General features: G+C 65.8%; 36 protein-coding genes (1 of these 36 running past the window's edge). 20 read left to right on the top strand and 16 right to left on the bottom strand.

The features are described 5' to 3' along the window. Nucleotides 1-123: 123 nt before the first annotated feature. The 10 genes from AB4Y92_RS13795 to AB4Y92_RS13750 form a co-directional block, all read right to left on the bottom strand. On the bottom strand, nt 124-2,220 hold the full coding sequence (locus AB4Y92_RS13795; RefSeq protein ID WP_441820179.1) for a DUF7933 domain-containing protein: 2,097 nt from the start codon (nt 2,218-2,220) through the stop codon (nt 124-126). Between the two features lie 329 nt (nt 2,221-2,549). Further along, the gene (locus AB4Y92_RS13790) at nt 2,550-3,137 is read right to left on the bottom strand and encodes a nucleoside 2-deoxyribosyltransferase domain-containing protein (RefSeq protein ID WP_441820178.1); all 588 of its coding nucleotides are present in this window, start codon (nt 3,135-3,137) and stop codon (nt 2,550-2,552) included. An 80-nt stretch (nt 3,138-3,217) separates the two neighbouring features. Next, on the bottom strand, nt 3,218-4,597 hold the full coding sequence (locus AB4Y92_RS13785) for a leucyl aminopeptidase family protein (RefSeq protein WP_441820177.1): 1,380 nt from the start codon (nt 4,595-4,597) through the stop codon (nt 3,218-3,220). Further along, complete coding sequence (locus AB4Y92_RS13780) at nt 4,594-5,310, bottom strand: HAD-IA family hydrolase (RefSeq protein ID WP_441820176.1); 717 nt, start codon at nt 5,308-5,310, stop codon at nt 4,594-4,596. The genes AB4Y92_RS13785 and AB4Y92_RS13780 overlap by 4 nt, the downstream gene beginning before the upstream one ends. Nucleotides 5,311-5,495: 185 nt before the next feature. After that, nucleotides 5,496-6,683 carry an AI-2E family transporter gene (locus AB4Y92_RS13775; protein WP_441820175.1) on the bottom strand — a complete coding sequence of 396 codons (1,188 nt, stop codon included), beginning with the start codon at nt 6,681-6,683 and terminating at the stop codon, nt 5,496-5,498. A 199-nt stretch (nt 6,684-6,882) separates the two neighbouring features. Continuing rightward, entirely contained in the window at nt 6,883-7,029 is a 147-nt protein-coding gene (locus tag AB4Y92_RS13770) for a DUF6053 domain-containing protein (RefSeq protein ID WP_441820174.1), read from the bottom strand. 224 nt (nt 7,030-7,253) lie between these two features. After that, nucleotides 7,254-7,619 carry a hypothetical protein gene (locus AB4Y92_RS13765; RefSeq protein ID WP_441820173.1) on the bottom strand — a complete coding sequence of 122 codons (366 nt, stop codon included), beginning with the start codon at nt 7,617-7,619 and terminating at the stop codon, nt 7,254-7,256. 26 nt (nt 7,620-7,645) lie between these two features. Further along, entirely contained in the window at nt 7,646-8,149 is a 504-nt protein-coding gene (locus AB4Y92_RS13760; protein WP_441820172.1) for a phage holin family protein, read from the bottom strand. A 2-nt stretch (nt 8,150-8,151) separates the two neighbouring features. Beyond that, the gene (locus tag AB4Y92_RS13755) at nt 8,152-8,514 is read right to left on the bottom strand and encodes a hypothetical protein (protein WP_215057153.1); all 363 of its coding nucleotides are present in this window, start codon (nt 8,512-8,514) and stop codon (nt 8,152-8,154) included. A gap of 308 nt (nt 8,515-8,822) precedes the next feature. Further along, nucleotides 8,823-10,262 carry a Do family serine endopeptidase gene (locus AB4Y92_RS13750; RefSeq protein ID WP_441820171.1) on the bottom strand — a complete coding sequence of 480 codons (1,440 nt, stop codon included), beginning with the start codon at nt 10,260-10,262 and terminating at the stop codon, nt 8,823-8,825. A gap of 863 nt (nt 10,263-11,125) precedes the next feature. Here AB4Y92_RS13750 and AB4Y92_RS13745 point away from each other — a divergent pair. The 6 genes from AB4Y92_RS13745 to AB4Y92_RS13720 all read left to right on the top strand — a co-directional run bounded on the left by AB4Y92_RS13745 (nt 11,126) and on the right by AB4Y92_RS13720 (nt 18,773). Next, entirely contained in the window at nt 11,126-13,279 is a 2,154-nt protein-coding gene (locus AB4Y92_RS13745; RefSeq protein ID WP_441820170.1) for an adenosylcobalamin-dependent ribonucleoside-diphosphate reductase, read from the top strand. A 315-nt stretch (nt 13,280-13,594) separates the two neighbouring features. Beyond that, nucleotides 13,595-14,107 carry a hypothetical protein gene (locus AB4Y92_RS13740; RefSeq protein WP_441820169.1) on the top strand — a complete coding sequence of 171 codons (513 nt, stop codon included), beginning with the start codon at nt 13,595-13,597 and terminating at the stop codon, nt 14,105-14,107. 123 nt (nt 14,108-14,230) lie between these two features. After that, nucleotides 14,231-15,016 carry a TSCPD domain-containing protein gene (locus AB4Y92_RS13735; protein ID WP_441820168.1) on the top strand — a complete coding sequence of 262 codons (786 nt, stop codon included), beginning with the start codon at nt 14,231-14,233 and terminating at the stop codon, nt 15,014-15,016. A 101-nt stretch (nt 15,017-15,117) separates the two neighbouring features. Then, on the top strand, nt 15,118-15,396 hold the full coding sequence (locus tag AB4Y92_RS13730) for a hypothetical protein (RefSeq protein ID WP_441820167.1): 279 nt from the start codon (nt 15,118-15,120) through the stop codon (nt 15,394-15,396). Between the two features lie 978 nt (nt 15,397-16,374). Beyond that, nucleotides 16,375-17,622, top strand: a complete 1,248-nt coding sequence (locus tag AB4Y92_RS13725; protein ID WP_441820166.1) for a delta-60 repeat domain-containing protein — start codon at nt 16,375-16,377, stop codon at nt 17,620-17,622. Between the two features lie 401 nt (nt 17,623-18,023). Continuing rightward, nucleotides 18,024-18,773: a COG4705 family protein gene (locus tag AB4Y92_RS13720; RefSeq protein ID WP_441820165.1), complete on the top strand. Its 750-nt coding sequence runs from the start codon at nt 18,024-18,026 to the stop codon at nt 18,771-18,773. Here AB4Y92_RS13720 and AB4Y92_RS13715 read toward each other — a convergent pair. The 3 genes from AB4Y92_RS13715 to AB4Y92_RS13705 form a co-directional block, all read right to left on the bottom strand. Next, the gene (locus AB4Y92_RS13715; protein WP_441820164.1) at nt 18,726-19,163 is read right to left on the bottom strand and encodes a hypothetical protein; all 438 of its coding nucleotides are present in this window, start codon (nt 19,161-19,163) and stop codon (nt 18,726-18,728) included. The genes AB4Y92_RS13720 and AB4Y92_RS13715 overlap by 48 nt on opposite strands. 88 nt (nt 19,164-19,251) lie before the next feature. Continuing rightward, nucleotides 19,252-20,928, bottom strand: coding sequence for a phosphoethanolamine transferase (locus AB4Y92_RS13710; RefSeq protein WP_441820163.1), 1,677 nt, complete (start codon nt 20,926-20,928; stop codon nt 19,252-19,254). Beyond that, nucleotides 20,925-21,770 (bottom strand): phosphatase PAP2 family protein, encoded by an 846-nt coding sequence (locus tag AB4Y92_RS13705; RefSeq protein ID WP_441820162.1) that lies wholly within the window; start codon nt 21,768-21,770, stop codon nt 20,925-20,927. The genes AB4Y92_RS13710 and AB4Y92_RS13705 overlap by 4 nt, the downstream gene beginning before the upstream one ends. Before the next feature lie 374 nt (nt 21,771-22,144). Between AB4Y92_RS13705 and AB4Y92_RS13700 the strand changes: the two genes are divergently transcribed. From AB4Y92_RS13700 to AB4Y92_RS13690, 3 genes are all read left to right on the top strand, one after another. Continuing rightward, nucleotides 22,145-22,831, top strand: a complete 687-nt coding sequence (locus tag AB4Y92_RS13700; RefSeq protein ID WP_441820161.1) for a response regulator transcription factor — start codon at nt 22,145-22,147, stop codon at nt 22,829-22,831. A gap of 50 nt (nt 22,832-22,881) precedes the next feature. Next, on the top strand, nt 22,882-24,168 hold the full coding sequence (locus tag AB4Y92_RS13695; RefSeq protein WP_441820257.1) for a sensor histidine kinase: 1,287 nt from the start codon (nt 22,882-22,884) through the stop codon (nt 24,166-24,168). A gap of 294 nt (nt 24,169-24,462) precedes the next feature. After that, nucleotides 24,463-26,163 (top strand): ArnT family glycosyltransferase, encoded by a 1,701-nt coding sequence (locus AB4Y92_RS13690; protein ID WP_441820160.1) that lies wholly within the window; start codon nt 24,463-24,465, stop codon nt 26,161-26,163. Nucleotides 26,164-26,276: 113 nt separating this feature from the next. Here AB4Y92_RS13690 and AB4Y92_RS13685 read toward each other — a convergent pair whose 3' ends face one another. Continuing rightward, nucleotides 26,277-28,505 (bottom strand): TonB-dependent siderophore receptor, encoded by a 2,229-nt coding sequence (locus AB4Y92_RS13685; RefSeq protein WP_441820159.1) that lies wholly within the window; start codon nt 28,503-28,505, stop codon nt 26,277-26,279. 123 nt (nt 28,506-28,628) lie between these two features. Further along, a complete protein-coding gene (locus AB4Y92_RS13680) occupies nt 28,629-28,829 on the bottom strand; it encodes a hypothetical protein (RefSeq protein ID WP_441820158.1) in 201 nt (66 codons plus the stop codon). A gap of 119 nt (nt 28,830-28,948) precedes the next feature. Here AB4Y92_RS13680 and AB4Y92_RS13675 point away from each other — a divergent pair, with 119 nt between their 5' ends. Further along, complete coding sequence (locus AB4Y92_RS13675; protein WP_441820157.1) at nt 28,949-29,392, top strand: DCC1-like thiol-disulfide oxidoreductase family protein; 444 nt, start codon at nt 28,949-28,951, stop codon at nt 29,390-29,392. 30 nt (nt 29,393-29,422) lie between these two features. On the opposite strand, the gene AB4Y92_RS13670 is transcribed toward AB4Y92_RS13675, so the two are convergent. Then, complete coding sequence (locus tag AB4Y92_RS13670) at nt 29,423-30,448, bottom strand: AI-2E family transporter (protein WP_441820156.1); 1,026 nt, start codon at nt 30,446-30,448, stop codon at nt 29,423-29,425. Nucleotides 30,449-30,805: 357 nt separating this feature from the next. Here AB4Y92_RS13670 and AB4Y92_RS13665 point away from each other — a divergent pair, with 357 nt between their 5' ends. The 10 genes from AB4Y92_RS13665 to AB4Y92_RS13620 all read left to right on the top strand — a co-directional run. Then, nucleotides 30,806-31,348: a hypothetical protein gene (locus AB4Y92_RS13665; RefSeq protein ID WP_441820155.1), complete on the top strand. Its 543-nt coding sequence runs from the start codon at nt 30,806-30,808 to the stop codon at nt 31,346-31,348. Between the two features lie 1,209 nt (nt 31,349-32,557). Next, a complete protein-coding gene (locus AB4Y92_RS13660; RefSeq protein ID WP_441820154.1) occupies nt 32,558-47,773 on the top strand; it encodes a non-ribosomal peptide synthase/polyketide synthase in 15,216 nt (5,071 codons plus the stop codon). A 64-nt stretch (nt 47,774-47,837) separates the two neighbouring features. Next, nucleotides 47,838-49,169 (top strand): MFS transporter, encoded by a 1,332-nt coding sequence (locus AB4Y92_RS13655; protein ID WP_441820153.1) that lies wholly within the window; start codon nt 47,838-47,840, stop codon nt 49,167-49,169. A 131-nt stretch (nt 49,170-49,300) separates the two neighbouring features. Beyond that, entirely contained in the window at nt 49,301-50,104 is an 804-nt protein-coding gene (locus AB4Y92_RS13650; protein WP_441820152.1) for a DUF6875 domain-containing protein, read from the top strand. After that, nucleotides 50,101-51,507 (top strand): FAD-dependent oxidoreductase, encoded by a 1,407-nt coding sequence (locus AB4Y92_RS13645; protein WP_441820151.1) that lies wholly within the window; start codon nt 50,101-50,103, stop codon nt 51,505-51,507. The genes AB4Y92_RS13650 and AB4Y92_RS13645 overlap by 4 nt, the downstream gene beginning before the upstream one ends. 84 nt (nt 51,508-51,591) lie before the next feature. After that, nucleotides 51,592-53,013: an MBOAT family O-acyltransferase gene (locus tag AB4Y92_RS13640; RefSeq protein ID WP_441820150.1), complete on the top strand. Its 1,422-nt coding sequence runs from the start codon at nt 51,592-51,594 to the stop codon at nt 53,011-53,013. Next, nucleotides 52,988-54,178 (top strand): hypothetical protein, encoded by a 1,191-nt coding sequence (locus AB4Y92_RS13635; RefSeq protein ID WP_441820149.1) that lies wholly within the window; start codon nt 52,988-52,990, stop codon nt 54,176-54,178. The genes AB4Y92_RS13640 and AB4Y92_RS13635 overlap by 26 nt, the downstream gene beginning before the upstream one ends. Nucleotides 54,179-54,262: 84 nt before the next feature. Continuing rightward, nucleotides 54,263-56,290 (top strand): acyltransferase family protein, encoded by a 2,028-nt coding sequence (locus tag AB4Y92_RS13630; protein ID WP_441820148.1) that lies wholly within the window; start codon nt 54,263-54,265, stop codon nt 56,288-56,290. A 35-nt stretch (nt 56,291-56,325) separates the two neighbouring features. Next, entirely contained in the window at nt 56,326-57,471 is a 1,146-nt protein-coding gene (locus AB4Y92_RS13625) for an efflux RND transporter periplasmic adaptor subunit (RefSeq protein WP_441820256.1), read from the top strand. Between the two features lie 15 nt (nt 57,472-57,486). Further along, a protein-coding gene (locus AB4Y92_RS13620) for an efflux RND transporter permease subunit (RefSeq protein WP_441820147.1) crosses the window boundary here: on the top strand, nt 57,487-57,671 show its start. Its footprint extends 2,953 nt past the window's final position; the window shows 185 of its 3,138 coding nt (coding positions 1-185); the start codon lies at nt 57,487-57,489; its stop codon lies off the right edge, out of view.

Genomic DNA, 57,671 nt, shown 5'->3' with positions numbered 1-57,671 from the left:
GTGGCCGCCGCGGCGGCTGAGGCCGGGGCGATCGGTCGGGCAGGACCCGGCCGGAGCCGGATCGCGCAAGGCAGGGGTGCAACCCGCGCCCGGCGCCGCGAAGGCGCCGGACGCGTCATGGGCTCAGTAGTCGGCCGGGTTGGCGCTGAACTGCACCGGCACCTGCACATTGATGCAGGTGCCGACCGGCAGGACCACGCCGGTGATCTGCACGCTGGCGTCGCCGGCCGCGCCGCCGCTGGCGGGGCAGGTGGCGGCGCCGGTGGGCGTGCACGACCACGGGCCGGTGAGGCGCACGCCGTTGGGCAGCGGATCGTTGACCGTGGCGCCGCTGGCCACGGCAGGACCCGTCGGATTACAGGCGCTCAGGGTGTAAGTGGTGGTGCTGCCCGGTGTGTAGGTGGTAGCGCCGCCGACCTCGTTCTTGGTCAGGCTCAGGGCGATGTTGACCGCGACCGGCACCGTCACCTGCGCGCACTGCGGATTGCCCGCGGCGGGGCAGGTCGGCAGCGGATCGGGATCGCCGCCGCCGGCGACCGCGACGTGGTTGGTCGGCGAGCCGCTGGTAGCCGCGGCGATCGCCACGTTCAAGCGCACGCTGGCGCTGCCGCCGATCGCGATCGGCGTGGTCGGGGTGAAGGTGCAGGTCACCGTGCCGGTCGCCGGCAAGGTGCCGCAGTTGACCGCGCCCTGCGCGCTCGATGCCGCCGTCAGGGTGAAGCCGGCCGGCAAGGTATCGACCACGGTGATCGCGCCCACGGTCGGGCCGCTGCCGTTGTTCTGCAGGCCGATGGAGAAATAACCGTCGGCGGCCGCGCCGGTCTGGCCGGCGGCGAGGGTGCCGTTGACGGTCTTGCTCGCGGTCAGTTGCGCCTGCACCACGGTCAGCACTTCATCGGCGACCAGATTCACCAGGTTGTTGGTGTTGGTGATGCTGGAATTGGTGTTGTGGTAAACGCCGACGGTGTTCGAAGTGACATCTACCGCGATCTGGCAGACGACCTGACTGCCGACCGCGCTGGCGCCGTTGACGCTGGCGCCGGTCACCGTGATCGAGTTGCCGCCGGCGGCCGCGGCGACGGTCATGCCCGCCGGCAGGCCGGTGCCCATGCTGGCGCCCGAGGGACAGCTGGTGCGGATGTTCGGCGTCGGCGCGACCACCACGTTGGCCGGCAGATTGTCGCGGAAGTTGATGCTGGCGGTGGCGTTGACGCTCTTGTTGGCCAGATCGAAGGTCAGCGTGGAAATACCGCCGGTGTTGATCGTGGTCGGGGCGAAGCTCTTGGTCAGATCGACCGCGCTCAAGGCGAAGGTGATGCGATATTCGGCGGTGAAGCTGGCCGCGCCGGCGGGCACGTTCCACTGCGCGGCCATGCCGTTGTCGGTGCTGACGTTGGTGTCGATGGTGTTGTTGAGATTGCCGGTGCCGGTGACGCAGGGCGTGGTCGTGGTGGTGGTGCCGTTGCAGATCAACGACTGCGCCTGGCTGTAGGTCGCGCTGAAATAACGGTCCCAGTTCGGCGTGCCCGAAGACGGCTCCCACCACAGCGCTTCGAACTGATTGTTCTTGATCACGCCGACCAGATCCGGCCGGCCGCTGGTGTTGCCCGGCGTGGTGCGGGTGAAACCCGGGCCGTTGTCGCCGCCCAGCAGATAGGTGTCGACGTTCTGATACAGCTTGATCGTCGCGCCGGTGGCCGGCATGCCGCTCGCCGTGACCCGGCGGGTGAACCAGGCCTGCGGGGTGATGTAGCTGTCGACGATGGTGACGGTGATTGCGTTGTCCGGAGCGCCGGGCCGCAGCACTGTGGTCGTCGTATACGGCGAGGCCGCCGTGCCGGCGCCGGCGAGCGCGGTTTGCGAGACCTGGGTGAAGGTCGAGAACGGCGTGCCCGCGGCGTTGTCGGCGTTGGTGTAGATGCGGGTGGTGCCGTTGCTGCCGCGGTCCACGCGCAGATAGACGCTGTTGAACATCGAGCCCGAGTTCGGCACCGCGGTGTCCGAATACACCTGATTGGCGTTGGCCAGCCGCACCTGGAACTGGCTGTTGCTGCCCCAGGTCACCAGCAGACCGTCGGAGCCGTTGGCGAGCACGCCGCCGGTGCTGTTGGCCACGCGCTGGGTGGTCGCGCCGTTGCCATGGGCCGCGCCGGCCAAAGTCATCAGACACACGCACAGCGTCCAAGCGGTCCTGCGACCGAAGCGGGTCAAACGATTCATGGAGTCCCCTATTACGAGCCTTACTGCGAAGGTTCGGGCGCGCTGACGCTGCCTGGCTGCCCCGGCCCCCTGGCCGATGCCCGGGTTGCCGTTTGATGATGCGCGGCATTAAAAATGTGCCACTAATCACATTTTGTATGAAAGCGAGGGCGAATGCCAAGCCCGGGGAGGCCTGGAGCGTAAAAAGCCTGAATTGGGGGCGGCAGCGGGCCCGGGCGGCGGCAGCGAACGGCCGGGACAGGCCGGTGCTCAGACGCGGGCGGATTCGAACCGGGCCGGCCGCAAGGTCATTAAAAGGGAAGGCGAGCCTTCCGGTCGCCGCCGCCGGGTCAGTCCGCGGCGCTGCCCGGCCGCTCGCGGCGCAATTGCGCCAGACGCGCGCGCACCCCCTCGATCAGGGTCGGCAGCGACTCATAGCGCGGCACACCGTAACGGTCGGCGGTGATATCGACATTGCCCTTGCGCCAGAACCCGTCCGGGCAGGCCAGCAACAACTTCCCGGAGCCGGCATGCAGGCCGAGTTCGAGCAGGCTCACCGGGCTCTGCGAGCCGGGCTGCAGATACATCGCGATCACGTCCGCGCGCTGCAGCGCCGCCAGTTCCCATTCGACCTGGCGGCGGAACTCCGGCTCCTGCGCCACCGGCTTCCACGCCGGATTCCAGTCCTCGCGGCGCGGATTGAGCAGCACCACGCCTTCGTCGGCGAGTTCGCGCGCGACCTGCGCCTGCCAGTCGCTGGAGCCGCCCATGTCGATGCTGCCGGCCAGGAACACCGTCAGCCGGCCGTCACGCGGCAGCGGCTGCGGCGAGCGCACGGTGACCGAAACGCCGGCCGGGGCGGGAGTTTCGTTTGCCTCGGTCGGGAGCATCGTCATCGTCGTCATCGCCAAAGTGATCGACACCAGCACAGCTTTCATCGCAGCGAACCCGGATGCGGATGGACGGACGGGTCGGGCGCGGACGACGGGCGCCGTCCGCGGTCTGGGCGGCGAAGCGATCAAGCCGCCGCGCGCGCCTTCAGCATCGCGTACACCGCGCGCAATCCCTGCGCCTCGCCGCCGGCCGGACGGCCCGGGCGGTCGGTGTCGTTCCAGCTGTAGACGTCGAGGTGCGCCCAGGCCAGGTCGGCCGGGACGAAGCGCTCCAGGTACAGCGCCGCGGTCACCGAGCCGGCCATCTTCGACGGCCCGCCGTTGGCGATGTCGGCGATGTGGCTGGTCAGATAGCGCAGATACGGACGCCACAGCGGCATGCGCCAGACCTGATCGCGCTGATGCGCGCCGGCGTCGAGCCACTGGTTGGCGATCTGGTCCTGATTGGAATACAGCGCCGGCAGGTCCGGGCCCAGCGCGATTCGCGCCGCGCCGGTGAGGGTGGCGAAATCCAGCAGCAGCTCGGGCGATTGCTCGCCGGCGTAGGTCAGCGCATCGCACAGGATCACGCGGCCTTCGGCGTCGGTGTTGTCGATCTCAACGCTGATGCCCTGGCGTGTGGCGATCACCTCGCCCGGCCGGAACGCATCCGGGCCGACCGCGTTCTCGACCGCCGGCACCAGCATCGTGATCCGCAGCGGCAGCTTGCGCGCCATGATCAGTTCGGCCAGCGCGATCGCGTGCGCCGCGCCGCCCATGTCCTTCTTCATCCAGCGCATGCCGTCGGCCGGCTTGAGGTCCAGGCCGCCGGTGTCGAAGCACACGCCCTTGCCAACGATGGCGATATGCGGATGCGATTCATCGCCCCAGCGCAGCGCGATCAAGCGCGGGGCGCGGTGCGAGGCGCGGCCGACCGCGTGGATCGCGGGGAAGTTCTGCGCGATCAGCGCATCGCCGGTGACCACCTCGATGTCGGCGCCGAAGCGCTGCGCGATCTCGCGCGAGACCGCTTCCAGCTCGTCCGGGCCCATGTGCTCGGTCGGGGTGTTGACCAGATCGCGCACGCGCAGGCTGGCCGCGAGCAGGGCGAAGACTTCGTCGTCGGCCGCGGCGTCGGTGTGCAACAACGCCGGCGCGCGCGAAGGCGTCTTGTAGCGGCTGAAGCGGTAGCTGCCCAGGCCCCAGCCCAGGCGCAACGCATCGCGGATCGCCGCGTCGTGCTCGCCCTGCAGCCGCCAGCTGCGCGCCGGCAGCGCGAACGGCGCGTGGCCGTAGGAGTAAGGATCGAGCGCGTCGCCGATGCCGAGCGCGGCGCCGGCCAGTTCGCCGTGTTCACCGGGCAGGACCAGCACGGTGCCGGCGGAGCCGTCGAAACCCTGCGCCTGGGCCCAGGCCGCGGCCGTGGGCGTGAGCGCGTCGCGCCAGGCGTTGAAGCCGACGCGGCCGACCAGGGCCAGCGGCAGAGCGTCGGCGTCGGAAGAGGTGAAGCCCAAAGGCAGAGTCATGCGGCTGCGGTGTCCGTGCGATGCGCCGTGTCCAGCCAGTCGGCCAGTTCGGCAAGGGTGGTGAATTCCAGATCGGGCCGCACGTGCGTGTGCGGCCAGCGGCGTTCTTCGCGATTGATCCAGCACGTGCGCAGGCCGGCCTGGGCGCCGCCGACGATGTCGAGTTCGATGTCGTCGCCCACGTGCAGCACCTGCGCCGGTTCCAGCTCCAGTCGCGAGCAGGCGGCGTGGAAGATGCTCGCATCGGGCTTGGCGCGGCCGTGTTCGCGCGCGCCCAGCTGGAAGCGGAACAGCGGCATCAGCCCGATCTTGACCAGATCGGCGTTGCCGTTGGTGAGCGCGGCCAGCGGCAGGCGCGCGGCCAGTCGCTGCAGCGCCGCTTCGCTGTCGGCGTAATGCTCGACCTCGCAGCGCGCGGCGAAAAATACGTCGAAGGCAGGCTTGGCCAGGGCGATGTCGTCGCCGGCCTCGCGCAGCATGCGTTCCAGGGTCAGGCGGCGCTGGGTGGTGAAGTCGTGGGCCAGATCGGGCCGCTGCGCGGCGATCTCATCGCGCAGCGCGCGCATGGCCTCCACCGGAAACCGCTGCGCGGTATTGGGCGCGTGCTGGCGCAGCCAGTCGTCGAGTACGCCTTCGGCGCGCACCATGACCGGCGCGATCGGCCAGACAGTGTCGTCGAGGTCCAGGGTGATGGCACGGACGGGAAAGCTCATCCGCGCATTTTAGCGCGCGCCGCGCCGCTGAATGGGTGATGCAGGCGACAGGCCGGCTGCGGCACACGCCGGGACGCGGCTGGCGAAGCCGATCGTGGGAGAGTCTTCAGGCCCGACGCTGTCCGGTCCGGCCGCCGCAATCGCCACGGGCACGCCGCGAAGAGCCGCGGCCAGATACCCGGCCCTCACTCCATCAACTTCGACCACCCCTCCATGCCTTCGATGCGCGCCAGCACCAGCTTCACGCACACCAGCAACGGCACCGCCAGCAGCAGGCCGACGATGCCCCACAGCCAGCCGAAGAACATCAGCGCCAGCATCAGCACCAGCGGCGACAGGCGCATGCGCCGGCCCAGCACGATCGGCGTCACCGCCTGCGATTCGATGGTGTGCAGCAACAGATACAAACCCGCCGGCAGCAGCGACGCGCCCGGATCGTCGAAGGCGACGAAGCCCATCAGCAGCATCACCGCCATGCCGATCAGCGGGCCCACGAACGGCGCGAAATTCAGGATCGCCGCCATCGTGCCCCACAGCAGCGACTCCTGCAGCGGCACGCCCAGCGCATACAGCGCGCAGGCCAGCGCCAGACCCAGGCCGCTGTTGATCAGGCTGATGGTCAGCACATAGCGCGAGATCTCGCGCTCGATCGAATGCAGGATGTCGATGGTGAGTTTCTTCTTCTGCTGATTGGGCAGCAGCGCGATCGCATTGCGTTGCAGCGATTCGCCGAACACCATGAAGAAGAAGGTCAGCAGCACCACCGCCAGCACCTGGGCGACATAGCGCGGCGTCGCGGTCAGCGAGCGATAGGGATCGTTGAGTTCGGTCTTGACCACCTGCACCGGCTTGGCGGTGCTTTCGCCGCCGGCGGCGCGGGCGAAATTCTGCGCGGCGCGGTTGGCGTCCTGCAGCGGCTTGGTCATCTGCCGCAGCTTCGGCCCGACCTGCTTGAGTTCGCGCGGCACCTGCCGCACCCATTCGCTGGCCGGTTCGGCCAGTTGCAGGGTCAGCGTGCCGGCGATGGCCAGCCCGCCGATCAGCACGATCAGCGCCGCCAGCACCCGCGGCAGGCGCAGCTTGCCGAGCAGGCGCAGGATCGGATTGCCGACCAGGGCGAAGAACGCCGCCAGCAGGATCGGCAGGATCAGTTCCTGCGCGGCCCACAGGGTGTAGCCGACGGCGAGCGCGGCCAGGACCAGCAGCGAGACCGGGCTGGGCGGACGTGGCGGGGCGGTGGGGGCGGCGGTTTGCGCGGAGTCGTCGCCGGGATCGGCGGCGGCCGTTTCCGGCGAGCCCGGCCGCGGCGTGATCTGCTCGGGCGGCGAGGCGGGTGTAGCGACGTCGGGCGGTGGCGGTGTGGACGGATTCAAGGCGGCAGGATCGTGCATTCGGCAGACGCGCACTGTGCGCCGTCGTGCGTGAGGGCGCCAGCATGCGTGTTGGGGAAGCGGCCTGCGCGATCCGGGGGGCTTGTGGGAGAGCACTTTTGTGGGAGGGAGCTTTAGCCCCGATGCTGTTCGGTCAGCCGGGGGTGAGAGTGCGCTGCGAGCGGAGACAAAAGCATCGGGGCTAAAGCTCCCTCCCACAAAAGCTTTCGCTCGCGGCTTGGAGGTCTGTTGTGGGAGGGCCTTCAGGCCCGATGCTGTTCGACCAGCAGTGGTGAGAGTTATGCGCGAGCGGAAACAAAAGCATCGGGGCTGAAGCTCCCTCCCACAAAAGCTTTCGCTCGCGGCTTGGAGGTCTGTTGTGGGAGGGCCTTCAGGCCCGATGCTGTTCGATCAGCAGTGGTGAGAGTCATGTGCGAGCGGAGACAAAAGCATCGGGGCTGAAGCTCCCTCCCACAAAAGCTCCCTCCACAAAAGTTCGCTCTTACAAAAACTCGCTCTTACAAAAAGCTGCCTTCCACCGCAGCTTCTTTCCCGGAAGGTTTCATTACTGAATCAAGCCGCGTCGCGCCGTGCAGCCGACGCCTGCGCACCTGTCGCCGCCTGCGCGCTATCGGCCGCGTGCCCGGCTTCGCGCGCGGCATGGCCGGCCTGACTGGCGGCCTTGTCCGCGTGCTCGGCCGCTTCCTGCGCGCCGCTGCCGGCGAACAGCCCGGACAGCATCGTCACCATCTGCATCAAGGTGCTGCTTTTGACCGCGATCTTGACCGGCTCGGCGCGGCCCATCACGAAACCGCTGACCAAGCCCGCGATGATGATCCGACCCGGCGTCCAAGCCTCCCGCCAGGTTTTCTTCAAGACATCCTTGCGTTCGACAGCTTGCTGAAAGCGCCCTTCCAGCAACTGCTCGCGCTTGTCCACCCGCCGTTGCAGACGATCGAACCGGCTCATCGCGCCTCCGTCTTGTGCGATTCGATCTCGCGATCGTCGTCGTCGTCGTGACCCAGGCCCAGCCGGCGCAGTTGCCGCCGCGTCGCCGACAAACGGGTGTATTCGAAATAACGCAGCGCCTGCCACACGCCGATGGCGGTCACCACCAGGCTCAGCCCGGCCGCGGCCGACATCGACGCCAGCCACGACCAGCCCAGGACGCCCTGCAGCAGCGCGATCAACGCCGCCATCAGCAACAGCCAGGACGAGGCGCCGAAGATGATCGCCACGCTCACCCACAGCAGCGCCCGGCCCAGGGCGCTGCGCGCCAGGGCGAAGTCCGCGATCAGCAGGCCGCGCAGCGCGCGGCCGGTGTCGAGCGCGGCGGACAAGCCTTCGCGCCCGGCGTCGCTGATCTCGCGGAAGGCATCGTCGATCGACGGCGGCGGCCCCTGGCGGGGCTCGCGGCCGGCGTGCGCGGCGTCGTCCGCCTCGCGATCGGTGGGCGGCGTGTCGCTCACGCTTACTTGTCGCCGCTGCGGGCGAGCTTGGCGATGATGAAGCCGGCGGCGAAGGCCACGCCGAAGGAGGCCAGCGGACGCTCGCGCACCAGTTCGGCGGCGCTTTCGATCAGATCGCGGCCCTTGTCCATCAGCGCATCGACTTGCTCGCGCGCCGCGCCGCCTGCGTTCTCGGCCGCGGCGATGCCGGCCAGCGCGCTGTCGGCCAGGCCGGACTTCACGTTGGCCTTGCCGATCTTCAATTCTTCGCCGGCCACGCCGGCGGCGTTGCGGATCGCTTCGCCGGCATCGCTGGCGGCCTGCTTGAGATGGGTGCCGGCTTCGCCGAGGTTGCTCTTGATGGCGTCAGTCGAGGTAGGGGTCATCGGGTGTTCCTCCGTGCTGCATGGAATGGAACCGCTGAACGAGTCCAGGGTTCTAGCGGGCCGTCGCGGGGCCGGGCGGTGCCCGGCCTTCGACGGTGGTAAGCGAAGCGCCGCGCGCGACGCTCGGGTGCAACGGATTGCTTGTCGGTGGAACTTCCGGACCGGCCGGCGCGCGGGCCGATGGATTCCGGATCGTCGAACCTCATCGCCGCGACCGCGTTGACGGATCCGACATCGATCGAGGCAGCGCGATCGATCAGGCATCGCGCCGCGTGAACCGATCTTAACGGCCGCGCGTGTCGATGCGGCTATTGCATCTGCAGGTTGCCGCCGCCGTTGCCGCGCTGGATGCGCAGGATCAACTGTGCCGGATTGCGCGTGAAGCTCGCGCGGAAACCCGGAAGATCGTCGAATTCGCCGCTGCTGGCCGCAAGAACGATGTCGTCCTTGCGCAAATTGTTCGCCTCGGCGCGACTGCCGCGGGCCACGCTTTCCACCACCACGCCGGAGAAACCCGACTGGCGCAGGCGTTCGGGCAATTCGCCGAAGGTCGCACCGCTCAGGCGCGGATCCAGCTCGGTGCCGGCGATGGACTTGGGCTGTTCACGCAAGGTGGCGTTGAGCTGCAGCGGCTGGCCGTCGCGGCGCACCTCCAGCGCGATCTTGCTGCCGATCGACTGCAGGCCTTCGAAATTGCGCAGCGCATCGCGCCCGTCCAGGCGCTGGCCGTTGGCGCCGAGGATCACATCGCCCGGCTTGAGCCCCGCCGCCGCCGCCGCGCTGCCGGCGAACACGCGCGAGACCAGCGCGCCGCGCGCTTCGCCGAGCTTGAGGCCGGCGGCGAGCTGCGGCGTCACGTCCTGCGTCTCCAGGCCCAGCGTGCCGCGGCGCACGACGCCGTTGTTGGCGATCAGCTGGTCCTTGATGTTGCGCGCCAGATTGACCGGAATGGCGAAGCCCAGGCCGATGTTGCCGGCCATGCTGCCCTGCGGATTGAAACTGGCGGTGTTGATGCCGACCAGCTCGCCGTTGAGATTGACCAGCGCGCCGCCGGAGTTGCCCGGGTTGATCGAGGCATCGGTCTGGATGAAGTTCTGATAGCCCAGCCCGCGCAGGCCGCTGCGGCCCACCGCCGAGACGATGCCCGAGGTCACGGTCTGGCCGATGCCGAACGGGTTGCCGACCGCGACCACGAAATCGCCGACCTTGAGCCCGTCCGAGTCGGCCAGGGCGATCGCGCTGAGGTTCTGCGCCGGAATCCGCATCAGCGCCACGTCGGTGTCCGGGTCCGAGCCGATGAAGTCGGCCTTGACCGTGCGCCCGTCGGCCAGGGTCACCGAGACCTCGTCCGCGCCTTCGATCACATGGTGATTGGTCAGCACGTAGCCGTTCTTGGCATCGATGATCACGCCCGAGCCCAGCGACTCGTTGATGCGTTCCTGCGGGATGTTGGGAAACATGCGGCGGAAGATCGGGTCGTTGGCGAAGGGATTGCGGATGCGCACGGTCTGCTTGGTGTGCACGCTGACCACGGCCGGGGTGACCTTCTGCAGCATCGGCGCCAGCGAGGGCAGGGCTTGTCCGCTCACCGAGGCCGGCAAGGCGGCGGTGGTGGGGACCGGCAGCAGGGCGGAGGCGGCCGGCGAGGCCTGGGCCGGGGCCTGCAATCCGTCGCGGATCGCGGTGGCGGCGAAGCCGCCGAAGGCAGCAGCCAGGGCAAGAGTCATCAGGGTCGGCAAGGGGCGCATCGCGTTGCGGTTCCGGGTGAGCGTGAAAGGGAGCGGAGCGGTCTGACTAACGATGTGGGGCGCGACTGGGCGGAGCCAACCGCGGCGGTGCGATCCACCGCCGGCGGGCGACGGACTTGGACCGCGGCCGCCGCGACTCGTTCAGTGCGCGCCGCGTTCAGTGTCGAAGACGGGCAATAAATAACCGATGAAGTGCTTCGGCGCAGCGTCGCCATCGCGCGCCGCCGCGACAACGGCCATCGGAGGTGCATCCAGGCACGGCTTATGGCGCGTCGGGACTGAATCGGGCGCGCCGCGGGATACGCAATTTGTGACGGGGCCATGTCGCGAAAAGCGTGATAGTCATCAACAAGCCGTTGACTTCCAGGAAAGCCGGGCGTAGCTTGAGTTCCCTGCGGGGCCACAACATCTAGTGGTTGGTTCCGTGGAGGGAGCCCAAGCGTAGGGGTTCAGCTTGGGATGGTCTCAGCGTCTCCTTAGAAGTGAGCGGGCTCATGACGAGAGCGGACGCGAACCTCAAAACATCCAAATCAGCCGCTCGCGGCGCGTAACAACGCGCTCGCGCGCTTTGTCGTCGGCGGGGGGCTGACGACGGCCGAAATCCCCGCGCCGGACCTGGTCCGGCGCAGGCTGCAACACCCGCGACGGTCCGTACACATGTGAATCGATACACAACATGTAGGTAAGGAAATCCGAAGCGGGACACATACGATCGTCCCGATTACCGTTCGACCCGATCCAACCGCTTCACCGCAGCACCGCGACACCACCGGCTACACCCCGATTACCTCGTACAAAAAAGAAACCACCGGCGGCGGGCGCAACCCAACGGCCCGCCGCCAATAGAAGGAGATGAAACAGGCATGAGCACCGTGCGCCTCGAGGCGGTCAAGAATCCGGCGGCAGAGCAAGAGATCGCCCTGCAGCCCGCGTCCCAGGACATCTGGGACAAGAAGTACCGCCTCAAGACCAAGAGCGGCGAAGCGGTAGACGCCGATATCGACGGCACCTATCTGCGAGTCGCCCGCGCTCTGGCCGACGCCGAGCCCAACGCCGAGAAGCAGCAGTACTGGTACGAGCGCTTCGCCTGGGCCCTGCGCCGCGGCGCGATCCCGGCCGGACGCATCACTTCCAACGCAGGCGCCCTGGAACACAAGCCGGCGACCTCGACGATCAACTGCACCGTCTCGGGCACCATCGAAGACTCGATGGACGGCATCCTGGAGAAGGTCCACGAAGCCGGCCTCACCCTCAAGGCCGGTTGCGGCATCGGTTACGAATTCAGCACCCTGCGGCCGCGCGGCGCCTTCGTCGCCGGCGCCGGGGCGTACACGTCGGGTCCGATGTCCTTCATGGATATCTACGACAAGATGTGCTTCACCGTGTCCTCCGCCGGCGGCCGCCGCGGCGCCCAGATGGGCACCTTCGACGTCAGCCACCCCGACGTGAAGGACTTCATCCGCGCCAAGCGCGAAGACGGCCGCCTGCGCCAGTTCAACCTGTCGCTGCTGATCACCGACGGCTTCATGGACGCGGTGAAAGTGGACGCCGATTGGCCGCTGGTGTTCCCGGTCAACATCAAGGAACGCGGCGACGTCGATCTGGACAACGCCGAGCAAGTGATCTGGCGCGATTGGCCGACCACGCGCAACTACATCGCGCGCGAAGACGGCCTGGTCGCCTGCAAGATCTACGGCCACATCCGCGCGCGGCACCTGTGGGACATGATCATGGTCTCGACGTATGACTACGCCGAGCCCGGATTCATCCTGATCGACCGCGTCAACGAGATGAACAACAACTGGTGGTGCGAGACCATCCGCGCCACCAACCCCTGCGGCGAACAACCGCTGCCGCCCTACGGCGCCTGCCTGCTGGGTTCGGTCAACCTGACCAAGTTCGTGCGCAACGCCTTCACCGACCGGGCCGAGTTCGACTGGGAGGAATACAAGGAAGTCGTGCGCGTGTTCACCCGCATGCTCGACAACGTGGTCGAAGTGAACGGCCTGCCGCTGCAGCAGCAGCGCGACGAGATCATGCGCAAGCGCCGCCACGGCATGGGCTTCCTCGGCCTGGGCAGCACCGTGACCATGCTCAAGATGAAGTACGGTTCGGCCGAATCGTGCGAGTTCACCGAGCGCATCGCCCGCGAAATGGCCGTGGCCGGCTGGGAAATGGGCCTGGCGCTGGCCAAGGAGAAGGGCGCCGCCCCGATCATGGAAGAGCGCTTCGAGGTCACCGCCGAGATGCTGCGCAAGCGTCCGGAGATGAAGACCGACGGCTGGAAGATCGGCCAGGAGATCCCGGGCAAGGTCCTGCACGCCAAGTACTCGCGCTACATGCAGCGGGTGGCCGAAGTGGCGCCGGAACTGGTCGAGGAGCTGGCCGACATCGGCAGCCGCTTCACCCACCACAGCTCGATCGCGCCGACCGGCACCATCTCGCTGTCGCTGGCCAACAACGCCTCCAACGGCATCGAGCCGTCCTTCGCCCATCACTACAGCCGCAACGTGATCCGCGAAGGCAAGAAGTCCAAGGAAAAGGTCGACGTCTATTCCTTCGAGCTGCTGGCCTACCGCGAGCTGATCAACGCCCGCGCCATGCCGTTCAGCGAAGAGGCCGACTCCAAGCTGCCCGACTACTTCATTTCCGCCGACGACATCAGCCCGAAAGAGCACGTCGATGTCCAGGCCGCCGCGCAGAAGTGGGTCGACAGCTCGATTTCCAAGACCGCGAACGTCCCCACGGACTATCCGTACGAGGACTTCAAGGACATCTACCGCTACGCCCACGAGCAAGGCCTGAAGGGTTGCACCACCTTCCGTTTCAACCCGGCCGCCTTCCAGGGCGTGCTGGTCAAGGAAGCGGACCTGGAGAACACCACCTACCGTTTCGAGCTTGAAGACGGCAGCGTGCTCGAGGTCAAGGGCAACGAACAGATCGAATACGACGGCGAGATGCACACCGCCGCGAACCTGTTCGACGCCCTGAAAGAAGGCTATTACGGCAAGTTCTGACGGCGCGCCCGCCGCGCGCGGCCCAGGAAGTCGGATCGATTCCGGGGACGCGCAAGGCGGGCGGTCGCGTTCAGCCGCGGCGCCCGCCGAGCGTCTTCGCGCAGGCCCGCGACCGGTCCGGTCCGGCGCCCCGGGCCGGCGCCATCGACCGCCCCGGACGCGCTGACAACCGCGACGAATCTCCCGGATGCGATCGGGTATGAGCCGCCACTGTTTTTCTCTCGCGCCACGGGTATAGCATCACTCCGGCAACACCCCGATTGCTGCACGTAGCCACGCGTACCGCTATTAGAAATCGCCCACCAGGAGGGCATCATGAGCAACGGTAATGGAGTGACGGCAACCCTGACCCAGGCCGCCGAGAACGTGAAAGAAACCGCGTCCAACATCGGCAGCGCCATCGCAACCCGCGCTGAAGAAGCCGTGGCCTCGGTCAAGAAGACCGCGACCAAGGCCCGCAAGGCCGCCAAGAAAGCCGTCGGCTCGGCGAAGAAGAAACTCGCCTCCGCCAGCGCCAAGGCCAAGAAGGAAGCCACCGCGCTGAAGGACAAGGCCACCGGCAAGAAACCGGCCAAGAAGGCGGCGAAGAAGGCCGCAAAGAAAGCCGCGCCGAAAAAAGCCGCGAAGAAAGTAGCCAAGGCCGCGAAGAAGGCGGTCAAGGCGGTGAAGAAGACCGCGAAGAAGGCGGCCAAGAAGGTAGCGACCAAGAAAGCCGCGACCAAGAAGGCGCCCGCGAAGAAAGCCGTGAAGAAGGCCGCCGCCAAGAAGGCGACCAAGAAAGCACCGGCCAAGAAGGCAGCGAAGAAGGCCGCCAAGAAGAAGGCCTGATCGCGACCGTCCTTCCCTCTCCCGTCCGCGGGAGAGGGCTAGGGCGAGGGCCGCGCATCGCGCCGGCCGGAAAATCCAGCGTCACCCCACACCAGAACACGCAACGCAGTAGGAGTCGGGCCCATGGCCGTCAAGATCGAAAAGAAAATCAAGGGCTACAGCGTCGTCACCCCGGAAGACAAGGCGAAGGAAGCGGCGAAGGCAGCCGCGGCCAGCGTCGCGGCCGTGAAGGCCGAGGAACCGGCAGACAACGTCATCCAGATGCACGAACGCATCGAGCGTCCCGAGATCCTGATCGGCTCGACCTACAAGATCAAATCGCCGCTGTTCGAGCACGCGCTGTACGTGACCATCAACGACATCGTGCTAAACGCCGGCACCGAACACGAATCGCGCCGTCCGTTCGAGATCTTCATCAACTCCAAGAACATGGACCACTTCCAGTGGATCGTGGCGCTCACGCGCATCATGTCGGCGGTGTTCCGCAAGGGCGGCGACGTGACCTTCCTGGTCGATGAAATGAAGGCGGTGTTCGACCCGCGCGGCGGCTACTTCAAGGCCGGCGGCGTCTACATGCCGTCCCTGGTGGCCGAGATGGGCGCCATCGTGGAAGACCACCTCAAGTCGATCGGCATGATCCACGACCCGGAGATGAGCGACGCCCAGCGCGAACTCATCGCCGAGAAGCGCGCCGCCTACGAGCAGCGCGGCGCAAAAAAAAACTCTGAAGTAACCCGTTCGGCCAGCATCACCGTGGTCGAGCCGCGCAACGAAGACGTCACCGTGACCGGCGACGGCGCCTCGTTCCCGCCTTCGGCCACGGTCTGCCACAAGTGCAGCACCAAGGCGCTGGTGCTGATGGACGGCTGCGCGACGTGCTTGAACTGCGGTTATTCGAAGTGCGGTTGAGGGTGCTTCGGCCGGCGGCTTGATCGTCTTGTTCGCGTCCACAATTCATTCAAGCCGAAGCCGCTTCGCGGCTTGGCCTAATTCAGGCATTAGGCCCTTCCATGAAGCTACTGGAACCATTTCGCCACCCGGCCGTGGTGGTAATGCATCTTCCAGGTGACTTCACGCGTGTTCGGCTCTTCACGCTCGCACATGGGGAGGGTTGGTGGGAAATTCCAACAGAGTCAATTCCACATCACCTGCGAAATCTGGGTAGCAAGTTGCTGGTCACCGTCTCGCGCTTCTCGGTGGAGGAGGATGACCTCATCGTCGATATCCGAAACCAGGTTCACAGTGTCTTGGTCGAGGCGTTACCAGTCTCCGAAGGGCAAGGTGAGTAGTCCAATGCCAGCGGTCTTTCCCGTTTCTGTCGCCGAGCACTCGGCTCATATTCGGACTGAGCAATACCACACGTCTGTGCGGACATCTTAAAGCCGCGAATTGGCATCCAGAAGTTGCCAGTACCTGAAAGGGGCCCTCCGGAGCCCTTTTCCTTTTTCGACAAACCGCTTCTGCTTAAAGCCGGCCGTGGTGGCTACGAAAGGTTGGAGTTCAGTGCTCCCAAACGCTGGGTATTCCATGTCTCCGGAACGTCTCAACGACGGAGATTTGCCTAGGGCACAATAGGCAAAAGGGGAGGCGCTGAATGTTCGCGCAGAATCTGGAACCGCTCACCATCGCACACAGAAGCATGTCCTGGACCGAGAGACAGGGCAGTGGATGACCCTGGTCAAGTACCTGGGGAAGTGCGACTACGGGACGGTCATCGAGCAGAAACGTGTTGGTCTGAAGCTTGCCGCAGGGGAGCTACGTTACGTGTGCCCGATCTGCCTGCTCGGCCAAGCGTGGCGAGGTTGTACTACGGCTTGGATGACTTCATGCCGCTTGTCAACAGCCTGTACCACCGCCGCAAGAACGTGTTCTTTTGAGCGCCAGATCTTATCCGGCACGACAAGTTACTGCCGACACTTTGGCGGACCGAACCTCGTAAGTTTGAGGAACCAGGAGTGCCCGATGAGCATCTCCCAATATCGAAGGCTTCGCCAACAGCGTCGTACGTCGTCAAGCAGGCCTTCGAAGAGGCTGACAAGCTGATCGCCACGAACGGCCCGTCAGTGCGATAGATCAACTCATACCGTGCTGCACGGTTATTTGCGCGATACCTCTACTCAGGCACGAATACCTTCCGCAAGCGAGGCCATCCACGCAGCCGCCTTCTAAACCTTGTGCGCTCAGCACTCCGCCGCAACACAGCAAGCGACAGTGAATTGAATGGAACACCAAATGGACTCAACCACATCCAACAAGGAGAACACGCAGTGATCAGCAACGCGATGAAGGTTTCGTTTGGCATGGCCATCGGCGCTATCGGCGCACTTGCAACGCCCGCACAGGCCGCATCGCTGGACCCCACGTTCGGTTCGGCAGGCATCACCTCCACCGCATTCGGCAACTACGGCGCCGCCGCCCGGGTTGTTATCCAGGCAGACGGACGGATTGTCACCGCCGGCCAGACCGCGCTCGGCGAGTTCGCGCTGGCGCGTTATACGGCCAGCGGCGTGCTGGATACCAGCTTCAATGGCACCGGCAAAGTCACCACCACACCATCGGGCAGCTGCTCGGGACAGGCGCGCGCACTCGCCCTGCAGGCGGACGGCAAGATCGTCGTTGCAGGCACCTCGTGCCCGAACTTCACCTCCACCCGCAACTTCACCATTTATCGCTACAACACGGATGGTTCGCTGGACACCGGCTTCGGCAGCTCGGGCAAGGCGACCGTCAATTTCTACGCGGGGGCTTCGGAAGCCTACGCCGTTGCCGTACAGGGCAGCTCGATCTGGGTTGCGGGCTATGCCGGTTCCGGCTTTGCGCTGGCGCGCCTTACCAGCGGCGGAACCTTGGATTACAGCTTCGGCAGCGGTACCGGTACCGTCACCTCGGCGGTCGGCACCAGCTCGGCCTTCGCCAACAGCCTGGCCATCCAGGCCGATGGTAAACCCGTGCTGGCCGGCTACGCGTCGAGCGGCGGCACCGTGTTCGCGTTGACGCGTTACACCATCAGTGGCGCGCTGGACACCACGTTCGGTACCGGCGGTAAAGTGCTGACGAACGTGGGCGGCAACTCCTCCATCGCCACTTCGCTGGCGATTCAAAGCGACGGCAACATCGTCGCCGCGGGCTACGCGAAGAGCACGAGCGCCGGCTTCTACCGATTTGCCGCCGTTCGTTACACAAGCGCCGGCGCGCTGGACAGCTACTTTGGATCCGGCACCGGCAAGGTCCTTACCGCCATCGGTAGCGGCGATGCGATCGGTAGCGATGTCGCCATCGACGCCAACGGAGGAATCATTGTCGGCGGCTACTCCAATGCGGGCAGCTATCGCCAGTTGACCTTGAATCGCTACGACCAGTACGGCAACCAGGACGCCAGCTTCGGGCCTGTCTCCACCACCGTCGGCAGCGCGAATGCCGCTGTTCAAGGGCTCGCCCTACAAAGCGACGGAAAAATCGTCGTGGCGGGCTATGGCAACTCGCCGTCGGCCTTCGTTGTTGCGCGTTACCAATAAGCTGCCGCTTTTAGGCGTCGGCTAGTAAGGAATAGCGCCTTCTGGGAAAACCCACAGGCGGCTTGAAACACGAAGGGCTCCCACGCGGGAGCCCTTCGTTTTTGTCCACGAGCGCTGGCGCCGGGCGTCCACGATGAAGTGCGCGTGGGATCCCGCGAGTATGTGGTGCCGATCGAAGACGGCTCGCAAGGCCGGCATGCCTTGGCGCTTGACCCCGGCGCCGGGCGGCGGCACCGCTGCAGGCATCCGATTCTCGAAGCCGGCGATCGCTTGGCGCATCATCGCCCCGGCAGGAAGTCGCGTGTGTTGATGTCCAGCGGCGTGATCGCAGCGCCGTCGCTCCGACCTAATCCCGATCATGCGCAAGGTAATGTCGTGGCGTCGCAATCCGAAACGCACGAATGAACACACAAGCGTTCAGCAAGGTGCCTCAGGTCACGCTCGTCTTCTGGCTTATAAAAATCCTGGCCACCACGTTGGGCGAGGTCGGCGGAGATGCCGTGTCGATGTCGATGAACCTCGGTTATCTGGTTGGAACCGCGATTTTCTTCGTGCTGTTCGCGGCCGCGGTGTGCGCGCAGATTCTGGCGCGCGGCTTCCGGCCTTACCTGTACTGGGCGACCATTGTCGCCAGCACCACGGTAGGCACCACGCTGGCCGACTTTGCCGACCGCTCGCTCGGCATCGGCTACACCGGCGGATCGGCGCTGTTGCTGAGCTTGCTGGCGATATCCCTGTATGCCTGGCACAAGACCTTGGGCTCTATCGCGGTGGAGACCGTGGCCGAGCCCAAGGCCGAGGCCTTCTATTGGCTCACGATCATGTTCTCGCAAACGCTCGGAACCGCCTTGGGAGATTGGGTGGCGGATACCGCGGCGCTGGGTTATGTCGGCGGGATGGTCGTCTTCGGCGCGTCGCTCGCGATCGTCGCCGCGCTCTACCTGGGTACCCGATTCTCGCGGACGGCGCTGTTCTGGGCCGCCTTCATCCTGACCCGGCCATTGGGTGCGGTCGTCGGCGATTTCCTGGACAAGCCCGTGACTCACGGAGGCCTGGAGTTGAGTCGTTACACCGCGTCGCTGACGCTCGCGGCCGCCATCGCGCTATTCGTCTACGTCTTTCCGCAGCGTGCGGCCGCCAGGGCGCATTGAGGCGCCGGCCATCCAGGTCGTCGAATCCGGTAAACGCTTCGCGGCTTCAGCTGAGGGTTTCAAGCTCAAGCTCCCCAGTCCGATGCCGTATCTCAGGTACATAGGGCCGAACAGAGGCTCGGCGCTGGCCGGGTCGGTGATGCGCGCCTGTTGCCAGATATAGACGAACCCCTTATCGCGCTCCCGGCTGCGATAGAACCCGGATTGCCTGCGCAAGATCCGCAATAGTCCGGCATGAAGAGCGGCTTGCAGGAGCGGCGGAAAGTCATCGCCGGATCGATGGTAGTAGCACACCGATTCGCCATCGGCTTCGATGAGGGCCCGGATCAGGTGCGTCACCTGCGCGGATGTGCCCACGTCGGTGCAATCGATAGATCGAATCTGCGTCATCAGCAGCGCTCCTCATGTTGCGCGGACAATCCGCCGGGCGGCGCGGGTTCGGGGACGCTCGGAAGATCACTGGCCCGAATGCTCCGACTTAGGCCGCCGGCGGTGCTGCGGCCCGTTCGCACGGCGCGAACAGGTCCATGTCCTTGCGATAGACGTTGGTCTGAACCTGCATGAGGCCGAGTATCGAATGGAACAGGTTGTCGTGGCTCGCCGGCTTCGCCGATTCCGCGCGCAGGCATTGCATATCCACGCCGCGGCTACCGATGAAGCCGGGCGACATCCACATCACCATCGGCACCTTGATCTGGGTCTTCGGGGCTATCGAGTACGGAACCCCATGCAGGTACAAGCCATTCTCGCCCAGAGACTCGCCATGGTCGGACACGTAGATCATCGCGGTATCGCGATCGGCGTCTTCGCTGAGGTAGGCGATGGTCCGGGCCAGGAACTCGTCGGTATAGAGGATCGCGTTGTCGTAGGCATTGACGATCTGCTCGCGGCCGCACTGGCCAAGTTCTCCGGTGTCGCAGGTGGGCGTAAACACGCGCAGGCGCGGTGGATAGCGCAGGTAATAGCTCGGGCCGTGATTTCCCAACTGGTGCAGTACCACCACCGCGTCTCCACCGCGCTTGGCGATGCGTTCGCGCAGGCCGCGCAGCATCACTTCGTCGAGACAGCCGTCGGCATTGCAGAACTGCGGATCGGTGCCGTGCTCGAAGGATTCGAACGGCAAGTCCTTGCAGGTGTTCTTGCATCCGGTCTGATTGTCGCGCCATAAAGTCTGGATGCCGGCGTATTCGAGCACGTTGAGCAACGACTCCGAGCCCTGGATCAGCGCCTTGTCGTAGTTGCGGCGGCCGTAGGGCGAGAACATGCACGGTACCGACACTTCGGTGCTGCTGCCGCAAGCGGTTACGTCGGGGAAGTTGACCGGCTGGACTTTCGCCAGTTGCGGCGTGGTCTGGCGCGCATAGCCGTTGAGTCCCCAGTTCTGCGCCCGCGCGGTTTCGCCCACCACCAGGATCAGCAGGCGCGGCTTGGCTCCGGCGGCGCGGCCGACAACGCGCGCGTCCTTGCCGATCGGCTCGCGGCCGCGCACTTTCGACGCCGAATCGTCGAGCAGCACTCTCGGGATGGCGACAAGGTAGTTGGCCGGCGTCACCAGGTGGCGAATTTCCTTGTGATTCCGAAGCAGCGCGGACACATCCTGGAACGAGGCCATCAACGCCAGTCCGGTAATCAGCACAAGCCCCAGCAGCACGCCGAGCCGGATCGCCAGCGCGCGGCCCAGCGGTTTGCGTTTGATCCGTACCCGCCACAGCAATGCGGCGGGCAGCGCGCCATACAGCAGAACCGACAGGATCATGCTCCAGGTAAACAGCTCGCGAGATTCCTTCGTGTCGGACTGCATTACGTTGCGGATCATTCCGGTGTCCAGGTAGACGCCGTACTGATTCATGAAGTAGGCCGCGGCCGCGGTGACCAGCAGCACGAGGGTGAGGACGGGCTTGACCGTCCAGCGGTTCAGTACGATGCCCAGCAACAGCATCGTGATCGCGACGATGGCCACGAAAAGGCAGACGGCTATCAGCACGCCGTTTCCGTTGCTCAACGCGCCCGCCTTCGCAATGGCGCGCCAGAACGAGCCATTGGCGGATATGGCGAAGAACACACTCGCCAACAGTGCGATGGTTTCGACGCTCAATTCCGGACGCCAGGATGTCAGCGCGGACCAGCGCGACGGCGACGCCGCAGTCGCGCTCACTGCATCGGTCTCAAAGACGCCGCCGGTACCGGTTCGGGCGCTTTCGCCGCTGTAACCGGCGAACGCCTGCCTCCCATCGCCAGATACAGCGCCAATGAAGAGAACCAGCTGATCGCCAAGGTCCAAAGATCGTGGGACAGGAAGTGAGCGCCGCGCAATTGCTGCGAGAAGCCGAACACGATGCCGACACTCAGCCCGATCGTCAGGCCGATCCAGCGGCGCTGCGGTTGCGTCATCAGGAAGAAGAAGTACAGCGCCACCCACGCATAGCCCGCGCTGGCGTGGCCTGCGGGGAAGCAGATCCCGCGCGCCATCGCCGCCGGGCGCAACGCGAACAAGCCGAAGTACTCGCGATTTCCGCCGTATCGGCTCAGGTCCCAGGGGCAATCCATGTTGGTGAGCGACTTGAGCCCCGACACCAGCGACACGGCGATCAGCGTCGCCAGCAGCAGATAACCGAGCGGCCGACGCCATTGCGACAGATTCGGGCGGAACCGCGCCGCCAGCCAGAACGCCAGGACGCCGAGCCACGCCGCGGTGCTCGCGTCGCGGCCGAATTGATGAATCACGCTCTCGGTGAGAAAGGCGCGCTGCAAGGCCCAGCGACTTCCTTCGAGCGCATAGAGGCGATCGGCCAGCCAAAAATCCCCGCCCAGCGACATGGTGCCGACGGTCAATGCGGCGAGCGCGATCGCGGGCCAAAGGAAATGCCGATTCAGAAACCGCTTTTCGCTGATGGCGTCGCGCCCGGAGAGTTCTGCGCGCGGCGCTGCGCGCGTTCGAGTTCCGCGCTCGGCGGAAGAGGCGTTCGGATCTTCTGATGGCATGGAAACTCGCGACAAAGCGAAGGCGGCGAACTGCAGCGGCCGTGATCATCGTGCGTGCGCTGTCGGAGCACGGTCGGAACGCAATTCGCAGTTCGTTAATCGCCAGGATTTCTCACGCTTTATTCCACCAGCGGATCACACATGGCCTTTGCCCTGCGTTCGTCCGTTCGCGTCGTTGCTGTTCTGACACTACTCCGACGTGGCTGTTGGCACGCTTCCCACGATCCGGACCGGGTCGGCTTGCGAGTTTCCGCACGATCGAGGGGGATCGTGTCCAATCAGATCGAAGCGCACCGCCATCGCCCAGTCAGTGCCTGGGCCGCTGGCGAGGCTCTGTGCAGTCGCGTTTCCCGCGGTTCTGATCGCCTCTTCAATCGAGATATCGATGTATGCGTCTGCTGGTGGTGGAAGACAATCGCAACTTGGTAGCCAACCTCTTCGATTATTTCGAAGCCAGGGGCTATACGCTGGACGCCGCGCCCGACGGACCGACCGGGCTGCATCTGGCCATCACCCAGCGCTACGACGCGATCGTGCTGGACTGGATGCTGCCTCGGTTGGACGGACGCGAGGTGCTGCGCTGTCTGCGCGAGGACGCGGGGTCCAACGTGCCGGTATTGATGCTGACCGCGCGCGATGAGCTGCCCGACAAGATCGCCGGGTTTCGCGCCGGAGCCGACGACTATCTGACCAAGCCCTTCGCGCTTCCCGAGTTGGAAGTGCGCCTGGAAGCGCTGGCGGCTCGCGCGAACGGCCGCGGCCGCGCGCGCGTGCTCGAACTGGCCGACCTCAAGCTTGACCTGACCACGCTGGAAGTCAGCCGTGCCGGCGATGTGCTGCATCTGTACCCGGCCTGCCGGAAATTGCTCGAAGCGCTGATGCAGGCCACTCCGGCCGCGGTCACTCGCGAACGCTTGGAGCATGCGTTGTGGGGCGACAGTCCGCCGGACGGAAACATGCTGCGCTCGCATATCTACGAGCTGCGTCGCGCGATCGACGGCCCTTATCCGGTCAAGTTGATTCAGACCTTGCCGCGTGTCGGATATCGAATCGCCGTGCCAAGCGGCGTCGATTGATGTCCTCGCCGCTCCGCCCGGTCGATTCCGACAACGATCCGAATGCAGTCGTGGAAAAGACTGGACGGAAGCCGGCTCGATCGAGTTTGCAACGCCGTATTCTTGTCGGCCTGATTGCTTACACCACGCTTCTTTCGACGGCGGTGGTAGTGCAGGGCTTCATCGTCAACGATCATGCCGAACACCTGGTCTGGACCTCGCTCCTCGACGCCGAGCTCGATCACTTCGTGGAACGCTCGCGAACCGACGCCAACTACCGGTGGACCGACACGAAATCGCTGAGCCTGTACGACAGCACCGCGCCGCGGGAGATTCCATCCTCGTTGAGAAATCTGGCGCCCGGCGTGCACGACGGCGTCATGCTGGACGGCAGCGAACAAGTGGTCATGGTCCGAAACGTCCCCGGTGGGCGCCTGACGTTGGCGCTCGATATCACCGATATGGAGCACAACGAACTGGACATGGCGCTGACGGTGGCTGCCGCCGCGGCGGCGACCCTTTTGCTGCTTACGCTGATGATCGGTTGGGGCGTGCGGCGTCTGGTCCGGCCGCTGGTCAAGATGGCGCAAGGCATCGGCAGCCTGCGGCCCGACCAGCCCGGCCAACGCATCGAAGTGCTCGATGCGGCGAGTTCGGAACTGGTCGTGATCGCCGAGGCCGTCAACGACTATGTCGAGCGCAACGACCGTTTCGTGGAGCGCGAACGCGTGTTCATCAACAGCGCCAGTCACGAACTGCGAACCCCGGTCGCGGTGATCGCCGGCGCCGCCGAACTCGCCTTGGGGCAGGCGGGGCTGCCTGCGGGCGTGCGGCAACAGCTCGACCGCATCCAGCGCACCGCGCGCGACGTCGAGCAGCTGATCTCGCTGCTTCTCATTCTGGCGAAAGATCCCAAGCGGCTTGGAGCGAGCGCGGACGAATTCGCGCTCGACCATCTGCTGCCGGAAATAGTCGAAGACCATCGGCACCTGACCCGGGACAAGGACCTGACCCTGACGATCGCCCCGCTGCCGCGTTGCGATATCGTCGCGCCGCTTCAGATCGTCCAGGCCGCCATCGGCAATCTGCTGCGCAACGCCATCGAGAACAGCGACCGCGGCGAAATCACGATTCGGCTGGAGCCCGCCGCGACCGTCGTCATCGAAGACCCGGGGCATGGCATGACGCCGGAGGAAATCAGTGCGATCTACGCGCGCGTGGCGCGGGGCGGACGCGAAGGCGGCGGTATCGGGCTGGATCTGATTTCGCGGCTGTGCGCGCACCTCGGTTGGAGTTTGAGCTTCGATGCGGCGCAGCGCGGTACGCGTACCACGCTTGTCCTGACGCCTCGAAACTAGCGGTCTCATGGCCGGGCCGTGAACAGCGGCGGACGCGAAACGCGCGGGCCGGTGCAGTATCCAGCTCGGTCATGTATGAGCGTCATCCTGTCGAAGCCAGACGAATGCAGCGGCTCGGGCGCTGAGCGCCGGCTACTTCCACGCAGGCGCGCCTCCGCTCTATCGCCGCAACGCTTGAGCACCGGGTGAGGTCGAGCCGGCGGCGGCGCCGGATCGGCGCGATCGGGCCCGCGCCGCCGGCGCTACGACATTTGTCCGACACCGCCGCGCCCGATGAGTCGCTATCATCGGGCCATGCAAACTATCGATACTCGCGCGCATTTCGCCGCGTCGCGGCGCAACGAGCTCATCGCGTTTTGGATAATCGCCGCGCTGGTCCTCGGCGTGGGATTGGGCTTGCGCGATCCATGGCCGGCGGACGAGCCGCGGTTCGCCCTGGTCGCGAAGCAGATGATCGAAAGCGGCGACTGGCTGTTTCCGCACCGTGGCCATGAGCTGTACTCGGACAAGCCGCCGTTGTTCATGTGGTTGCAGGCGGCCGCATACCGGATTGTCGGGAACTGGCGCATCGCCTTCTTGCTGCCCTCGTTCCTGGCCGCGATGGGCACGTTGTGGTGCGTGGTCGATCTGGGCCGCAGGCTGTGGACGCGACGCGCCGGCTTGTATGCCGGGTATGCGTTGCTGTTCGCCATGCAGTTCACCTGGCAGTCGAAGAAAGCGCAAATCGATCCGATGGTGGTGTTCTGGATCACCTTGGCCAATTACGGATTGCTGCGCCACATGCTCGATATGACTCGGCAGCGCCGTCCGAACTGGCCGATGTGGATGCTGGGATGGGCGGCGGCCGGATTGGGCACCATCACCAAGGGCGTAGGAGCGATCGCGTTGTTGATGCTGATCCCGGCCGGCGTCGCGTCGTTGCGCGGGTGGGAGGTAAAGGTGCATGCGGCGCGGGCCAGATTCTGGCTCGGCCCGCTCGCGTTCGTGCTGGCCGCGTGCGTATGGCTGGTGCCGATGCTGATCGCGGCGACCGGCCACAGCGGCAACGGGCCGGATTACTCCAATTACGTCAACGATATCCTCGTGCGCCAGACCGCCAAGCGCTATGGCGCGTCGTGGGACCACGGCCAGCCGTCCTGGTATTTCCTCGAAGTGATGGCGACGATGTGGCTGCCCACCCTGCTGGCGCTGCCCTGGGCGATTCCCGCCTGGCGCCRCCGGTTGCGGCGGCGCGATCCGCGTTATCTGCTGCCGTTGGCGTGGTGGATTCTGGTGGTGGTGTTCTTCACCATTCCCAACGGCAAGCGCGACATGTACATCCTGCCGGCGTTGCCGATGCTGGCGCTCGCGCTCGGCGCGTTGTTGCCGGGATTGGCGCGCAAACGATCGGCGCAGTGGACCGCGCTGGTGTTTACCGCGGTGCTGTCCGTTCTGGCGTTCGCCGGCGGCCTGGCGATGTGGTTCGGCGATCCGGGATTCGAGCGCCGTTTCGTCGCGGAACGTTCGTTGGAAGATGTGTCGCAGGCGTTGGCCGGCAGTATCGTCGTCGTCGGCGCGTGGGGCATCGCGTGCCTGTTGTGGACAAGGCGCAGGCGCGCCTTCATGGGCCTGGCCGCGACGTTGACCGGATTGTGGATCGTGTTCGGTCTGTTGATGGCGCCGCTGCTCAACGACTCTTCTTCCGGGCGAGGGCTGATGACCGAAGTCGGCCGGATCATCGGCCCACGCGCCGAACTGGGGCTGGTGGCCTGGAGAGAGCAGAACCTGCTGATGGCCGACCGCAAGGCGGCCGAGTTCGGGTTCAAGGTCGGCTTTCCCGAGCAGATGCGTCGTGGCTTGCAATGGCAACGGCAATCGCCGCAGACGCGTTGGCTGCTGATCCAGGACCTCGCACTGGCCCCTTGCATCGATATCGCCAAAACGCAGCACATGGGGCATGCCAATCGGCGGGCATGGACATTGGTGCCCGGCGACGCCGTCGCCAATTGCCACTAAGTGCAGCCGGCCGGGTTTTTCCGCGGCCGGCAAATAAACTGAGGCTTGGTTCGTTACGCTGTGAGTGAACTCACCGAAGGATGGATTCCTTCGAGAGTTCGTCTCGAACCGCCTCAGAACCGGTACGTCACCGCCACGCGCACATTGCGCGGCTCGCCCCAGGTGTAAGTGCTGTAGGCGTTGAAGATCGTGTAGTAGCGCTTGTCGAACAGATTGCCGATGTTGAGCGTCGCCGACAGTTGCTCGCTGACCTGATAGCGCGCCATCGCGTCGAACACCCAATACGGCTGGGTGCGATGTTCGATCGTGCCGAGCGTCGGGTGCGGGATATCGCCCCAGGTCGGGCTTTGCCAGCGCGCGCCGCCGCCGACGGTCCAGCCTTGCAGGCCGCCGCGCAGGCGGTAGCTGGTGTGCACGCTGAACTGGTCTTCCGGCTCCAACGTCGAAATCTTGCTGCCGTCCTTGCGCGCGATCTTGTGCGCGTAGCCGCCCTGGATCTGCCAGCCCGGGCGCAATTGGCCGGACAGTTCCAGCTCGTAGCCTTCGGTGCGCACGCCGGGCAGGGCGCGATAGGCGATGCCGCCGCTGGGCGTGCGGCCGCCGGTCGGATCGGGGTAGTTGTCCTGATCGAGCCGGAACACGGCGGCGCTGGCGTTGAGGCGGCCGTCGTAGAACTCGCCCTTCAGGCCGAGCTCGTAATTGCGGCCTTCCAATGGATCGAGCCGGCGCCCTTGCTCGTCCTGATTGCTTTGCGGCTTGAAGATGCTGCTGTAGCTGACGAAGGCGGACAGGTTGTCGTTGAGGTCGTAGACCGCGCCGGCATAGGGCACCAGGATGCCGCTCTTGTCGATATCCACGGCCTTGTAGCTGGCGATGCGGCTGCCGACGATGAGTTTCAACGGATCGGCCACATCGAAACGGCCGACGATGTACGCGCCGCTCTCGCGGGTGACTTCGTCGTTGGCGAACGCCGGCACCCAGGCCGGTTCCGGAATGTCGCCGTTCCAGCTGCGGTAGTCGGGCACTTGCAGCGGATAGTCGGCCGGCGCGAAGTAGCCGTCGTTGGTCCAGCGCTTGCGCGACACGCTGCCGCCGATCACCAGCTCGTGCTCGCGGCCCAGCCAGGCGAACTTGCCGCTGAGGTAGACATCGGCCGCATTGCTGACGGTCTTGCCGATGTACTGGCCCAGCCACAAACCGACGCCGGTGCCGGTGACCGGATCGGGATTGCCGGACGCGCCGGCGCCGAGCGCGGCGTCGTAGCCGTTGACCTGATGGTTGAGCTGCAGCTTGGCGACCCAGTCGTTGCCGAAGTGGTGTTCCAGCGTGGCGAAGCCGGTGCGGGTGTACTGGCGCCAGCGGCTCCAGCGCGCGCCGTTGTTGAACGAGCGCGGCTTGCGATTGAAATCGCCGCGGCTGTCCAGCAGTGGGATGCCGCCCCAACTGGAACCGCGCGGATCGCTGTCCTGATAATCGGCGCCGACGGTCAGCAGCGTGGCCTCGCCGATATCGGCTTCCAGCACGCCGTACAACACTTCGGTCCGGCGCTGATAGTGATCGGTGTGCGCATGCGCATCCTGGTAGGTGGCGACGGCGCGGCCGCGGATGCGGCCGTCGGCGCTGAGCGGGCCGCCGATATCGAACTCGCCGCGGTAGTCGTCCCAGGAACCGGCGCCGAGCGTGACGCTGCCGCGCACCTCGTTGCGCGAAGGTCTCTTGCGGATCAGGTTGATGGTGGCGCCGGGATCGCCGATGCCGGTCAGCAGGCCGGTCGCGCCCTTGAGCACTTCGACGCGGTCGTAGATCGCCATGTCGCTGAGCGTGTTGCCGGCCGAGTAGGCCGAATCGCGCTGCATCGGAATGCCGTCGTACTGGAAGTTGTTCACCGGAAAGCCGCGCGCGTAGTACTCGGTGCGCTCGCTGTCGTAGGTCACGATGCTCAGCCCGGGCGTGACGCGCACGACATCGTCGATGCCGGTCAGGCCGAAGTCGTCCATTTCCTGGCGGGTGATGACGCTGATCGTCTGCGGCGTCTGCCGCGGCGTCAGCACCAGGCGCGTGGCGGTGGCAATGGTGCCCGGCGTGTAGGCGCCGCTGCCTTCGGTGACGGTGCCGAGCTGGTTGGCGGTGACCCGCACCGTTTCCAGGGTCTGCGCTTCGTCCGGCGGCGGCGCGGGTTCATCGGCGGCCCGCGGCGACTGCGCCCAGGCGGCGCCGACGCCGCTCAGGCCGAGCGCGCCGGCCGCGAGCGCGATGCGCAAGCAGGCGCTCAGCGACCGCGCGGAGGCGGCGCGGAACAAGGGATGAGGAGGGAGCCCACGCAGGGCATAGCGAACGGACATGGCAAGCGCTTCCAGAGAGAGTGGTTCCTCTGGCGGCGGCTCGAGGGGGCGTCGCGCGCGGGCAGACGCCGCGGCGGTGGCGATTATATGGCCAATCCGGGCCGCGGTGATCGCGAGCCGCCCTCAGCGCGCCTGCGCCCGGGCGAAGCCCATGTGGGAAATCGACAGATGCTCGCTGCGCTTGAGTTTCAGCTTCGAGCCGAGATCGGCGAAGCTCATGCGCCCGAGTTTATTGACCGAGGTGCGCAGCAGCGCCATGAATCCGTCATGGTCCCACCCGGTGGCGTGGACGTGGTCGTAGATCGTGTTGTCTATGCTCGGCATGTCGGGTCTCGGACGGTGGCAGTCGACGCTGGAATTAATCAATTAGCTATTTTGTTAATTATTGTGTAAGGTACCCCAACGCAGCGGCATTTCCAGCGCGGGCCTGAAAGGAGCCAGCCATGAGTCGGGAAACGGAAGCAGGGTCGGGAGCCGGGGACGTCTGGCTGGTCTACGACGGCGAATGTCCGCTGTGCAACGCCTACTGCAAGCACGCGCGCGTCAGCGAAGCCGTCGGCCGGCTGCATCTGGTCGATGCGCGCGAACCCGGCGCGTTGATGGACGAAATCACCGCGGCCGGGCTGGATATAGACCAGGGCATGGTACTCAAGTTCGAGAACGTCATGTACTACGGCCCGGAGGCGATCCGGATGCTGACTCTGCTGAGCACGCCGTCGGGTTATTTCAACCGCGTCAGCTATTGGTTCTTCGGCGGGACCAAACGCGCGCGGATCTTCTATCCGCTGAGCAAGGCGGTCCGCAATCTGGTGCTCAAGCTGCTGGGCATCCGCTACATCGACAATCTGAAGACCGCGGCCGGATCGCCGCCGGCGAACGCGCGCTGACCGGCGCGAGCGACGGCAGGCCGCGCCGCATCAGATCCAGGACTGATCGACCAGTTCGCGCTTGATATAGGCGTAATAGATCGGACCGGCGATCAGCCCGGGCATGCCGAACGCCGCTTCCATCATCAGCATCGCCAGCAACAGCTCCCAGGCGCGCGCCTTGATTTCGCCGCCGACGATGCGCGCGTTGAGGAAGTATTCCAGCTTGTGGATCAGCACCAGATAGACCAGCGCGGTCACCGCGACATAGATCGACACCGACAGCGCAGCGATGGTGATCAGGGTGTTGGAGATCAGATTGCCCACCACCGGCAACAGGCCGGCGATGAAGGTCACCACGATCAGCGTCTTCGACATCGGCACGTGGATGCCGAACAAGGGCAGCACGATCAGCAGGAACACCGCGGTGAACACGGTATTGAGCGCGGAGATCTTGATCTGCGCGAACACCACCCGGCGGAACGCGTCCGACAGGCGGCTGACCCGCGCCAGCAATTCCTGCCCCAGCGGCCCCAGGTGCGGCGCCGGCAGTTCTTCCTGCAGCGCGATCATCGCGCCGAGCACCATGCCCACCAGCAGGCGCGCGCTCAACTGCGCGGCCTCGGCGCCGACCAGGCTCAATTCGCCGCGATGCTCGTCCAGCCAGGCATTGAGCCCGCGCTTGAGGTCGGACATGTCGTCGGGCAGGTAGGGCTGCGCCCACAGCGGCACCTGATTGCGCGAGGCGTCGATGACGTCCATCAACCGCGCCAGCAGCGCCTGTTCGCCGCCGGTGTCGGCGCGGAAGAACGCGATCAGGCCCAGGGTGGCCATGGTCAAAAAGCCGATGATCAGGATCGCCAGCAACGCCACCGCGATCAGCCGGGCGCGGCGTCCGCGCACCTTGCGATCGACCAGCGGCGCCAGCACGTGGATCAACTGGAACACCAGCAGGCCGGCCAGCACCGCGCCCAACAGACCGAGCCGCAGAATCAGGAACAGCCCGATCAGGCCCAGTATCCAGGCCGCGATACGGGCGGGCGGCGCGGTCAAAGGCGTTTCGGGCACTGTCGACATGGCGGTTCTTCAAGGCAGGGTGGAGAGGGTTGCGCGCCGGAAACTCCGGCGAACTTGCGCGATCGAGCAGTGCGAAACCGCCTGCGCCATAGACTACGGCACGGCCGTCACCAACAGTATGAAGGGCAGCCATCGCCGGCGATTGCGGCGATGCTCGCGTGCCTGCAGGCGGCTGAACGCCCGCGCGCAGTGGCCGCCGAATCGATGTGCCGGCGACAGTGCGGGCGCCATCGTTGCCGACCGCCTGCGCAAGTTCGCCGCCGTGCGCGTTCGCTAAGCTGCCGAAGCGGGATCGGCGAAGGTTCGAACTCGACGACCCCGCATCGAACGCAATCTCAACGACAGGAGGTTACAGAGATGAAAGCGCATTCCCCGTACCGCGCCGCCGGCCGATCGAAATCCACGCGGCTGGCGACCGCCGCCGCGCTCATGCTTGCGCTCGCCGGTTTCGCGCACAGTGCCTCGGCCGCCCAGTGGGTGGCATCCGGGCGTTATCAATATTTCTCCGAAGGGGTGTTGGGCAGCAACGGGTCCAGCGGCTGTCAGGCCAATCAGACGCCGACATCGTCGGGCGATTGCCCCGCCGATGCCGCCACCGGTTGGTTGCCGAACTACAACGCGGCGGTCGCCGCCGCCGACGCGGTCGAAGCCACCGGCGTATGCCGATTGGCGTATCAGTACCCGTCCTCGTGCCGGTTCGCGGGTTACGCCATCCAGGGCGTCGGCGTTTCGGCCAGCGAGACCTTCCAGCCCGGTGCCGATCTGCCGCTGCCCTGCACCAGCGGCGCCCACGCCGTGACCTACGTAATCTTCCGCCGGGTCACCGATTCGCCCGACGGCACGCCGGACGATCGCGGCATCGAAAGCGACTACATGGCGGACGAATTCACCTGCCAATAAACCTGGCGGCGAATCGGCGTTGACATCTTCGGATAAGACTCGCCACTCCGGTTGAGGTCGGGGTGGCGAGCGCGTGCGTATCGCTCGCATCGCATCGCCACGTTGGCACCGGGTTGCGACTTCCAGTGGCGATGCCGATCGATTTCGTTGCATTCGTGCAACACGGAAATCCATTGACTACGCAACCGATCGATGTCTTGCAACGCGACGCGGCCAGCATCGCAGCGGTCGCTCGCTCATCGAGATTCGGTGAGGTTTCGCCGCGCGTAAAAAACAGCCTCGCAAATGATGCAACAACGAGAACCACGCACAGTTTGTTTGTTCGTAATTCCGCCGCCTGAGCGGGAAAAACTCAGTGATGCTAATCACGTTATCGATCACGATGCCGACCGCTAATTCGATTTAAGTTCAACTCTGAATTGTGATTTTTTTGGCCGCTGCGCATGCAGATCGCAAACTGCATCACAGCGAATCTGGCGACTCAACACGCAAGTTCCATCAGGCGACGCGACACAAATTGACAACCCAATAATGATCCCGTAGACAAATTCGCCACGCAGATGTGTTTGTAAGTCGCTGCGTGAGTGCCGGGGGATCGGCATCGGAGCACGTTCGCAAGGCAGCATCGCCGGGGGGCGAAATGGACAGCGGTAATTGCAGGAGCGCGTCGGCGCCGGATCTGGGCGCGTGGGCGAATGTCGAAGAAAAACAACGGTTTCGCCATGCGATTCCGCTGCGGCCCATGCGTGTCGCAGCGAGCGACTGCGTGTGCGGCCATTTTTCACGGCGTTTCCTGAACATCGTTCATGTTCACAACGCACGTCACATTTCGTGTCCGGAACGTGCCGATTTCCCCGTACTCGTTGCCAAGGGTCGCAGGATCACGGCCGAGCCTCGCACCGTCGAGGTCGATGCCGAATCCGATGCCTGCGGCCCAAGGCAGCCCGGTGCTGCCACCCGGAAGCTGCGCATCTCGCCGCGATGCGCACCGCCCATGTCCGTCGCAGAGGCAGCGACGGCCAGGCGCAACTCTTGTGGAAAGGAAGCGTCGCGAATGCGCGATGCAAGCGGCTAGCCACCTCGTCGCCTGAAGGTAGCGGGGTTCGAGCGAACCAATACAACTCGAACGGAATGAGTCACAGGCTAAGGGATCTAGCAGTGAATACACGCGATCGAAACACGTCCTCCGTGCAGACGGAAGATTCGGAATTGTCTGCAGCTTCCATCGCGCAATCGCTGTCCGCGCAGGTCGCGACACTGAAGTTCTGCGCCGACGGCCATTTCGACTGCGCGCTGTCGTTGCAGTGGGATGCGGCATTGCTGCGCGAGTTGGAGTCGCTGGAGCGCGCTCATCGATTGAGCCGCTGCAGTGTCGTCGCGGCGGCTTGCGCGGCGGTGTTGGCGAAGCTGAGCGAGCACGACAGCCTGTTGATCGGCGTGTCGTTGGCGCGCGACGAACACGCGCAGCGCGACGGCGTCGCCGGCCGCTTCGTCGATGCGCGCAGCTTGCCGATCGATGCGACGCAGTCCGTCGGCCAATGGCTGGCCGAAGTGGATCGGTTGGTTGCGGTCGATGCGGTCGATGCGGGCGAGGTCGCGGACAGCGGCGAAATCTCGCTGTTTTTCGCCCGTGGGGAAACCTTCGAACTGCATTTGCAGCTGAGCGCTGCCGATGACGGCATCGTCGGCCGGCTGAGCTATGCCTCGGCGCTGTTCGATCCGGCGATGGCCCAGCGTTGCGCCGGCTACCTGCAGCGCGCGATCGGCGCGATGGCGGCCGACGACGGTCAGGCGGTGGATCGCATCGATCTGCTCGATGCCGATGAGCGTCGGTTGGTGTTGTCCGATCTCAATCAGACTCAGGCCGAATATCCGCAGGCCGCTTGCATCCATGAGCTGTTCGAAGCGCAAGTCGCGCGGACGCCGGATGCTACGGCGGTGGTGCATGGCGGCGAGTCGCTCAGCTATGCCGAGTTGAATCGTCAGGCCAGCCGGCTTGCGAATCATCTGATCCGCCTGGGCGTGAAGCCCGATGACCGCGTCGGTATCAGCATCGAGCGCGGTCTGTCGATGGTGGTCGGCGTGTTCGGCGTGCTCAAGGCTGGCGGCGCGTATGTTCCGCTGGACCCGGTGTACCCGCGCGACCGTCTGGCGCACATGCTCGCCGACAGCGTGCCGATGGCGGTGCTGACTTCGGCCACTGCGCGCGAGTCGCTGCCGGAGGTTGTGGCGGCGCCGTTGATCGATCTGGTTGATCCGGATGCGGCGTGGCGTGACGAATCCGCTGAAGCGCCCGTTGTGAGCGACCTGACGTCGAGCCATCTGGCTTATCTGATCTACACCTCCGGTTCGACCGGCACGCCCAAGGGCGTGATGATCGAACACCGCAACGCGGTGAACTTCCTGGTATGGGCCAAGGAGTCGTTCGAAACATCGGTGCTGGCAAAGACCCTGTTCTCGACCTCGCTGAACTTCGACCTGTCGATCTACGAATGCTTCGCCCCGCTGATTGTCGGCGGCTGCACCGAAGTCGTCGATGACGCGTTGGCTCTGCAGGAAGGCGAGCACGACATCCGCCTGATCAACACCGTGCCGTCGGCATTGCAAGCCTTGCTGGACGCGCAGGCGATCGATCCCAAGGTTGAAGTCGTCAACGTCGCCGGCGAAGCGCTCAAGCGCGAACTCGCCGAACGCCTGTTCGCACAGACTCCGGTACAGCGCCTGTGCAACCTGTACGGCCCGACCGAAACCACGACCTATTCGACCTGGGTCGCGATGGACCGCGACAGCGGCTTCGCCCCGCACATCGGCCGTCCGCTGGCTAACACGCAGGTATACATGCTCGACCGCCACCTGCAGCCGGTGCCGATGGGCGCCAGCGGCGAGTTGTATATCGGCGGCGCCGGCGTGGCGCGCGGTTATTTCAATCGCGACGAACTGACCGCAGAACGATTCCTGCCGAATCCGTTCATCGACGGCGAGCGGATGTACAAGACCGGCGATCTGGGTCGCTGGCGCATCGACGGCAATATCGAGTACCTGGGCCGCAACGACTTCCAGGTCAAGATCCGCGGCTTCCGCATCGAACTGGGCGAGATCGAATCGCGCCTGATCGAACACGAAGCGGTGCGCGACGCCGTGGTGCTGGCGCGCGAAGATCAGCCGGGCGACAAGCGTCTGGTCGCCTACATCGTCACCGACGATAGTACGGCGATGGACGCCGATGCGTTGCGCGCGCACTTGAGCGCGACGCTGCCGGATTACATGTTGCCGTCGGCCTATCTGCATCTGCAGAGCCTGCCGCGCACCTCCAACGGCAAGCTCGACCGCAAGGCTCTGCCGGCGCCCGACGCCGACGCCTACCGTCGCCGCGACTACGAAGCCCCGCAAGGCGAAACCGAAACCCTGCTGGCGCAGCTGTGGGCCGACGTGCTCAAGCTCGACCGCGTCGGCCGCAACGATCATTTCTTCGAACTCGGCGGGCACTCCTTGCTCGCGGTCACCTCGCTCTCGCGTCTGCGCCGCGCGCTGTCGGTCGATGTCTCGCTGCGCGATCTGTTCGCCCGGCCGGTGCTGTCGGAACTCGCCGCGCATCTGCAAGGCCAAGCGCGCAGCGAACAGCAGCCGATCCTGCCGGTATCGCGCGACCAGGAACTGCCGCTGTCTTACGCGCAGCAGCGCCTGTGGTTCCTGGCCCAGGTCGATGGCGCCAGCGGTTCGTACCACGTCCCGCTGGCCCTGCGCCTGCGCGGCCGGCTCGATCGCGACGCCCTGCAACGCACGCTCGACCGCATCGTATGGCGGCACGAAGCGCTGCGGACCACCTTCGTGCGCGAGCATGAGCAGACCGTGCAGCGCATCGCCGCGCCGGAACTGGGCTTCGCGCTGCAACACCGCGACCTGCGCGGCGATGTCGAATCGCTGCAGCGGCATCTGCATGCGGAAGCCGAGGCGCCCTTCGATCTGGAGCGTGGCCCGCTGATTCGCGGACAACTGCTGCAGACCGCGGACGACGAGCACGTGCTGGTCGTGACCATGCACCACACCGTCTCCGACGGATGGTCGAAGGGTTTGCTGATCCGCGAACTGGATGCGCTGTACAGCGCTTTCGCGCGCGGCCAGGACGATCCGCTGCCGCCGCTGCCGATCCAGTACGCCGATTACGCCGTGTGGCAACGCCAGTGGATGCGCGGCGACCAGTTGTCCAGGCAGAGTACGTACTGGCGCAACGCATTGGACGGCGCGCCGGTGTTGCTGGAACTGCCGACCGACCGCCCGCGCCCGGCGCAGCCGGTCTTCGTCGGCGCCAGCGTCGCGGTCGAACTGGACGCCGCGCTGACCCAAAGCCTGAAGCGGCTGAGCCAGCGTCACGGCATCACCCTCTACATGACCGTGCTGACCGCATGGATGGCGGTGCTGTCGCGCCTGTCCGGTCAGGACGATGTCGTGGTCGGCAGCGTGGTGGCTAATCGCACCCGCACCGAGATCGAGGATCTGATCGGTTTCTTCGTCAACACTCAGGCGCTGCGCGCCAACATCGCCGGCACCGTGGGCGAGCTGTTGCAGCAGGTCAAGGGCCGCGTGCTGGATGCCCAGGAACACCAGGACCTGCCGTTCGAGCAAGTGGTGGAGATCGTCAATCCGCCGCGCAGCCTGTCGCACGCGCCGATTTTCCAAGTGCTGCTGGCGTGGCAGAACACCGATGCGGGCGAGTTGGCGCTGCCGGATCTGAGCGCGACCCCGATCGAGATGCCCTACGATCTGGCCAAGCTCGATCTCGGCCTGGAACTGTCGGAAGTCGAAGACCGCATCGCCGGCCGCCTGGAATACGCGACCGCGCTGTTCGACCGCGCCACCGCCGAGCGTTACGTGGGCTATCTGCGCCGGATGCTGCAGGCGCTGACGAGCGACGATGCTCAATCGGTGGATCGCATCGATCTGCTCGATGACGATGAACGCCGGTTGGTGCTGAGCGATCTCAATCAGACCCAGGCCGAATATCCGCAGGCCGCTTGCATCCAGGAGCTGTTCGAAGCGCAGGTCGCGCGGACGCCGGATGCGATTGCTGTGGTGCATCGCGGCGAGTCGCTGAGCTATGCCGAGCTGAATCGTCAGGCCAACCGGCTTGCGAATCATTTGATCGGCCTGGGCGTGAAGCCCGATGACCGGGTCGGTATCAGCATCGAGCGCGGTCTGTCGATGGTGGTCGGGGTATTCGGCGTGCTCAAGGCTGGCGGCGCGTATGTGCCGCTGGACCCGGTGTATCCGCGCGATCGTCTGGCGCACATGCTCGCCGACAGCGCGCCGATGGCGGTGCTGACTTCGGCGACGGCGCGCGAGTCGCTGCCGGAAGTGGTGGTGGCGCCGTTGATCGATCTGGTTGATCCGGATGCGGCGTGGCGTGGCGAGTCCGTTGACGCGCCCGTTGTGAGCAGCCTGACGTCCAGCCATCTGGCTTATCTGATTTACACCTCCGGTTCGACCGGCATGCCGAAGGGCGTGATGATCGAACACCGCAATGCGGTGAATTTCCTGGTCTGGGCGAAGGAGTCATTCGAAGCATCGGTGCTGGCCAAGACCCTGTTCTCGACCTCGCTGAACTTCGACCTGTCGATTTACGAATGCTTCGCCCCGCTGATCGTCGGCGGCTGCACAGAAGTCGTCGATGACGCGTTGGCGCTGCAGGAAGGCGAGCACGACATCCGTCTGATCAACACCGTGCCGTCGGCGCTGCAGGCCTTGCTGGACGCGCAGGCGATCGACCCCAAGGTCGAAGTCGTCAACGTCGCCGGAGAAGCACTGAAGCGCGAACTCGCCGAGCGCCTGTTCGCGCAGACCCCGGTGCAGCGTCTGTGCAACCTGTACGGCCCAACCGAAACCACGACCTATTCGACCTGGGTCGCGATGGACCGCGACAGCGGCTTCGCCCCGCACATCGGCCGTCCGCTGGCGAATACTCAGGTCTACCTGCTCGACCGACATCTGCAGCCGGTGCCGATGGGCGCCAGCGGCGAGTTGTACATCGGCGGTGCCGGCGTGGCGCGCGGCTACTTCAACCGTGATGAGCTGACGGCAGAAAGGTTCCTGCCCAATCCGTTTATCGACGGCGAGCGGATGTACAAGACCGGCGACCTGGGTCGATGGCGCGCAGACGGCAATATCGAATACCTGGGCCGCAACGATTTCCAGGTCAAGATCCGCGGCTTCCGCATCGAGCTGGGCGAGATCGAATCGCGCCTGATTGAGCACGAAGCGGTGCGCGACGCCGTGGTGCTGGCGCGCGAAGACCAGCCGGGCGACAAGCGCCTGGTGGCCTACATCGTCACTCACGACGATACGGCGATGGACGCCGACGCATTGCGCTCCCACCTGAGCGCGACGCTGCCCGACTACATGCTGCCGTCGGCCTATTTGCACCTGCAGAGCCTGCCGCGCACCTCCAATGGCAAGCTCGACCGCAAGGCGCTTCCGGCCCCCGACGCCGACGCTTATCGTCGCCGCGATTACGAAGCGCCGTTGACCGAAACCGAAACCGCGCTGGCGCAGATCTGGGCCGGCGTGCTCAAGCTAGACCAGGTCGGCCGCCACGATCATTTCTTCGAACTCGGCGGCCACTCGCTGCTGGCGGTGACGCTGCTGTCGCGCGTGCGCAGCGCGATGTCGGTGGAAGTCTCGCTGAAGGATCTGTTCGCCCGGCCGGTGCTGTCGGAACTGGCCGCGCATCTGCAAGCGCAGGCGCGCAGCGAACAACAGCCGATCCTGCCGGCGCCGCGCGATCAGGAACTGCCGCTGTCGTACGCGCAGCAGCGCCTGTGGTTCCTGGCTCAGGTCGATGGCGGCAGCGAGGCGTATCACATTCCGCTGGCCCTGCGCCTGCGCGGCGCGCTCGATCGCGCCGCCCTGCAGCGCGCGCTCGACCGCATCGTGTGGCGGCACGAAGTGCTGCGCACCACGTTCCTGCGCGATCAGGAACACACCGTTCAGCGCATCGCCCCGGCCGATATCGGCTTCTCGCTGCAGCGCGCGGACCTGCGCGGCGCGGACGCGGCGGCGGTGCGCCGGCGCCTGGACGAAGAGGCCGAGCGGCCCTTCGACATGGAACGCGGCCCGCTGGCCCGTGGCCTGTTGCTGCAAGTCGGCGACGACGAACATCTGCTGGCGATCACGATGCATCACATCGTGTCCGACGGCTGGTCGCTGGCCGTGCTCAGCGATGAACTCAGCACGTTGTATGCGGCGTATCTGGCCGGCGAAGACGATCCGCTGCCGTCGCTGCCGATCCAGTACAGCGACTACGCGGTGTGGCAACGGCAATGGCTGGTCGGCGACGTCCTGGCCAAGCAAAGCGATTACTGGCACAAGACCCTGGCCGGCGCGCCGGTGGTGCTGGAACTGCCGACCGATCGCCCGCGTCCGCCGCAGCAATCCTTCGACGGCGCCATCGTGCCGGTGCATTTCGACGCCGAGTTGAGCCAGGCCGTGCGCAGGCTCAGCCAGCGCCACGGCGCGACCTTGTACATGACCGTGCTGGCCGCGTGGATGGCGGTACTTTCGCGCCTGTCGGGCCAGGACGACATCGTCGTCGGCACCGCCGTGGCCAATCGCACGCGCTCGGAAATCGAAGGCCTGATCGGCTTCTTCGTCAACACCCAGGCCCTGCGAGTCACCGTCGATGGCAGCGCCTCGCAGCTGCTGCAGCGAGTCAAGACGCGGGTGCTGGAAGCGCAGGATCACCAGGATCTGCCGTTCGAACAGATCGTGGAACGGGTCAATCCGGTGCGCAGCATGGCGCACGCGCCGATCTTCCAGGTGATGCTGGCCTGGCAGAACACGGCCGAAGGCGTGCTCGAATTTCCCGGCATTCAGGCTTCGCTGGAAGCCTCGACCTACGACGTGGCCAAGTTCGACCTGAGCCTGGACTTGGGCGAAAGCGAGGGCTGCATCGTCGGCCGCATGGAATACGCGACCTCATTGTTCGACCGCGCCACGGTCGAGCGCGGTGTCGGCTACCTGCGCAGCATGCTCGCGGCGATGGCCGCCGACGATGCGCAGGCAGTTGATCGGATCGAGCTGCTCGGCGCGGACGAGCGCCATCAGGTGCTGGAAGCCTGGAACGACACCGCCGCCGAACTGCCGCCGCCGCAATGCGTGCAGGCCCTGTTCGAAGCGCAGGTCGCGCAGCGTCCCGACGCCATCGCCCTGGTGCATCAGGGCCGTGAGGTCAGCTACGACGAACTCAACCGTCGCGCCAACCGTCTCGCGCACAGCCTGATCGCCGACGGCCTGAAGCCCGACGACCGCGTCGCCATCTACATGGAACGCAGCGGCGAGATGGTCGTGGGCATTCTCGCCACGCTCAAGGCCGGCGGCGCCTACGTGCCGCTGGACCCGGCCTATCCGCCGGATCGCCTGGAATACATGCTCGGCGATGTCGGCCCGAAGGTGGTACTGACCCAGCCGGCGCTGCGCGCCTCGCTGCCGGCGACGAACGCGCAGGTGCGTGTGCTCGAAGGCGACGATGCGCAAGCCGCGCACGACGACAGCAATCCGGACCCGGCCGCGCTGGGTCTGCGGCCGGATCATCTGGCCTACGTCATCTACACCTCCGGCTCGACCGGCCTGCCCAAGGGCGTGATGATCGAGCACCGCAGCCTGACCACACTGGTGCATGCGCTGGAAGTCGGCTACGCGCTCGAACCCGACGACCGCCTGCTGCAGTTCGCCGCGCTGAGCTTCGACATGTCAGTGGAGGAGTACTTCGGCGCGCTGTGCACCGGCTGCACCCTGGTGCTGCGCAGCGACGAATGGATCGCCGATGCGACCACGTTCTGGCGCCACTGCGAAGAGCAGAAGATCAGCGTGCTGAATCTTCCCACCGCGTTCTGGCACCAGTTGGCCGATGAACGCGGCGGCGAGATTCCGCGCGGCGTTCGCCAGATCATGATCGGCGGCGAGAAAGTGAATTCGGAAATGGTCGCGCGCTGGTTCCAGCGCGATGGCCACCTGCCGCGCCTGATCAACGCCTACGGCCCGACCGAGGCGACGGTGGACGCGACCATGTGCGTGCTCGACGGCGATCCGGCCTCGCAGCTGCTGATCGGCAAGCCGATCGTGCACACCCGCATCTACATCCTCGATCAGCACCTGCAGCCGGCGCCGATCGGCGTGGCGGGCGAGCTTTATGTCGGCGGCGCGCAGGTCGCGCGCGGCTATCTCAATCGCGCCCAGCTGACCGAAGAACGCTTCATCGCCAGCCCGTTCGTGGCCGGCGAGCGTCTGTACAAGACCGGCGACCTGTGCCGCTGGCGCGGCGACGGCCATATCGAATACCTGGGCCGCAACGACTTCCAGGTCAAGATCCGCGGCTTCCGCATCGAGCTGGGCGAGATCGAAGCGCGTCTGACGCAGTTCCCCGGCGTGCGCGAAAGCGCGGTACTGGCGCGCGAAGATCAGCCCGGCGACAAGCGCCTGGTCGGTTACGTGTCTGCCGCCGATCCCAGCCAGATCGACGTCGAAGCCCTGCGCGCGCATCTGGCCGCGAGCCTGCCGGCCTATATGGTGCCGGGCGCGTTCGTGGTGCTGGACCGCATGCCGATGACCGGCAACGGCAAGCTCGACCGTCAAGTGTTGCCGGCGCCGGACGCCTCCGCTTACCGGGTGCGCGAATACGAGGCGCCGATCGGCGAGGTCGAATCCGCCCTGGCGCAGCTGTGGGCCGACGTGCTCAAGCTCGAACGGGTCGGTCGCCGCGACAACTTCTTCGAACTCGGCGGGCATTCGCTGCTGGCGGTGACTTTGTTGTCGCGCCTGCGTCGCGCGCTGGAAGTCGAGGTCTCGCTCAAGGACCTGTTCGCGCGTCCGGTGCTGGCCGAACTGGCCGAGCATCTGCACGGCCGCAGCCGCAGCGAACAACAGCCGATCCTGCCGGTGCCGCGCGATCAGGCCTTGCCGCTGTCGTACGCGCAGCAACGCCTGTGGTTCTTCAGTCAGCTCGACGGCGGCAGCGAGGCGTATCACATCCCGATGGCGCTGCGCCTGCGCGGCACGCTGGATCGCAGCGCGCTGCAGCGCGCGCTCGACCGCATCGTGGCGCGGCACGAAGTGCTGCGCACCACCTTCCGCCGCGTCGATGGCCAGACCGTGCAGCACATCGGCCCGGCCTATGCCGGCTTCGACTTGCGCATGCGCGACCTGCGCGGCGCCGACGCGGCGGCGCTGGACCGGCATCTGGCCGACGCCACCATCCGCGCTTTCGATCTGGAACACGGCCCGTTGCTCCGCGGCGAGCTGCTGCAGACCGCGGACGACGAGCACGTCCTGTCGATCACCATGCACCACATCGCTTCCGACGGCTGGTCGGCGGGCGTGTTCACCGAAGAGCTGAGCGCCTTGTACGCCGCCTATCTGGCCGGCGAAGACGACCCGCTGCCGCCGTTGCCGATCCAGTACGCCGATTACGCGGTATGGCAACGGCACTGGCTGCAAGGCGAAGTGTTGGCGAAGCAGAGCGACTACTGGCAACAAGCATTGGCCGGCGCGCCGGCGCTGCTGGAACTGCCGACCGATCGCCCGCGCCCGGCGCAGCAATCCTTCATCGGCGACGCGGTGCCGGTGGAGTTCGACGCCGAACTCACCCAGGCCCTGCGCAAGCTCGGCCAGCGCCACGGCGCGACCTTGTACATGACCGTGCTGGCGGCGTGGATGGCGGTGTTGTCGCGCCTGTCCGGCCAGGACGATGTCGTCGTCGGCACCGCCGTGGCCAATCGCACGCGCCCTGAAATCGAGCCGCTGATCGGCTTCTTCGTCAATACCCAGGCGCAGCGCGCGCAGATAGACGGCAGCGCAGCGCAACTGCTGCAGCAGGTCAAGAGCCGGGTGCTGGAAGCGCAGGACCATCAGGATCTGCCGTTCGAGCAAGTGGTGGAGATCGTCAACCCGCTGCGCAGCCTGGCGCATGCGCCGATCTTCCAGGTGATGTTGGCCTGGCAGAACCTGGACGAAGAATCCCTGCGTCTGCCCGGCCTGAGCGTGTCGGAAGTCAATCCGGCCTACAGCATCGCCAAGTTCGATCTGGGCCTGGATCTGAGCGAAGTCGGCGAGCGCATCGTCGGCCAGCTGGAATACGCCAGCGCCTTGTTCGACCGGTCCAGCATCGAACGCCATCTGGGTTATCTGCGGCGGATGCTGCAGGCGATGGTCGCCGACGAACATCAGGCGATCGCCGACATCGAACTGCCCGATGCGATCGAACGCGCCGAGCTGCTCGCGCTCGGCGACGGCGGTGCGCATGCCGGCGATGGTCTCGATGCCGACGCGCAATCGCTGTACGCCTGGATTCTGGCCCAGGCCGAACGCACGCCCGATGCGACCGCCGTGGTCGAACTAGGCCGCGAATTGAACTACCGCGAACTGGTCGCACGCGCCAACGGCGTGGCCCGGCATTTGCGCGAACTCGGCGCCGATGCCGACAGCCGCATCGCGATCCTGGCCGATCGCTCGATCGATTCGCTGATCGGCGTGCTCGGCATCCTGGCCGCGGGCGCGGCCTATGTGCCAGTCGATCCGGGTTATCCCGACGAACGCATCGCCTACGTGCTCAACGATGCGCAGGTCCTGGCCCTGTTGCTGCCGAACGAGGCGTTCGCCGAATACGCCGGCAAGGCCGTGCAATGGCGCGCAAGCCTGTCCGGCCACATCGCCACCGTCGCCGGACTGCCGGCGCACACCCGCGCGCCGTCGTTGAACGCCGATGCCGACGCCACCGCGTACGTGATCTATACCTCCGGCTCGACCGGCACGCCGAAGGGCGTGGTGGTCAGCCATCGCGGCGCGATGAATCTGGTGCGCGGCTTCGTCGCCGGACACGATTTCGCCGGCCAACGCCTGCTGATGATTCCGCCGCTGGTGTTCGATGCCTCGGTCGGCGACGTATTCCCGGCGCTGTCGGTCGGCGCGGCGCTGGTGCTGCATCCTTCGCCCGCCGACCTGACCGCAAGCGCGCTGGAAGACTATTGCCGCGAACACCGCATCAGCGCGATCGACGCGCCGGCGGCGTTGTGGCGGCGCTGGACCGACGGTCTGATCGATCTGCGCGCCGGCCGCGATGCGCCGGTGCTGCCGGATCTGCGCCTGCTGATGTTCGGCGGCGAAAGCGTTCCGCTGGAACTGGTGCGCCGCTTCGCCGAACTCACGCAAGGCCGGGTCGCGTTGAGCAACCACTACGGCCCGACCGAAGCTTCGGTCTGCGCGACCATGCTCGCCACCCGCGACGGTTCGGAGCTGTCCGGCGCCGAGCTGCCGATCGGCCGGCCGCTGCCGGGCGTGCGTACTTATGTGCTGGACGCGCAGTTGCGGCTGCTGCCGCGCGGCGCCGAGGGCGAGCTGTGCATCGGCGGCGTCGGTGTCGCGCACGGCTATCTGGGCGCGCCGGACCTCACCGCCGCGCGCTTCATCGACGATCCGTTCGCGGCGCAGGCGGGGACGAAGTTGTATCGCACCGGCGACCGCACGCGCTGGAACGCCGACGGCAGCCTGCAGTTCCTGGGGCGCGGCGATTTCCAGGTCAAGATCCGCGGCTTCCGTATCGAGTTGGGCGAGATCGAAGCTTGCCTGGCCGGTTGCCCCGGCGTCGGCGAAGTCGCGGTGCTGGCGCGCGAAGACCGCCCCGGCGACAAGCGTCTGGTCGCTTACGTGCGCAGCAACGACGAAGCCGGCGTCGACATCGAAACCCTGCGCGCACACTTGAGCGCGGCGCTGCCCGAATACATGGTGCCGGCGGCTTACGTGGTGCTCGAACGCATGCCGCTGACCACCAACGGCAAGCTGGACCGCAAGGCATTGCCGGCGCCGCAGGCCGATGCGTATCTGTCGCGGGCCTACGAGGCGCCGGTCGGTGCCGTCGAAACCGCTATCGCGCAGTTGTGGAGCGAAGTGCTCAAGCTCGATCAGGTCGGCCGGCACGATAACTTCTTCGAACTCGGCGGGCATTCGCTGCTGGCGGTGAGTTTGATCGAGCGCATGCGCAACGCCGGCCTGGCCATCGATGTGCGCGCCTTGTTCGCCGCGCCGACCTTGCAGGCGCTGGCCGCGGCGGTCGGCGGCGACTACGCCAGCGTGGTAGTGCCGGCCAACGCGATCGCGGCCGGCAGCGACGCCATCGTGCCGGCGATGTTGCGGCTGGTGCGGCTGCAGCAGACCGATATCGACCGCATCGTCGCGGCGGCGCCCGGCGGCGCGGCCAATGTCCAGGACATCTATCCGCTGGCGCCGCTGCAGGAAAGCTTCCTGTTCCACCACGCGCTCGGCCGCCACGGCGACGTGTTCCTGTCGCCGACGCTGTACGCCGTGCAGCATCGCGAGGACTTCGATCGCTACGCCGAAGCCTTGCAGACGGTGATCGACCGTCACGACATCCTGCGCACTGCGCTGGCCTGGGAAGGCCTGCCCGAACCGGTGCAGGTGGTGTGGCGGCGCGCGCCGCTGGTGATCGAGCAGATCGAACTCGATCCGGCCGACGGCGACATCGCCGAACAACTGCGCGAGCGTTTCGACCCGCGCCATTACCGTCTGGATCTGCGTCAGGCGCCGGCGTGGCGCTGGTTCATCGCCCGCGATGAGCGCAACCAGCGCTGGGTCGCGCTGGAACTTATGCATCATCTGACCAGCGATCACACCGCGCTGCAGCTGATTCACGAGGAGGTCGAGGCGATCCTGCGCGGCCGTGCGAGCGAACTGCCGGCGCCGGTGCCGTTCCGAAATTTCGTTGCCCAGGCCCGACTGGGCGTGAGTCGCGAAGAGCACGAAAGCTATTTCCGCAATCTGTTGGGCGACATCGATGAGCCGACCGCCGCGTTCGGTCTGCTCGATACCCAGGGCGACGGCAGCCGCATCGCGGAAGCCGATTTCGAAGTCGCGGCCGACCTCAGCCGCCGCCTGCGCGCCGCCGCGCGCGCCGCCGGCGTGGGCCCGGCGACGCTGTGCCACCTCGCCTGGGCGATGGTGCTGGCGCGGGTCAGCGGGCGCGACGATGTCGTGTTCGGCACGGTGATGTTCGGCCGCATGCACGGCGGCGAAGGCGCCGATCGCGGCATGGGTGTGTTCATCAACACCTTGCCGCTGCGCCTGGCGCTGGGCGAGGGCAGCGTGCGCGACAAGGTGCGGCTGGCGCATGAGCGCCTGACCGAGCTGCTGCGTCACGAGCACGCGCCGTTCAATCTGGCCCAGCGTTGCAGCGCGGTGCCGTCGCCGCTGCCGTTGTTCAACTCGCTGCTCAATTACCGCTATCAGGCGGCGGGCGAGGGCGGCGATGCGCAGGATGGTTTCTCCACCGGCCTGGAACTGCTGCAGTGGTCGGAGCGGACCAACTATCCCTTGACCGTGTCGGTCAACGATGAGGCCGATGGCGGCTTGAGCTTCAATGTGCAGGTCGATGAGTCGGTCGATCCGGCTCTGATCTGCGCGATGTTCGATACGGCATTGGCTTCGCTGGCGCATGCGTTGGAGCAGGCGCCGGGTTCGGCGTTGACGCAGTTGGAGGTGTTGCCGGCGATCGAGCGGCAGCGCGTTCTGGCCGATTTCAACGATACCGGCAGAGCGTATCCCGAGCAGGCCTGCATCCATCAGCTGTTCGAGGCGCAAGTTGCGCGGACGCCGGATGCGCCAGCTGTGGTGCATCGCGGCGAATCGCTCAGCTATGCCGAGCTGGATCGTCAGGCCAACCGGCTTGCGAATCATTTGATCGGCCTGGGCGTGAAGCCCGATGACCGCGTCGGCATCAGCATCGAACGCGGTCTGGCGATGGTGGTCGGCGTGTTCGGCGTGCTCAAGGCCGGCGGCGCCTACGTTCCGCTGGACCCGGTGTATCCGCGCGACCGTCTGGCGCACACGCTCGCCGACAGCGTGCCGATGGCGGTGCTGACTTCGGCCACTGCGCGCGAGTCGCTGCCGGACATTGTGGCGGCGCCGTTGATCGATCTGGTTGATTCGAACGCGGCGTGGCGAAGCGAATCCGCTGAAGCACCCGTTGTGGGCGGCTTGACGTCCAGCCATCTGGCATACCTGATCTACACCTCCGGTTCGACCGGCACACCGAAGGGCGTGATGATCGAACACCGCAACGCGGTGAATTTTCTGGTCTGGGCGAAGGATTCGTTCGAAGCATCGGTGCTGGCCAAGACCCTGTTCTCGACCTCGCTGAACTTCGATCTGTCGATCTACGAATGCTTCGCCCCGCTGATCGTCGGCGGCTGCACCGAAGTCGTCGATGACGCGCTGGCGCTGCAGGAAGGCGAGCACGATATCCGCCTGATCAACACCGTGCCGTCGGCGCTGCAGGCACTGCTGGACGCGCAGGCGATCGATCCCAAGGTCGAAGTCGTCAACGTCGCCGGTGAAGCACTCAAGCGCGAACTCGCCGAGCGCCTGTTCGCACAAACCCCGGTGCAGCGCCTGTGCAACCTGTACGGCCCGACCGAAACTACGACCTACTCAACCTGGGTCGCGATGGACCGCGACAGCGGCTTCGCCCCGCACATCGGCCGGCCGCTGGCGAATACGCAGGTCTACCTGCTCGACCGCCACTTGCAGCCGGTGCCGATGGGCGCCAGCGGCGAGTTGTATATCGGCGGCGCCGGCGTGGCGCGTGGTTACTTCAATCGCGATGAGCTGACCGCGGAACGCTTCCTGCCCAATCCGTTCATCGACGGTGAGCGGATGTACAAGACCGGCGACCTGGGTCGCTGGCGCGCGGACGGCAATATCGAATACCTGGGCCGCAACGACTTCCAGGTCAAGATCCGCGGCTTCCGCATCGAACTGGGCGAGATCGAATCGCGCTTGGTCGAACACGAAGCGGTGCGCGACACCGTGGTGTTGGCGCGCGAAGACCAGCCGGGCGACAAGCGCCTGGTGGCCTACATCGTCACTGAAGGCGGCGCGGCGATGGACGCCGACGCGTTGCGCGGCCACCTGAGCGCGACGCTGCCGGACTACATGCTGCCGTCGGCCTACCTGCAATTGCAGAGCTTGCCGCGCACCTCCAACGGCAAACTCGATCGCAAGGCGCTTCCCGCACCCAACGCCGACGCCTACCGAAGCCGCGACTACGAAGCCCCACAAGGCGAAACCGAAACCCTGCTGGCGCAGCTCTGGGCCGACGCACTCAAGCTCGACCGCATCGGCCGCAACGACCGCTTCTTCGACCTCGGCGGCCATTCGCTGCTGGCCCTGCAAGTGCAAGGCCGTCTGCACGCCGCCGGTTTCGATCTGGCCCTGGCCGATCTCTTCGAACACCCCACGCTCGCCGCGCTCGCCTTGCGCGTGGGCGACCGCCGCGCCCGCACGCAAGCGACGCGAACCGGCGCCGCGGCGAAAACGCCCGCGGTCGATTTCCAATCCGATGACGCACCGGCGGAGCTGCCGCTATGAGCACCAACACGAAGCGATGGCGCGGCCGCATGCCGATGCAGTCATGCAAGGGAGCAATACGGGTATGAGCCGATTCGTGCTGTCGCGGAATTTTGTGCTGGTGTGGATCGGGCAGATGCTCTCGGGCATCGGCTCGAAGCTGTCGAGCTTCGCCCTGGGGCTGTGGGTGCTGCGCACCACCGGCTCGACCACCCAGTTCGCGATCACCTTCATCGTCACCGCGCTGCCGGCGATCTTCGCCGCGCCGTGGGCCGGCGCGCTGGTCGATCGCTGGGACCGGCGCACGATCCTGATGGTCTGCGACGTGGCGGCGATGACCTTGATGGCGTCGCTGGCTTTGCTGCTGTCCACCGGCCAACTCGCGGTCTGGCATGTGTACGCGGTCGCCGCGACGGCCTCGCTGCTGGAAACCTTCCGCAAGCCGGCCTTCCTCGCCAGCGTGCCGCTGCTGGTGCCGGCGCAGCATCTGCCGCGCGCGAACGGGCTGGTTCACTCGGGCGAAGCCGCGGCGTCGATCTGCGGGCCGCTGCTGGCCGGTTTCCTGGTCAGCGCCATCGATTTCAAGGGCGTGCTGCTGATCGACGCCTCGACCTTCGCCGTCGGCATCGTGACCTTGTTGCTGGTGACGATCCCGCGCGCGCCGGCGAGCACCGGCGCGGCTCCGGAAAGCGTCTTGCGCGAAGCGGTGATCGGCTGGCGCTACGTGCACGGGCGGCCGGGATTGCTCGGCCTGCTGAAGGTGTATGGCTATAACCATTTCGTGTTTGCCATCGCCAGCGTGCTCATCGCACCCTTGCTGCTGTCGTTCTCCACGCCGGAGCGAGTCGGCATGCAATACGCCATCAGCGGCTGCGGCCTGCTGCTCGGCGGACTGGCGATGACGATGTCGGGCGGGCCGAAGAAGCGCATCAACGGGGTACTGGTGTTCTCGATGCTCGGCGGCGTGTTCCTGGCCGTGCACGGGCTGCATCCCACGTTTCTTCTGGTCGCGGCGGCGGGGTTCGTGTTGTTCACGATGCTGCCTGCGATCGACGCCTCCAACAATTCGCTGTGGCAGAGCAAGGTTCCGCCGCAGTTGCTGGGCCGCTGCTTCGCGATCCAGGACTTGGTGCTGAACGTGGCGATGGCGATCGGCTACTGCCTGGCCGGGCCGTTGTCGGATTACGTGTTTGGCCCGGCGCTGCTTGAGAACGGTTGGCTGGCCGACAGCGTCGGCAGCGTGATCGGCGTCGGGCCCGGCCGCGGCATCGGCCTGATGTTCGTGCTGCTGGGCGTGTCGATGAGCCTGGTCGCGCTGTGGGCCTACGGCGTGCCGGCGATCCGCCGCATCGACGAACTCGAAGACGTGGCGGCAACCGAAGAAAAGAATCAAATCATCGCCGAGCCCTCTTACTGAGGCGCGGCGCGGATCACCAGGCGGCCTCTAGGGGACGGCCGGTTCACAACGACAGGAAGTGCAGCGATGAACAGGAAGTATCGAGCAGGTCAGCAAGGCTGGCGCGACAACGTGAAGGCAAGGAGTGCGAAATGAAAACTGAGCTAGGGCAATCCCCGGCGCCGTGCAAGCACGCCGCCGCGGCCGCCAGACACAACGACCAGGCGCCGGCGGCGATGCAGTCGTCCGCGGTGCCGCGGCTGATGCGGGTCTCGGAAGTGGAGCGCGAATGCGAGCCGACTTCGACCTTGGCCGGCATGCTCAAGTGGGTGCGCGAATTCATCGGCGCGCCGCATCCCAACCTCGGCCGTTCCGGTTCGATCTGCCCGTTCGTACCGGGCGCCTTGAACATGGACACGATCTGGATTTCCGAGGTCGCCGACGCCGAGCCGACCGTGGACAGCATCTCGGAAATCATCAAGGAATACCGCAACGTATTCCTGGCGACCGAGCCGACCAAGTCGCCGGACTCGATCAACAAGGCGTTCCTGGTCGCGTTCCCGACCCTGACCGCGCGCGGCGCGGAAGGCGCGGCGCTGGTCGATAAGGTGCAGTACCGGCTCAAGCCGTACTTCGTCGATCAGGGCATGATGCTGGGCGAGTTCCATTCGATGAACGACAGCCCGGGCCTGCGCAATCCCGATTTCCGTCCGCTGCGCAGCCCGGTGCCGATGCTTGCCATCCGCCTGATGGTCGAATCGGATCTGCCGTTCATGACCCGCGATCTGTATGCGCCGGCCGAGCGCGCCGCGTTCCTGCGCTCGTACCTGTATCGCCTGGGCGGATCGCTCAAGCCGTCCAAGTTCAACGAAGCGCTGGAGAAGCTGATCGTCGCCGAGGTCGCCATGCGCACCGTGCCGGCCGAGGCCAGCGAAGCGGCGGTGGAGCCGGCATGAACCTGCATACGCGAGAACATGCCGACGGCAGCGCCAGCCTGGGCAAGGCCGAGACCATCGCCAGCGACACGCCTGCCAGCGAGCGCATCGCCATCGTCGGCGGCGGCCTGGCCGGTTCGATGTTGACGCTGGCCCTGGCGCAGAAGGGCTACGCGGTCGATCTGTACGAGCGCCAGCCCGATCCGCGCACGCAGGGCGGCCGCGCCGGACGCTCGATCAACCTGGGCTTGTCCAAGCGCGGCATGCAGGCGCTGGATATGGTCGGCCTGTTGCAGACCGTGCTCGATACCGCGGTAGTGATGAGCGGCCGGGTGATCCACGCGCCCGACGGCAGCACGCGCTATCAGCCCTACGGCAAGGACGCCAGCGAAGTCCTGCATTCGATCGACCGCAACGAGCTGGGTCATCTGCTGCTGGATCACGCCGAGCGCCATCCGCAGGTGCGCCTGCACTTCGGCCATCGCCTGGCCCAGGTCGACAAGGCCGCGCGCACGGTCGAGTTCGAGACCGCGCAGGGCCGCGTGGTCGCGCATCCGCAGTGGATGGTCGGCGCCGACGGCGCGTTCTCCAGCGCGCGGCGCGAACTGCAGCGCGGCGAGCGCGCCAATTATCACCAGGAATACCTGGAGTGGGGCTACAAGGAACTGACCCTGGCGCCCGGCGCCGACGGCCAGTCGGTGATCGAGCTGACCGCGCTGCACGTTTGGCCGCGCAGCCATTGCCTGTTCGTCTCCCATCCCAACCGCGACGGCTCGCACACCCTGACCTTGTTCCTGCCGTTCGAAGGCGAGGACAGCTTCGCCACGGTGCGCACGCCGGAAGAAATCACCGCGCTGATCAGCAAGTATTTCCCCGATCTGGTGCGGCTGCTGCCTGGCCTGATCGAGGAATGGATGAAGCATCCGGTCGGCTCGCTGATCACCACCCGCACCGCGCCATGGACCTTCGGCGATTGGGCGGTGCTGGTCGGCGATGCCTGCCATGCGGTGTATCCGTTCTACGGCCAGGGCATGAACTCGGCGTTCGAGGATTGCTGCACGCTGGTGTCCGCGCTGAGCGCGAACCAGGGCGACACCGCCGCGGCCTTCCACGCCTACGAGCAGGCCCGGCGCCAGCACACCGATGTGCTGTGCGAGCTGTCGAAGGAGAACTTCGTCGAGCTGCGCAAGAAGGTGCAGTCGCCGTGGTTCGTCGCGCGCAAGCGCCTGGACATCGCCCTCAACCGCTTGTGGCCCAAGCGCTGGCTGCCGCTGTATTCGATGATCGCGCACACGACCATGCCCTACGGCGAAGCGCGCGCCCGCGCCCAGCAGCAGGACGCGATCCTGCTGCGCTCGGCGAAGGCGCTGGCCGCGGTCGCGGTGTGCGGCGTCGCCGCGGCAGCCTGGTGGTGGCTGCGATGACGGCCGCGCTCGCAAGCATCGCCGCCGGACTGCGCACGGGCCGGTCGCGGATGCATCCACGCTCACAGGCAACGGAGGCTCGCCGTGGTCTTTAATTCGCTTACGTTCCTGGTGTTTTTCGCGGTGGTGCTGTTCCTGCACAACCTGCGGCTGCCGTGGTCGGTCAAGAAAGCCAATCTGCTGGTGGCGAGCTATCTGTTCTACGCCGCCTGGAACCCGCCGTTCCTGTTGCTGCTGTGGGCGTCCACCGTGGTCGATTGGGCGGTGGCGCTGAAGATCCATCGCCAGACCGAGCAGGGCCGGCGACGGGCCTGGCTGATCGTGTCGATCATCTTCAACCTGAGCTTTCTGGGCTTCTTCAAGTACGGCAACTGGGCGCAGGAGAACTGGCACGCGTTGATGCAGCTGATCGGCGTGCAGTACACCGCGCCGAAGTGGAACATCCTGCTGCCGGTCGGCATCTCGTTCTACATCTTCCATTCGATGTCCTACACCCTGGACATCTACTGGAAGCGGGTCGAGCCGATTCCGAAGTTGTTCGACTTCGCCTTGTTCGTGTCGTTCTTCACCCAGTTGGTGGCCGGCCCGATCCTGCGCACCGCCGATCTGGTGCCGCAGTTCCAGCGTCCGCGCACCGCCACGGCCAATCAGCTGTGCTGGGGGTTCGCGCTGATGATCTTCGGCATGTTCGAGAAAGTGGTGCTGGCCGACGGCGTGTTCGCGCCGGCGGTGGATGCGGTTTACGGCAACGGCGACCCGATCACCGGTATCGACGCCTGGGTCGGAACGGCCTCGTTCGCCACGCAGATTTTCTTCGACTTCGCCGGTTACTCGGTCACCGCCATCGGCGCGGCCATGTGCCTGGGTTTCAGCATTCCGAACAACTTCCGCGCGCCGCTGGCGGCGATCGGCATCGCCGAATACTGGCGGCGCTGGCATATCTCGTTCTCGACCTGGCTGCGCGACTACGTGTACTACCCGCTGGGCGGCAGTCGCGACGGCGAAGCGCGCACCTACCGCAATCTGATGATCACCTTGTTGATCAGCGGCCTGTGGCACGGCGCGAACTGGACCTTCGTGATCTGGGGCGGCGTATTCGGCCTGCTGCTGTGCGGCGAGCGCTGGATGCGGCGCAAGACCAAGGCCTGGAACATTCCCAAGGGGCTGTGGTTCCAGGTCAGCATGATGTTGCTGACGTTCTGGATCATCACCTGCACCCGCGTGCTGTTCCGTTCGCCGACGCTGGCCGAGGCGATGTCGATCTACCGCAGCATGATCGGCCTGCATGCCGACGCCGCGCCGATCCTGTCGTTGTATCAGATCGTTCTGAGCCTGGTCTGCGTGGCCCTGACCCTGTTCGCGCATTGGCATATGCGCGACAAGGAGCTGGAACACGTGGTTGCGCGCGCTCCGCAATGGCTGTTGGTCTCGACCATGAGCGGCATGCTGTTTCTGACCATCATTACGCAAGGGAATGGCGATGGTTTCATCTACTTCCAGTTTTGACGCCGGCGCTGTCGCCCCCGATCTGCTCGGACCCGATCCGTCGCAGCGTCCGCATTCGGCGGTTTCCACCGCCGATTCGGAGAGCAGCTTCGGCACCGGGCTGGCGCGTCCGGTGCCGGATCAACCCTGGCCGAAGCTGATGCTGAAGGTGCTGATCAGCACCTTCCTGCTGGTGCTGGGCTGGGAGATCGCGATGCGCCATCTCGGCCTGCAGGCGGGCGATCTGGACGACGATCGCGACTACTGGGTCGAACAGCGGCGCAGGCTGGACAAGCTGCCGGCCGATTCGGTGGTGATCATCGGCGACTCGCGCGTGCTGTTCGGCACCGAGCTGAGCAAGTGGGAGGAACTCACCGGACGCAAGCCGCTGCAGCTCGCCTTGCCGGCGACCAGCGCACAGCCGTTCCTGCACGATCTAGCCTCCGACGAACGCTTCGCCGGCCTGGTGGTGGTCGGCATCAGCGAATCGAGCTACTTCAGCGATGAGCTGGGCCGGCGCGTGACGGTGCTGAAGTACATCAATCACCAGACGCCCTCTCAGCAGTCCGGCCATCTGCTGTACAAGGCCGCCTCGCGCGATCTGGCGTTCCTGGACAGCAACTACACCTTGTTCAAGCTGCTCGAACGGGCCGACTGGCCGCAACGCGAAGGCGTGGCGCCGCTGTCGGTATGGAAGATCGCCGAGTCCTACGACGACCGCCAGATGTATCTGTGGAACCGGATCAAGACCGATCCGCGCTTGAACGAACACGCGCGTTACGTCTGGGGCCAGTACTGGGTCGGCGATCCGATGGAAAAGGACGTGGTCGATCGCGTGATCGCCAAGACCAAGCCCGACATCGATCGCATCCGTGCCAGGGGCGGTGAAGTGGTGTGGTTGCGCACGCCTTCGGCCGGCCATCTGCTGGACGTGGAGCGCGTGCGTTTCCCGCGCGCGGCGGGCTGGGATCGATTGATGCGCGAGACGAACTCGTTCGGCATCCATTTCGAGGACTACACCCAGATGCAAAACCTCGACATTCCCGAGTGGTCGCATCTCTCGCAATCCGGCGCGCAGGTCTATACCGACGCCTACGTGAAGGTGCTGATGGACCGGGTGGAGTGGTTGAAGGTGCACAGCAAGCGGTGGCAAGAGGAGGGCAGGCGCAAACCCGGCGACGGATGAACCCGGACGGTCCATGCCGGCCCGGCGCGAACGCGCGGGCCTTGATCGGATTCCATTCAACTCTTGCCAAGCACAGGTAGCCCCATGTCCATTGCAGTCACAACCGACGCCATCGCGCCGGTCAAGGAAAAACCCGCCGCGCCGCACCTGGATTACCGGCCTGATGTCGATGGCCTGCGCGCCATCGCGGTATTGCCGGTGGTGATCTTCCACGCGTTCCCCGCGCTGATACCCGGCGGCTTCGTCGGCGTGGATATCTTCTTCGTGATCTCCGGTTATCTGATCACCGGCATCCTGCTGCGCGCCTTGAACAAGCAGCAGTTCAGCCTGCTGGGCTTCTACGGCCGTCGCATCAAGCGCATCTTCCCGGCGCTGATCACCATGATGATCACGGTGTTCCTGTTCGGCTGGCTGGTGCTGTTGCCGGACGAATTCGAGCAACTGGGCAAACACATAGCCGCCGGCGCGGCCTTCGTACTCAACTTAAGTTTGTTCATCGACACCAATCTGTACTTCGGCGCGATCGAGGCGCCGCTGGTGCATTTGTGGTCGCTGGGCGTGGAAGAGCAGTTCTACCTGGTGTGGCCGCTGCTGCTGTGGGCGACCTGGCGGCTGGGCCGCTGGCAGGTGGCGTTGCTCGGCGCGATCACGGTGGTGTCGTTCTACTTGAACGTCTCGGCCGTGCACGAAGAACCGCTGCAGTCGTTCTATCTGCCGACCGCGCGCCTGTGGGAGCTGTCGCTCGGCGGTTTGCTCGCCTTCGCCACTCAGAACAAGGCCGCCCACGGCGGACATGAAAGCCTGCCGTCGTGGATTCCGCACAAGGGTTTGTTCGGCGACAACGCCCGCGCCAACCTCGGCGCGGTGCTGTTGATCGGTTCGTTCGCGTTCCTGCACAACAAGATGGAATTCCCCGGCTGGTGGGCGCTGGCACCGGTGATCGGTTCGGTGCTGCTGATTTCCGCCGGCCCCGGCAGCTTCATCAGCCGCCGCGTGCTGAGCCAGCGCTGGATGGTGTTCGTCGGGTTGATCAGCTATCCGCTGTACCTGTGGCATTGGCCGCTGCTGTCGCTGGCCCACACCATCGACTGGCGCGACTACACCCCGGCGCTGCGCGTGGGCGTGGTGGCCCTGTCGTTCGTGCTGGCGTGGCTGACCTATCGCTATATCGAGCGGCCGCTGCGCACTTCGCCGAAGACGCTGAAGGTCGCCAGCGGCCTGTTCGCGACGATGGCGGTGTGCGCGGTCGGCGGCTGGCTGACCTACAAGACCCAGATCCCGGCGCGTCCGATCCCGGCCGATGTGGCCAAGATCCTCGCCGCCGAGAACGAAGACTTCCCGTATCCGAAGGAGCCGGGCTTCCTCAACGTCGGCACCGGTGCGAAGAAGGTCTTGTTCATCGGCGACAGCACTCTGGCGCAGTACCACTGGCGCGTGGACAAGGTGCTCAAGGAGCATCCGGGCAACAGCCGCGGCGCGATCTTCGCCTGGCGCCCGGGTTGCGCCCCGCACGACGAAATCACCCGCGTCGCCCACGCCAAGTGCCGGCAGCTGCTGGTCGATGCCATCGCCATGGCCAAGACCGCGCCGATCGAATCGGTGGTGATCGGATTCTCGTGGTACTCGTACCTGACCGGCAACCGCGACAGCGATCACGTCGGCGAAGTGCGCCCGCTGCTGCCGGTGGCCGATCCGGCGCTGGAGAACGTGCGCCGCATGGTCGAGGGCTTCGCCGCCTCGGGCAAGAAGGTCTACATCATGCAGAACGCGCCGCTCAATCCGGGCTTCGCGCCGCGACAGATGGTCCAGCGCACCATTTTTGCGCCTGGTTTCCGGGTCAACAGCGAGCCGGCGAGCAAGCAGCACCTGTTGACGGCCTACGAGCCGTTCCTGGTACGGTTGCGGCAGATCGCCAAGGACAACAACGCGACCCTGATCGATCCGCTCGGCGGCCTGTGCCCGGATGGCGAATGCCCTTCGATCACCAAGAACGACGAGCCGATCTATCGCGACGCGTTCCATCTGCGCAAGTTCTACATTCTCGAGAGCGTGAGCTACATCGATCCCGTCGTTCTCGATACCGGACATGATTCCATGCCCGGCAGCCGCTAGGAGAAACTGCAGTGCGTTCGTCAGTCAGCAATGCCATGGCGCTCGCCGCCGGATGCGCGCTCGCGATCTTGTTGCCTGCTTGCGGCGAAAGCCGCTCGCAGGAGGACGCAAGCAAGCCGCCGCAGCAGGTCAGCGTGGTCACGCTCGTCAATGCCCCGTTGGTTCTGACCCAGGAACTGCCGGGCCGCACCCGCGCGATGCAGGTCGCCGACATCCGTCCGCAGGTCAGCGGCATCGTGAAAAAGCGTTTGTTCGTCGAGGGCGAATTCGTCCAGGCCGGGCAGGCGCTGTACCAGCTCGACGATGCGGTCTACCGGGCCAGCTTCGACAGCGCGCAGGCCAATCTGCGCAAGGCCGAGGTCACCGCTCACGCCGCTCAGTTGGCGGCGAAGCGTTCGCGCGAGTTGAACAAGATCCACGCGGTCAGCGAGCAGGACAACGAGAGCGCGGTCATGGCCGCCGACCAGGCCCAGGCCGAAGTCGGCGTGGCGCGCGCCACCTTGCAAACCGCGCGGGTCAATCTGGCCTACGCCAACATCGTCGCGCCGATCAGCGGACGCATCGGCAAGTCCAACGTCACCGAAGGCTCGCTGGTCACCGCCAACCAGGACGAGCCGCTGGCGCTGGTGCAGAAGCTCGATCCGATCTATGTGGACGTCAACCAGCCCAGCGCCAACTGGCTGGCGCTGAAGCAGGCGATCGATTCGGGCCGGCTGCAATCCAGCGACGCCGGCGCGGCGGTCAGCATCCAGCTGGAAAACGGCGCGGCTTACGGCCACGAAGGCAAGCTGCAGTTCTCCGACGTCACCGTCGACCCGACCACGGGCAACTTCCTGTTGCGCGCGGTGGTGCCCAACCCGAAGCTGACTTTGTTGCCGGGCATGTACGTGCGCGCGATCGTCAAGGAAGGCACGCTCGCCGACGCCTTGCTGGCGCCGCAGCAGGCGGTGACCCTGGACGCCGACGGCAAGGCCAGCGCCTGGGTCGTGGACAAGGACAACAAGGTCAAGCAGCGCAGCGTGCGCGTGTCGCGCACGGTCGGCGACCAGTGGTTGGTCGAGGACGGGCTCAAGGCCGGCGAACGCGTGATCGTGGAAGGCGGGCAGAAGGTAGAGCCCGACATGCTCGTGAAGGCGGTGCCGGCGTCCAAGCCGGCGCCGGCCGCGAGCGCCGGCCGTTAATTCAGGGAAGACTGGATGTCGCATTTTTTCATCAAGCGTCCCATCCTCGCGTGGGTGATCGCGATCGTCACCGTGCTGGCCGGACTGTATGCGCTGACGCGGTTGCCGATTTCGCGTTATCCCGATATCGCGCCGCCGTCGGTGGATATCGAGGCCAGCTATCCGGGCGCGTCGGCCGAGACCGTGGAGGAATCGGTCAC

Source organism: Lysobacter sp. TAB13, assembly GCF_052113885.1.
Classification (GTDB): domain Bacteria; phylum Pseudomonadota; class Gammaproteobacteria; order Xanthomonadales; family Xanthomonadaceae; genus Lysobacter; species Lysobacter gummosus.
Note: the sequence above shows the minus strand (reverse complement) of the source record. Positions and strands in the feature narration are given on the sequence as shown.

Excerpts from the sequence above, each read along its gene's own strand:
- AB4Y92_RS13665 (WP_441820155.1), top strand. The coding sequence starts at position 30,806 with ATGAAAGCGCATTCCCCGTACCGCGCCGCCGGCCGATCGAAATCCACG.
- AB4Y92_RS13795 (WP_441820179.1), bottom strand. The coding sequence starts at position 2,220 with ATGAATCGTTTGACCCGCTTCGGTCGCAGGACCGCTTGGACGCTGTGC.
- AB4Y92_RS13670 (WP_441820156.1), bottom strand. The coding sequence starts at position 30,448 with ATGTCGACAGTGCCCGAAACGCCTTTGACCGCGCCGCCCGCCCGTATC.
- AB4Y92_RS13750 (WP_441820171.1), bottom strand. The coding sequence starts at position 10,262 with ATGCGCCCCTTGCCGACCCTGATGACTCTTGCCCTGGCTGCTGCCTTC.
- AB4Y92_RS13635 (WP_441820149.1), top strand. The coding sequence starts at position 52,988 with ATGGTTTCATCTACTTCCAGTTTTGACGCCGGCGCTGTCGCCCCCGAT.
- AB4Y92_RS13755 (WP_215057153.1), bottom strand. The coding sequence starts at position 8,514 with ATGACCCCTACCTCGACTGACGCCATCAAGAGCAACCTCGGCGAAGCC.
- AB4Y92_RS13630 (WP_441820148.1), top strand. The coding sequence starts at position 54,263 with ATGTCCATTGCAGTCACAACCGACGCCATCGCGCCGGTCAAGGAAAAA.
- AB4Y92_RS13675 (WP_441820157.1), top strand. The coding sequence starts at position 28,949 with ATGAGTCGGGAAACGGAAGCAGGGTCGGGAGCCGGGGACGTCTGGCTG.
- AB4Y92_RS13650 (WP_441820152.1), top strand. The coding sequence starts at position 49,301 with ATGAAAACTGAGCTAGGGCAATCCCCGGCGCCGTGCAAGCACGCCGCC.
- AB4Y92_RS13790 (WP_441820178.1), bottom strand. The coding sequence starts at position 3,137 with ATGAAAGCTGTGCTGGTGTCGATCACTTTGGCGATGACGACGATGACG.
- AB4Y92_RS13685 (WP_441820159.1), bottom strand. The coding sequence starts at position 28,505 with ATGTCCGTTCGCTATGCCCTGCGTGGGCTCCCTCCTCATCCCTTGTTC.
- AB4Y92_RS13720 (WP_441820165.1), top strand. The coding sequence starts at position 18,024 with ATGAACACACAAGCGTTCAGCAAGGTGCCTCAGGTCACGCTCGTCTTC.
- AB4Y92_RS13655 (WP_441820153.1), top strand. The coding sequence starts at position 47,838 with ATGAGCCGATTCGTGCTGTCGCGGAATTTTGTGCTGGTGTGGATCGGG.
- AB4Y92_RS13740 (WP_441820169.1), top strand. The coding sequence starts at position 13,595 with ATGAGCAACGGTAATGGAGTGACGGCAACCCTGACCCAGGCCGCCGAG.
- AB4Y92_RS13735 (WP_441820168.1), top strand. The coding sequence starts at position 14,231 with ATGGCCGTCAAGATCGAAAAGAAAATCAAGGGCTACAGCGTCGTCACC.
- AB4Y92_RS13780 (WP_441820176.1), bottom strand. The coding sequence starts at position 5,310 with ATGAGCTTTCCCGTCCGTGCCATCACCCTGGACCTCGACGACACTGTC.
- AB4Y92_RS13785 (WP_441820177.1), bottom strand. The coding sequence starts at position 4,597 with ATGACTCTGCCTTTGGGCTTCACCTCTTCCGACGCCGACGCTCTGCCG.
- AB4Y92_RS13715 (WP_441820164.1), bottom strand. The coding sequence starts at position 19,163 with ATGACGCAGATTCGATCTATCGATTGCACCGACGTGGGCACATCCGCG.
- AB4Y92_RS13625 (WP_441820256.1), top strand. The coding sequence starts at position 56,326 with ATGGCGCTCGCCGCCGGATGCGCGCTCGCGATCTTGTTGCCTGCTTGC.
- AB4Y92_RS13645 (WP_441820151.1), top strand. The coding sequence starts at position 50,101 with ATGAACCTGCATACGCGAGAACATGCCGACGGCAGCGCCAGCCTGGGC.
- AB4Y92_RS13745 (WP_441820170.1), top strand. The coding sequence starts at position 11,126 with ATGAGCACCGTGCGCCTCGAGGCGGTCAAGAATCCGGCGGCAGAGCAA.
- AB4Y92_RS13730 (WP_441820167.1), top strand. The coding sequence starts at position 15,118 with ATGAAGCTACTGGAACCATTTCGCCACCCGGCCGTGGTGGTAATGCAT.
- AB4Y92_RS13680 (WP_441820158.1), bottom strand. The coding sequence starts at position 28,829 with ATGCCGAGCATAGACAACACGATCTACGACCACGTCCACGCCACCGGG.
- AB4Y92_RS13700 (WP_441820161.1), top strand. The coding sequence starts at position 22,145 with ATGCGTCTGCTGGTGGTGGAAGACAATCGCAACTTGGTAGCCAACCTC.